Source organism: Corallococcus sp. AB030 (assembly GCF_003668965.1).
In the GTDB taxonomy this organism is placed as follows: Bacteria; Myxococcota; Myxococcia; order Myxococcales; family Myxococcaceae; genus Corallococcus; species Corallococcus exiguus.
On sequence record NZ_RAWQ01000028.1, the window covers coordinates 1 to 57,671 of the forward strand.

At 68.3% G+C, this 57,671-nt stretch carries 35 protein-coding genes and 1 tRNA gene (1 of these 36 running past the window's edge); 17 read left to right on the plus strand and 19 right to left on the minus strand.

Going from position 1 to position 57,671, the window contains the following annotated elements; all coding sequences use genetic code 11:
• Positions 1–163: 163 nt before the first annotated feature.
• From D7Y15_RS44090 to D7Y15_RS09890, 3 genes are read left to right on the plus strand one after another with little or no spacing between them, the layout of a single operon-like run.
• Entirely contained in the window at positions 164–1,168 is a 1,005-nt protein-coding gene (locus tag D7Y15_RS44090; RefSeq protein WP_148712735.1) for an ATP-binding protein, read from the plus strand.
• Between the two features lie 31 nt (positions 1,169–1,199).
• Positions 1,200–3,446 (plus strand): ATP-dependent endonuclease, encoded by a 2,247-nt coding sequence (locus D7Y15_RS09885; protein ID WP_121752397.1) that lies wholly within the window; start codon positions 1,200–1,202, stop codon positions 3,444–3,446.
• The gene (locus tag D7Y15_RS09890; protein WP_121752398.1) at positions 3,443–5,338 is read left to right on the plus strand and encodes a UvrD-helicase domain-containing protein; all 1,896 of its coding nucleotides are present in this window, start codon (positions 3,443–3,445) and stop codon (positions 5,336–5,338) included. The genes D7Y15_RS09885 and D7Y15_RS09890 overlap by 4 nt, the downstream gene beginning before the upstream one ends.
• Positions 5,339–5,376: 38 nt before the next feature.
• On the opposite strand, the gene D7Y15_RS09895 is transcribed toward D7Y15_RS09890, so the two are convergent.
• The 3 genes from D7Y15_RS09895 to D7Y15_RS09905 form a co-directional block, all read right to left on the minus strand.
• Positions 5,377–5,862, minus strand: coding sequence for a hypothetical protein (locus D7Y15_RS09895; RefSeq protein WP_148712736.1), 486 nt, complete (start codon positions 5,860–5,862; stop codon positions 5,377–5,379).
• A 27-nt stretch (positions 5,863–5,889) separates the two neighbouring features.
• Positions 5,890–6,414, minus strand: a complete 525-nt coding sequence (locus D7Y15_RS09900) for a hypothetical protein (RefSeq protein ID WP_148712737.1) — start codon at positions 6,412–6,414, stop codon at positions 5,890–5,892.
• An 81-nt stretch (positions 6,415–6,495) separates the two neighbouring features.
• Positions 6,496–6,581, minus strand: a tRNA-Leu gene (locus D7Y15_RS09905).
• A 143-nt stretch (positions 6,582–6,724) separates the two neighbouring features.
• Between D7Y15_RS09905 and pabB the strand changes: the two genes are divergently transcribed.
• From pabB to D7Y15_RS44095, 4 genes are all read left to right on the plus strand, one after another.
• The gene (gene pabB, locus D7Y15_RS09910; protein ID WP_233604876.1) at positions 6,725–8,830 is read left to right on the plus strand and encodes an aminodeoxychorismate synthase component I; all 2,106 of its coding nucleotides are present in this window, start codon (positions 6,725–6,727) and stop codon (positions 8,828–8,830) included.
• A gap of 154 nt (positions 8,831–8,984) precedes the next feature.
• The gene (gene ffh / locus D7Y15_RS09915; protein WP_120579074.1) at positions 8,985–10,631 is read left to right on the plus strand and encodes a signal recognition particle protein; all 1,647 of its coding nucleotides are present in this window, start codon (positions 8,985–8,987) and stop codon (positions 10,629–10,631) included.
• Positions 10,632–10,806: 175 nt separating this feature from the next.
• On the plus strand, positions 10,807–12,924 hold the full coding sequence (locus tag D7Y15_RS09920) for an Ig-like domain-containing protein (RefSeq protein ID WP_121752402.1): 2,118 nt from the start codon (positions 10,807–10,809) through the stop codon (positions 12,922–12,924).
• A 367-nt stretch (positions 12,925–13,291) separates the two neighbouring features.
• Complete coding sequence (locus D7Y15_RS44095; protein WP_148712738.1) at positions 13,292–13,603, plus strand: hypothetical protein; 312 nt, start codon at positions 13,292–13,294, stop codon at positions 13,601–13,603.
• 97 nt (positions 13,604–13,700) lie between these two features.
• Here D7Y15_RS44095 and D7Y15_RS09925 read toward each other — a convergent pair whose 3' ends face one another.
• The 12 genes from D7Y15_RS09925 to D7Y15_RS09975 all read right to left on the minus strand — a co-directional run bounded on the left by D7Y15_RS09925 (position 13,701) and on the right by D7Y15_RS09975 (position 41,582).
• The gene (locus D7Y15_RS09925) at positions 13,701–14,801 is read right to left on the minus strand and encodes a TIGR04552 family protein (RefSeq protein WP_172813616.1); all 1,101 of its coding nucleotides are present in this window, start codon (positions 14,799–14,801) and stop codon (positions 13,701–13,703) included.
• Positions 14,802–14,903: 102 nt separating this feature from the next.
• Positions 14,904–15,386, minus strand: coding sequence for a toxin-antitoxin system YwqK family antitoxin (locus D7Y15_RS09930; protein WP_121752404.1), 483 nt, complete (start codon positions 15,384–15,386; stop codon positions 14,904–14,906).
• A 231-nt stretch (positions 15,387–15,617) separates the two neighbouring features.
• On the minus strand, positions 15,618–16,502 hold the full coding sequence (locus D7Y15_RS09935; protein ID WP_121752405.1) for a hypothetical protein: 885 nt from the start codon (positions 16,500–16,502) through the stop codon (positions 15,618–15,620).
• Positions 16,503–16,738: 236 nt separating this feature from the next.
• The gene (gene gltJ / locus D7Y15_RS09940; RefSeq protein ID WP_121752406.1) at positions 16,739–18,874 is read right to left on the minus strand and encodes an adventurous gliding motility protein GltJ; all 2,136 of its coding nucleotides are present in this window, start codon (positions 18,872–18,874) and stop codon (positions 16,739–16,741) included.
• A gap of 136 nt (positions 18,875–19,010) precedes the next feature.
• Positions 19,011–31,286 carry a tetratricopeptide repeat protein gene (locus tag D7Y15_RS09945; RefSeq protein ID WP_120579080.1) on the minus strand — a complete coding sequence of 4,092 codons (12,276 nt, stop codon included), beginning with the start codon at positions 31,284–31,286 and terminating at the stop codon, positions 19,011–19,013.
• A gap of 106 nt (positions 31,287–31,392) precedes the next feature.
• The gene (locus D7Y15_RS09950) at positions 31,393–33,126 is read right to left on the minus strand and encodes a DEAD/DEAH box helicase (protein ID WP_199745907.1); all 1,734 of its coding nucleotides are present in this window, start codon (positions 33,124–33,126) and stop codon (positions 31,393–31,395) included.
• Positions 33,093–33,290: a hypothetical protein gene (locus D7Y15_RS45210; RefSeq protein ID WP_167548190.1), complete on the minus strand. Its 198-nt coding sequence runs from the start codon at positions 33,288–33,290 to the stop codon at positions 33,093–33,095. The genes D7Y15_RS09950 and D7Y15_RS45210 overlap by 34 nt, the downstream gene beginning before the upstream one ends.
• 34 nt (positions 33,291–33,324) lie before the next feature.
• Positions 33,325–33,963 carry an adventurous gliding motility protein CglE gene (gene cglE, locus D7Y15_RS09955; protein ID WP_120581664.1) on the minus strand — a complete coding sequence of 213 codons (639 nt, stop codon included), beginning with the start codon at positions 33,961–33,963 and terminating at the stop codon, positions 33,325–33,327.
• Between the two features lie 115 nt (positions 33,964–34,078).
• Entirely contained in the window at positions 34,079–36,058 is a 1,980-nt protein-coding gene (gene gltG / locus D7Y15_RS09960) for an adventurous gliding motility protein GltG (protein WP_120576029.1), read from the minus strand.
• A gap of 85 nt (positions 36,059–36,143) precedes the next feature.
• Positions 36,144–36,410 carry an adventurous gliding motility protein CglF gene (gene cglF / locus D7Y15_RS09965; RefSeq protein ID WP_120576002.1) on the minus strand — a complete coding sequence of 89 codons (267 nt, stop codon included), beginning with the start codon at positions 36,408–36,410 and terminating at the stop codon, positions 36,144–36,146.
• A gap of 142 nt (positions 36,411–36,552) precedes the next feature.
• The gene (gene gltE, locus D7Y15_RS09970) at positions 36,553–37,989 is read right to left on the minus strand and encodes an adventurous gliding motility TPR repeat lipoprotein GltE (protein ID WP_121752408.1); all 1,437 of its coding nucleotides are present in this window, start codon (positions 37,987–37,989) and stop codon (positions 36,553–36,555) included.
• Positions 37,989–41,582 carry a tetratricopeptide repeat protein gene (locus tag D7Y15_RS09975; protein WP_199745908.1) on the minus strand — a complete coding sequence of 1,198 codons (3,594 nt, stop codon included), beginning with the start codon at positions 41,580–41,582 and terminating at the stop codon, positions 37,989–37,991. Before D7Y15_RS09975 ends, gltE begins: the two co-directional genes overlap by 1 nt.
• A 294-nt stretch (positions 41,583–41,876) precedes the next feature.
• Between D7Y15_RS09975 and D7Y15_RS09980 the strand changes: the two genes are divergently transcribed.
• Positions 41,877–42,530, plus strand: coding sequence for a hypothetical protein (locus D7Y15_RS09980; RefSeq protein WP_120576005.1), 654 nt, complete (start codon positions 41,877–41,879; stop codon positions 42,528–42,530).
• Between the two features lie 80 nt (positions 42,531–42,610).
• Entirely contained in the window at positions 42,611–43,552 is a 942-nt protein-coding gene (locus D7Y15_RS09985) for an ATP-binding protein (RefSeq protein ID WP_121752410.1), read from the plus strand.
• On the opposite strand, the gene D7Y15_RS09990 is transcribed toward D7Y15_RS09985, so the two are convergent.
• Positions 43,553–46,138 carry a N,N-dimethylformamidase beta subunit family domain-containing protein gene (locus D7Y15_RS09990; protein ID WP_121752411.1) on the minus strand — a complete coding sequence of 862 codons (2,586 nt, stop codon included), beginning with the start codon at positions 46,136–46,138 and terminating at the stop codon, positions 43,553–43,555.
• Positions 46,139–46,303: 165 nt separating this feature from the next.
• A complete protein-coding gene (locus D7Y15_RS09995; protein WP_120564132.1) occupies positions 46,304–47,497 on the minus strand; it encodes an aspartate kinase in 1,194 nt (397 codons plus the stop codon).
• 42 nt (positions 47,498–47,539) lie between these two features.
• On the opposite strand from D7Y15_RS09995, the gene D7Y15_RS10000 reads away from it, so the two are divergent.
• From D7Y15_RS10000 to D7Y15_RS10015, 4 genes are read left to right on the plus strand one after another with little or no spacing between them, the layout of a single operon-like run.
• The gene (locus D7Y15_RS10000; RefSeq protein ID WP_167548189.1) at positions 47,540–48,283 is read left to right on the plus strand and encodes an ABC transporter ATP-binding protein; all 744 of its coding nucleotides are present in this window, start codon (positions 47,540–47,542) and stop codon (positions 48,281–48,283) included.
• Between the two features lie 17 nt (positions 48,284–48,300).
• A complete protein-coding gene (locus D7Y15_RS10005) occupies positions 48,301–49,104 on the plus strand; it encodes an ABC transporter permease (RefSeq protein ID WP_120576009.1) in 804 nt (267 codons plus the stop codon).
• A gap of 2 nt (positions 49,105–49,106) precedes the next feature.
• Positions 49,107–50,660 carry a GldG family protein gene (locus D7Y15_RS10010; protein ID WP_121752412.1) on the plus strand — a complete coding sequence of 518 codons (1,554 nt, stop codon included), beginning with the start codon at positions 49,107–49,109 and terminating at the stop codon, positions 50,658–50,660.
• On the plus strand, positions 50,657–52,117 hold the full coding sequence (locus tag D7Y15_RS10015; RefSeq protein ID WP_121752413.1) for a DUF4340 domain-containing protein: 1,461 nt from the start codon (positions 50,657–50,659) through the stop codon (positions 52,115–52,117). The genes D7Y15_RS10010 and D7Y15_RS10015 overlap by 4 nt, the downstream gene beginning before the upstream one ends.
• A gap of 7 nt (positions 52,118–52,124) precedes the next feature.
• On the opposite strand, the gene D7Y15_RS10020 is transcribed toward D7Y15_RS10015, so the two are convergent.
• Together D7Y15_RS10020 and D7Y15_RS10025 are read right to left on the minus strand one after the other, a co-directional pair.
• Complete coding sequence (locus D7Y15_RS10020; protein WP_120594297.1) at positions 52,125–52,829, minus strand: metallophosphoesterase; 705 nt, start codon at positions 52,827–52,829, stop codon at positions 52,125–52,127.
• Complete coding sequence (locus D7Y15_RS10025; protein WP_172813656.1) at positions 52,813–53,637, minus strand: nucleotidyltransferase; 825 nt, start codon at positions 53,635–53,637, stop codon at positions 52,813–52,815. Before D7Y15_RS10025 ends, D7Y15_RS10020 begins: the two co-directional genes overlap by 17 nt.
• 243 nt (positions 53,638–53,880) lie before the next feature.
• On the opposite strand from D7Y15_RS10025, the gene D7Y15_RS10030 reads away from it, so the two are divergent.
• The 4 genes in view from D7Y15_RS10030 to D7Y15_RS10045 are tightly spaced (at most 28 nt apart) and all read left to right on the plus strand, a layout consistent with a single transcriptional unit that may run on beyond the window.
• Positions 53,881–54,879 carry a hypothetical protein gene (locus D7Y15_RS10030; protein WP_121752415.1) on the plus strand — a complete coding sequence of 333 codons (999 nt, stop codon included), beginning with the start codon at positions 53,881–53,883 and terminating at the stop codon, positions 54,877–54,879.
• Between the two features lie 28 nt (positions 54,880–54,907).
• The gene (locus D7Y15_RS10035; RefSeq protein WP_233596784.1) at positions 54,908–55,450 is read left to right on the plus strand and encodes an RNA polymerase sigma factor; all 543 of its coding nucleotides are present in this window, start codon (positions 54,908–54,910) and stop codon (positions 55,448–55,450) included.
• Positions 55,447–56,238 carry a DUF4384 domain-containing protein gene (locus D7Y15_RS10040; RefSeq protein ID WP_121752416.1) on the plus strand — a complete coding sequence of 264 codons (792 nt, stop codon included), beginning with the start codon at positions 55,447–55,449 and terminating at the stop codon, positions 56,236–56,238. The genes D7Y15_RS10035 and D7Y15_RS10040 overlap by 4 nt, the downstream gene beginning before the upstream one ends.
• Positions 56,235–57,671, plus strand: partial view of a caspase family protein gene (locus D7Y15_RS10045; RefSeq protein ID WP_233604877.1) — the 5' portion only. 207 nt of this gene lie beyond the right edge of the window; only the first 1,437 of its 1,644 coding nucleotides appear in the window; the start codon lies at positions 56,235–56,237; its stop codon lies beyond the right edge, outside the window. Before D7Y15_RS10040 ends, D7Y15_RS10045 begins: the two co-directional genes overlap by 4 nt.

Genomic DNA, 57,671 nt, shown 5'->3' on the forward strand with positions numbered 1-57,671 from the left:
GAAGGCCCGTTATCGCGGCACGCGCCGCAACCTCTTTGACCTCAGGCGACTCGCGGTCGTCCAAAACCTCGAGGTCGCCGCGCGCTATCAGCTCGCGGCGTGACCTAACCTGTTCGGCGCTCTAGGCACCGTAGCGGAGCAGCTTTCCCTTTCGCTGGAGCAGTTGTCAGCACAGAAAAGCCCCGAGACGGAATCCCTTTCGGAAGAACTGAAACGGGCCAAGCGCGAGGTGAAGCTCCAGGAGAAGGCGCATGAAGACGCGGAAGCCCGGGTCAAGGAAGCAGAGCAGCACCAACGCACCATCGTCCTGGAGCAGGAGCGTGCGATCCAGGCGGTCGGGACACTGAAACAGGCCCTTCAATCCCAGCTCGAGGCATTGGGATGGACGTTCGAACAACTTGGAGCAGAGGTGGCGAAGGCCGCCGCGGAGGTCCGGCGCAACGAGAACATGGTCAAGGGGCTCGAATCCGGCTTGCCCCGTCCCGAGGCACGCGCAACAACCCAGCGAGGCAAGCTCCAGCAAGCTCTTGAACAGGTTCAGGAAGCCGAAAAGACGATGCAGGCACGCATCATCCGCGCGGAGACCCTCATCGAGCAGGCGGCGACGGAAGATCTCTACGCGCATCTGTGCGAAGCGGAGGAGGCGCTCGATCTGGAGCAGAAGCGAAAACACCAAGCGCAGCTCAAGGCCGAAGCCGCCCGCGTCCTGCGAACCTTGACGGCAGCCTGGCAGGAGCAGGTGAGCCGTTCCTTCCTGGGCCCTATCGAAAACGCGGTCCATGCACGGTTGGAACACATCCGCGGTGTGGACGCCCCCGGACGCCTCCAATTGGACGCCGACTTCGCGGACGCCCAACTCCAAACGGGGGCAGGACCGAAAGCGCTCGACACCTTCTCCTGGGGAACCCAGGAGCAGACCCAGTTCGCGCTTCGGCTGGCCATTGGTGAACTGCTGTCCAACCGAGGCTCCCATCCTGAACCGCAGCTGATCGTGCTGGATGACGCCCTGGTCAACACGGATGCACTCCGCCTCCAGCGGGCCTTGGAACTCATCGAGGCTACTGGAAACACACTCCAGATTCTCATCCTGACAGCCTTTCCTGAGCGATACCGCACCCTCCTGGGCGCAAAGACGCACGACCTCCTGGATCTGGCACAATCTCCCTGAACCGGCCTCCGCCACACGTCCGCCAATTATCATGCACCTTCATTCATTCTGCATTCGGAACTTCCGGCGATTGAAGAACGTCCAGATCGATCTTGAGAAGGACTTCTCCATCTTCGTCGGCGCCAACAACAGCGGGAAGACTTCCGCCACCCAGGTCTTCCATCACTTCGTCGGCCAGGGTGACAGGAGCGCTCTTTCGATCCATGACTTCAGCGTGGACTGCCGGAGCACGTTTGACAGGATTGGCAGCGAACCCGAAGGCCAGCACGCCACACCCTTTCCAACCATGAGCCTCGACCTTTGGTTGAAGGTCGAGGACGCGGATCTCCACCGGGTCATCGACTTGATTCCGAGCCTGCGCTGGCCCGAAGGCAAGGTTGGCATTCGCATTGAGTACGGCCCCAGGGATGAAGCAACAACCCTGCTGCGTTACCGCGAACTCAACCGGGAGGCGTCCGCCCACGCCCAACCTGGTAGCGGGGGAATCGCGTCCCTCCATCCCTGGCCTCGGAGCCTGAGCGATTATCTTTCACGGAGGCTGGGCGAAGAATACACGTTCCGCTACTTCGTTCTCGACCCCGAAAAGCACACCGCGCAATCGCAATCCACCTCGGGCGATGCGCCAGTTCCTCTTGATTCGGAGAGCGGTCGACAGGGAGAGCAGCTTCTCAAGAAATTGATCCGTATCGACTTCCTCAATGCCCAGAAGCATCTCTCCGACGTGAACTCAGCAGGCCGCTCGCAAGACCTATCGCAGCGGCTCAGCAGGTTCTATGAGAGGATCCGGGACAAGACGAACACCAACTACGACGCCCTGCGAGCCCTCTCGAGCGCGGAAGAGCATTTGAGCAGCCACCTCAACCAGGCCCTCAGCCCAGTCCTTGATGCCCTCAAGGAGTTTGGCTACCCGGGGTTCGATAATCCACGCCTCAAGATCGGGTCCGCGCTCAATCCCGCCAGCATGCTCTCAAGCAGTGGGAGCGCCCGTGTTCACTACGTACTCGATGCGGCGAGCGAGGGTACGACGGAACTGCTCCTCCCTGACAAATACAATGGGCTGGGAAGCAAGAACCTGCTCTACATGGCAATCGAACTCACGGAGTTCAAGGCAAGTTGGGAGGAGACCGAAGAGCGTCCCCCACTCCACCTCATCTTCGTTGAAGAGCCTGAAGCGCATCTTCACACTCAACTTCAACAGGTCTTCATCCATCAGGTCCTGGAACTCCTGAAGCTGAACGCCAATGACGAGGGACACTTCAGGAGTCAACTCGTCGTAACCACCCACTCTCCGCACATCCTCCACGAGAGCGGCTTCGGTGCCATTCGTTATTTCCGGCGCATGTCGAAAACCTCGGGGCGTCACGCCTCCGAAATCTTGAACCTGTCGCGTTTCTATGCGGCGCAACAGGAGGAAGATCGCGACTTCCTCTTGCGGTACATGAAACTGACCCATTGCGACCTCTTCTTCGCCGACGCTGCAATCCTGGTGGAAGGAAACGTCGAGCGACTGCTGCTCCCTCTGATGGTCAAGAAGGCGCAGCAGGGACTGAGGAGCAGATGCCTGAGCATCCTTGAACTGGGCGGCGCCTTCGCACATCGCTTCAAGAAGCTCCTTGAGTTCCTGAGCATCACCACCCTGATCATCACGGACCTCGACAGCACCTACCCGCCCGATCAGGCGGCGGGGAACTCCGGCATGAGCGCGGAGGAATCCGAGGAAGACGATGAACCAGGCTCTCGGGGGCGCACGGCATGCAAACCCGAAGTGCAAGGCGCGGTCACGTCGAACCAGACGCTCGCTCAATGGCTTCCAGAGAAGCATCTTGTTCAGGACCTCCTCGCCACGCCAGGCGAAGAGAAGCAGGCATGGTTGAAGGGAGAGAATTCCGCCCTTGTTCGCGTGGCATATCAAACCCCTTGCGCCATGACCTGGAGGGGGGAATCAGGTTCGAGGACAGGCCGAACCTTTGAGGCGGCATTCGCCTTCCAGAACTTGGCCTGGAGCCAGGACAGGTCACGTTCGAAGCTCAAGCTCAACATCCGAAGCAACCAACACCTGTCCTTGGATGAACTGACCAGTAAACTTCAAGAGAAGCTCCTCAAGAACAGCTTCAAGAAAACAGACTTCGCACTGGCACTGTTGGCTTACGACCGTGAAGATGGCGGGTGGGAAGTGCCTGGATACATCGCCGAAGGCCTCCACTGGCTCGCAGCCCAACTTGAAGTCCGTGATGTCGTGCCGTCGCCTGCCATTCCCGTGGAAGAGGAGGCGGCTTGACCTCCCGCGTTGGAAAGCCGGACACCTCGGCGGACCTGGAACTGCGCTCCTGCCTCGACGCACAGCCTCCGAGGAGCTTCGTCATGACTGCGGGAGCGGGTTCGGGCAAGACGACGTCTCTCGTGAAGGCGTTGAGTCATCTTGCCCAGACACGGGGGAAGACGCTGAGGCAACGGGGCCAACGTATCGCCTGCATCACCTACACCGAGGTCGCGGTGAAGGAGATCCTGACGGACGTGAAAGGCTCGCCCATCTTCCACGTCTCGACCATCCACAGCTTTTTATGGTCACTCATCAAGCCCTTCCAGGACGACATCCAGGGCTGGGTGCTCCAGAACATCGAAGCCAAGCGCCAGGAGTTACGCAAGAGCCTTTCCGCTCCCAAGGGCAGGCGCCACGAGACGACCCTGGACAGGGATCGGGCAGCACTCACCAGACTTGATGGCCATCTGTCTGCCCTCCAGACCGGCAGAGGGTTCACCTACGGCAACGGGACGGACTACTCCGAGCGCACCCTGGGGCATGAGGCAATTCTCAGGATGGTGCCCGACCTGCTGATGCAGTCTCCTCTCTTGAGGAAGCTGGTGTCACGCAGGTTCCCCTTCATCTTCGTCGATGAAAGCCAGGATACGTTTCCCAAGGTGGTGGATGCGCTCCGCGCTGTGGCGAAGGACGCAATTGGGACGCTCTGCCTTGGCTTCTTTGGAGACCCGATGCAAGAGATCTTCCCAGGGGGTGCGGGTGAGATCGACGTCGCACCGGAATGGTCTCGCATCACGAAGCCGGAGAATTTCAGAAGCTCTCCACAGGTGCTCTCCGTGCTCAATCGGATCCGTGCTCACGGAGACCAGCTTGAGCAGGTTCCCGGCAATGCGGCATCCTGGAACGGAGCACAGGGGGCTGCTCACCTTTTCGTCGTTCCCGGCGATGACAAGCGCGACGAACGACTCCTGGCGGTGCGCCACCAGATGGCGGAGTTGACCCAGGACCCTTCCTGGGCAGCTCTTGGGGGAGTCCGCGTGCGCAATCTGGTCCTCGTGCATCGGATGTCAGCCAGGCGGCTTGGGTTCCCAGATCTCTATTCGGCACTCAATGACAGCGCACCTGAACGATTCAAGGCCGGCTTCCTGGACGGCACCGCATGGCCCTTGAAACCATTTCTGGGGGTTATTGTGCCTCTTGTCGAGGCCGCGAGGAACCACAGGGAGTTCGACGTCATCGACCTGCTGAGAAAAAACTGTCCGCGTCTGGCGCTGGTTCGACTGGTGGGAGCGGATGTTCCGGCCTTGCTCCGCGACCTCCAGAGAGATCTCAATGCCCTCATCGATCTCTGCTCTTCCGAAAGCGCTCGAGCCAGGTGCGTCCTGAACTTCGTACGAGAGCACGAGTTGGTGTCGCTCGAGAAGCCACTCATAGAGGGCCTGGAACGCAAGCCTGCGTCCGAGGATGCTTCGAACACTTCCTTCAAGGATGATGATTCAGCAGAGGAGCGTGCCTTGGCGGCCTACCTCGACTGCCCCGCCAGTCAGATCTGGAGTTATCGGGTGCATCTGTCAGACGAGTCTCCCTTCTCCACGCAACAAGGCGTCAAGGGGGCTGAGTTCGACCGGGTCTTGACGGTGATTGATGAAGAGGAGGGTTCACACCCCCACTTCTCCTACGACAAGTACTTTGGCTTGAAGGAGCCGTCTCCTGGCAATCGGCATGCAACCACCGCCACGAAAGACCCAGCCATCGAACGGACAAGGCGGCTCTTCTATGTATGCTGCTCTCGAGCCATCCGTGAGCTTGCCGTCGTTGTCTTCACGAAAGATGTGAAGAAGGCAGTCGTGTCGATCCAAGAATCGGAGCTCTTTCCAAGCAACCAGATTCATGCGTTCGAACATTCCTGACCCGCAGCCCGCTTTCTCTCATCCTGGCCAGGTGCTCGTCACTCCTCCTGGCCAGGTCCGGTGTCTGGCACTGGCCACCACTCCACGCCAAGCTCAGCCCACAACTCCACCAATGCCCTCTCATCGGCGCCTGTCTTCGCCAGAAGATCAAGGGCTGTCCTACTGTCAGGCTGTTCCTGGAGATACCGCAGGAGCCTCGGAGCATCCCTTGGCGCCGGCCCACCCAGGGCGTCGATCTCCCCATCGAGGAAGTTCAGGACGTTGGAGTCGTCCTCCCGCAGCATGCCCTCGATGAGTGCGCTCACGACCTCCTTCCGGCCCAGTGTCCTCACGAGCTTGCCAATGACCCCGGAGGCCTCATCCAGTACGTCGCTTGAGAAGACCTCGTCTCCCATTCCCGTCACGCTAGCGGGCATGATTGAATCCCCCGGGTCATGGCGCACATGTCCAAGCACCAACAGCGCGTGCTCGGGCAGGCGGCCCTCGTCGCGCGCGAACTGCCAGGCCCCCACGTCGTCCCGCATCAGCCAGGCCAGCTCCAACGCCTGCCCCTAGTTGCCGCGCCGGACGATGCCTCGCGCGAGTTCTCCGCTCCAGGTCTTCAGGTAGAGCGACACCCGGGGCCTGCCGGATGCATCCTGGACCGTGGCCGGGGGCTCGCGCAGCAACTGCAGCAGCCGCTCGGGCTCCGCCTGGTCGGCCATCGCAACCAGGGCCGCCACCACCACTTCCGGCTCGAGACGGCTCAACATCCGCTCGAGCAACACGCTCTGTTCTGGCGAGCCGAGCCGGGCGATCACATCCAGGGCCGCCACCGTGAGGGACGTTGACAGGACCTCCACGTCCAGCCGGGCGCCCCACGCCTTTGCGTCCTCACGCGTGCCCAGCAGCGCCAGGAGCCGGAGCGCGGACGCCCGGGTGTCGGGCTCGCCATCCTGAAAGGCCGTGGCGCGTGCCCACCCTGCAACCTGAGTCCGGGGGGCCTCGGCGAGCCGGACCACCAGCTCGCTCCGGCTCTGGTCGATGTACTCGAGAACATCCCTTCTCAGTCCTTCGGGCGTTTTCCGCTGGAGCACCCGGAGCAACCCCTCCATTCCTCCCGGGGGCACATGGCACGACCTAGCCAAAAATCCCCAATGCCTTCGACCGAGTAGAAGTGCACGAGCCGGGGATCGAACCCGGACGACCCTTGCGAGTCAGCGGATTTTAAGTCCGCTGCGTCTGCCAGTTCCGCCACTCGTGCGATGGAAGGAAAGATAGCAGACCCGGAAGCTCAAGCGAGGCGCCTGCGCACGCGGCCTTCATCCTTGGGCCGCCAAATACGGCCGCCCGGCAGCCATGCTCGAACCGTCTCCGTGTCGCGCCTCCCACGGTAAGGTGCGCGCCGTGCGGCTGCGGACGCTCATCATCGACAACCACGACTCGTTCACGTTCAACCTCTTCCAGCTGCTGGCGGAGGTCGGAGGGACGGAGCCCCTCGTCGTGCGCAACGACGAGCGGTCGTGGCGGGAGCTGCGCGAGCTCGCGTTCGACAACATCGTCATCTCCCCGGGCCCCGGGCGTCCCGACCATCCGGCGGACTTCGGCGTCTGCCGCGACGCGCTCCTCGAAGCGGACGTCCCCATCCTCGGCGTATGCCTGGGTCATCAGGGCCTGGGCCACGTCCACGGAGCACGGATCCAGCACGCACCGGAGGTCATGCACGGACGGCTGAGTCCGGTGCGCCACACGGGGACGGATCTCTTCCAGGGTCTTCCGCAAGACTTCCAGGTGGTGCGCTACCACTCGCTCTGCCTCGCCCGGCCACTGCCCGAGGACCTGGTGGAGACCGCCTGGACCCCCGACGGCGTCCTCATGGCCCTGCGCCACGCCTCCCTCCCCCGCTGGGGCGTCCAGTTCCATCCGGAGTCCATCGCCACCACCCACGGCCGCCAGCTCCTCGCCAACTTCGTCCGCCTGAGCCGCGAGCATCACACCCCTCGTCCCAGTCGCCGCCCTGAAGCGACCGAGGAGAGAGCGCCCCTCCCTCCGCCGGGAATCTTCCGGGTCCATCACCGGAAGCTGCGGCTCGATGCCGACCCGGAGCAGGCCTTCGGCGCGCTCCTCGGAGGCAGGGACCACGCCTTCTGGTTGGACAGCAGCCGCGTCGAGGCCGGCCTGTCACGCTTCTCCTTCATGGGGGACGCAACCGGCCCACACAGCGCCGTCATCCACTACCAGGTGAACCCACGCCGGCTCACCGTGCGCCGGAGTCAGGGAACAGAGGAGCACTCCACCGGGCTGTTCGAGTTCCTCCAGCAGGAGCTGACACGGCTGCGAGTGGCCCCGTCCGGGCTGCCCTTCGACTTCCAGGGCGGCTTCGTGGGCTCCCTCGGCTACGAGCTGAAGCACGACTGCGGCGCGAGCACCCCGCAGGCCTCACCGGATCCAGACGCCAGCCTCATCCTGGCGGACCGGCTGCTGGCCTGGGACCACCTTGAACGCACGGTGTATCTCGTCGCGCTCGCCCCCGAACACGAGGCGGCCGAGGTCCAGGCCTGGTTCGACGTCACGGAATCCAGCCTGCGCGCCCTGCCCCCTCTGGCGCCCCTCGAGCCCCGTTCCGGAGCCCCCTTCCCGGTCCGCCTCGCCAGGGACCGCGAGACCTACCTGGCCGACATCCAGCACTGCCTGGAACAGCTCCACGAAGGCGAGACCTACGAGGTCTGCCTCACCAACAAGCTCCTCGCCCGGACGCACGTCGAGCCGCTGGACCTGTACCGCAGCCTGCGCCGGCTGAACCCCGCGCCCTACGCCGCGTACCTCCGCATGGGAGCACTGGGCATCGCCTGCTCCTCCCCCGAACGCTTCCTGCGCGTGGACGCCGAACGCTGGGTCGAGTCGAAGCCCATCAAGGGCACCCTGCGCCGCGGCTCCACGCCAGCCGAGGACGACCGGCTGCGCCAACAGCTGGGCTCCCAGGAGAAGGACCGGGCGGAGAACCTGATGATCGTGGACCTCGTGCGCAACGACCTGGGGCGCGTGTGCGAGGTGGGCTCGGTCCACGTCCCCCGGCTCATGCACGTGGAGTCGTATGCCACGGTGCACCAACTGGTGAGCACCATCCGGGGCCACCTGCGCCCGGGGCTCACCGCCGTGGACGCGGTGCGCGCGGCCTTCCCGGGAGGCTCCATGACGGGGGCCCCCAAGGAGCGCACGATGGAGCTCATCGACCGCCTGGAGGGGGAGGCCCGGGGGGTGTACTCGGGCGCCATCGGGTACTTCTCCGCCACCGGCGCGGCGGACCTGAACGTCGTCATCCGAACGGCGGTGGTCCGTCCCGGCGAGGTGAGCATCGGCGCGGGAGGGGCCATCGTCGCGCTCTCGGATCCGGCGGCCGAGCTGGACGAGATGCTCCTCAAGTCCCGCGTGGTCCTGAAGGCGCTGTGCACGGCGCTCGGGCGCCCGGACGGACTGCCCGAGCCCGGAGGGGCCTGGATGGCGGCGGACTGAGCCCGAAAGGGGGCCGGAAGGGCCTTCCGGGGTGGGGCTCCCGGGGCGGTGGCATCCCGGGTGGTCGGGAAAGCCCCTCGATTCCTCCACTGCTGGACGGCCGGGGCTTCCGTGACCGTCGCATCCGGCGGGACGCTGTTATAAAGCGCCCCCCATGCTTGAGACCGTCACCAAGGGCTTCCGGGCCGCCAAGAACCGCCTCGCCGGCAAGAGCGAACTCACCCCCGAGCTGGTGGACGAGTCGCTGCGAGACATCCGCGTCTCCCTGCTGGAGGCCGACGTCGCCTTCGACGTGGTGAAGAAGTTTGTCGCCCGCGTCCGCGAGAAGGCCGTGGGCGAGGTGGTGCAGACGTCCGTCACGGATGCGGGGGGCCAGAAGCGCAAGGTCAGCGCGATGGACCACTTCATCAAGATCTGCCACGACGAGCTGGAGGCCCTGATGGGCCCGGTGGACACGAGCCTCCACCTGAAGCCCAAGGGCCAGCTGTCCGGCATCATGATGGTGGGCCTCCAGGGCTCCGGTAAGACGACGACCACGGGCAAGCTCGCCAGCCGGCTGCTCGCGGAGGGGCGCAAGCCCCTGCTGGTCGCCGCGGACATCTACCGCCCGGCCGCCGTGGATCAGCTCAAGGTCCTGGGCGAGCGGCTGAAGGTCCCCGTCTACCACGAGCCCGGCGTGCAGCCGCCCGAGCTGGCGAAGCGGGGCTACGCGGCCGCGCGCGAGCAGAAGTGCGACGTGGTGCTCATCGACACGGCGGGCCGGCTCGCCATCGACGAGACGCTGATGACGGAGCTGGAGTCCATCAAGTCCAACGTGCAGCCGGACACCATCCTGCTGGTGTGCGACGCGATGATTGGCCAGGACTCCGTCCGCACGGCGGCCGAGTTCGACCGGCGCCTCACGCTGGACGGCTTCATCCTGACGAAGCTGGACGGTGACGCGCGCGGCGGCGCGGCGCTGTCCATCAAGGAAGTGACGGGCAAGCCCATCAAGTTCCTCGGCATGGGCGAGTCGATGGACAAGCTGGAGGAGTTCCGTCCGGAGGGCCTCGCGGGCCGCATCCTGGGCTTCGGCGACATCGTCGGCCTGATGAAGGACTTCGAGAAGGTCGTCGACGAGAAGAAGGCCGAGGACGACGCGCGCAAGCTGCTCTCCGGCCAGTTCTCGATGAAGGACTTCGTCGAGCAGATCCGCATGGTCCGCAAGATGGGCCCGCTGAAGGACCTGCTGGAGAAGTTCCCCCTCTTCGGCGACCTCACCGAGCACCTGAACCCGGACGAGAAGGAGCTCACCAAAATCGAGGCGATGTACGACTCGATGACGCAGAAGGAGCGCCTGCGTCCGGACATCATCAACGGCAGCCGCATCAACCGCATCTCCAAGGGCAGTGGCCGCAAGCCGGAGGAGGTGCGCGAGCTGCTGCAGAAGTTCGGGATGATGCAGCAGGTGATGGGAACCATCGGCCAGAACCCGGGCCTCCTGGGCCGCATCCCCGGCTTCAAGCAACTGGGGCAGCTGGGCCAGATGAAGAACATGGACCTGGGCAACATGTTCGGGAAGGACCCGAAGGCGCTGGAGAAGGCCATGTCGGCGATGGGCGGAGGCATGGGTGGCATGCCCATGCAGCTGCCGCAGATCGCCCCGGGCTACACGCCGCCCATGGGTCAGGCCGCGATGGCCAAGGCCCGCCTGATGGGCTACGCGCCCCCGGCCGCGAGCAAGCCGGACGACCGCGACGCCATCAAGGAGCGGCGCAAGAAGGAGAAGGAGAACAAGAAGAAGAACCGCAAGAAGAAGTAGTCCGCGGCCTTCTGAAGTTCCTCCCCTGCCCGCGCGTCCCCCACCGAAAACCGGGGGCGGCGGGCAGGCCTGTTTCCAGCGCCTCCGACTCCGGACGCCTGTCCCGTTCCGCGGACGGGCATGGCAGTGTTCTCGCTCGGGACCGACCGGTCCTGAGCTTGCAGAACGCGCCCCCATGCCCAACCTGAAACACCTGTTGCTGTTGAGCTGCATCGGTCTGAGCCCCGCATGCATCGACGTTCCCCCGCTGGAGGACCCGCCCAAGGAGGATCCGCGGACGGACCCCGACGCGGACTTCACCTTCACGGCGACTCCTGCCCAGGAGCAGGTCCTCCCGGGAGCAACCCTGGACTGCGACGTCCGGCTCGCCTGGACCGAATCCACGGGAGGCGCGGTCACCTGGAGCCTCGTGTCCCCGCCCGCGGGCATCGAGTTGCAGTCGTCGACCCTGCCCAAGGGAGAAACGCGTGCGACCCTGAGCATCCGCGTGGGAGCAGGCACGGTGCCCGGTGCCTACACGCTGACGCTCCAGGGCAAGAGCGGCACGGTCACGAAGCAGGCCACGCTGACGGTGACGGTCGGAAAGCCCGGTGACCTGGTGGTGAACTGGGTCGTGCCCACGCCCGGCAAGGCGTACACGCGAGGCCCACTGCTCCTGCAGTTCACGGTGGAGGGAGGCGCAGCGGAGCAGGTGGAGATCCTGAAGGACGCCACGGTGCTCGTGAAGCCCACGGGGAGTCCGTATTCGTTCACCTGGGACACCACCTCGGAGGCGGAGGGCACGTACCAGCTGTCCATCCGCGCGACCCGGGGTGGAGCGGTCTTCACCAGTGCGGCACGCACGGTCATCGTCGACCGGACCGCGCCCACCGTGACGTCCTACCTGCCGGCCAAGGACGCGGCGACCGTGGGAGTCCGCGAAGCCATCCAGGTCACCTTCAGTGAGCCCATGAATCCGCTCTCGGTGACGGAGGCGGCGGTGGGGCTCAAGACGGGCGCCGGGAATGCCATCGCGAAGTCCGTGGCGCTCTCCGCGGATGGACAGGTGCTGACTGCGACACCGCTGAGCCCCCTATCCGCGCCCGGCACGATCCAGGTCGACCTCGCTGCCGCCGCGAGCACGCCCACGGATCTGGCGGGAAACAGCCTGGTCAACGCCCCAGCCTGGACATTCTCCGTGCCGACGTGGCTGCCCTTGGGCGGAGCCATCAGCGCCGTCGATGGCAGGACCTCTGCGGAAGGCGTCGTACTGAAGATGGATCGGAATGCTCAACCCGTGATCGCCTGGGCAGAGTCAGACGGAACGAGCAAAAACATCCATGTGGCTCGTTGGACAGGGACTGCCTGGTCCATGCTGGGCGGCGGATTGAGTGGCCTGGCCGGAGCAGGAACGGACGCAACGCAGCCTACGCTCCTCATTGATTCCGCGAACCGACCGGTCGTTGCATGGCATGAAGAGTCTGGTTCCGGAGCGAATGTCTCTCTCTTTGCACGCCGGTGGACAGGAACAGTTTGGGAATCCCTCCCATCCATTCCCCCTCACTCTGGCGACTTCGAGATATCGGCTCCATCCCTCGCAGCAGAACTGAACGGAGTCCTCCACCTCTACGCTCTCAATGGCGATGAAGGCATCGCGGAGATTGGCCACTACCAACTCAGCGTTGGAGGACAATCGTGGACGCGCACTGTCATTCCGCGCCCGCCGGAGTCGCCACGCGTCTACTCGTTCTCCACTGCGGCCTCCGCGAGCAGCCTCTACGTCGCGTATAGCATCCTGGACACGAGCACCTATGACGGCCGAGTCGTCATTGGTGTCGCCGAGAATGAATCCAATCCGATGGGGGGAGGCGTCATTGGAAACGCATCCTGGAGCCCCTCCATCGCCGTCGACAGCAATGGCCGCCCTTGGGTCGCGTGGGCTGAGTCTCCTTCGAACCCGACATCAGATGGTCAGATTCAATGGGCGCGGTGGGAAGGTACAAAATGGACCTCTCCCGAATCGATCAGCGCGTCATCCACTGGCAATACAGATCCCACCCTGGCCATGAGCACAGGAAATCCTTATGTCCTGGCATGGAGCGGCATCATCGGCGCTGAGAGGAACATCCTGGTCAGCCGCTGGATGGGTGGGAACTGGCAGGCCGTCGCACAACCCCTCAATGCTTTGGCCAGCACCGGCACTCCGGCATCCAAGCCGTCCGTCGCATTGGACTCAAACGGCCAGCCCCTGGTTGCATGGGCCGAAGAAGACGCGAATTCGGCAAACATCTACGTCTCCCGCTTCAACAACTAGCTGCGCCCCCATGTTGGCCCCACCTGACATCACCCTGGCAGCAACCACAAGTTCCGGAAGCCCAATGACCAACAAACGGATGACTCCGAGAAAATTCTTCGCAGTAGCCCTTGCACTTTCCGCCTGCAGCCCCGCTCCCTACACAGACGAAACAACAGGCAAACCAGACGAAGGCTCTCAGACAACGGCGCTTGAGAGTCTGTGTCACAAGAACGCCCACCAACCAGGCGGATGCAACTATGGCGACTACTGTCAGACTGCTTCCGGCTACTGCGCAGCGGCCCCAGGCCCGACTTGCAACAACTTCATAATCCACGGAAGCAACTGGGACGCCAGAACGTCGACTGGGCCGGTAATTCATGAGGCGGTGGCGTTGCAATTCGCGCCTGACTTCACATTCTGCGGTACCCATGCACCGATTCGGGCAGTCTTCCGACTCAAGGCGTATGCGCCAGCGGCCGACCTTCCGACCACAATCGCCGGATTCTACAATCGTTTCTATTGCGTCAATTCATCGGGAACCGCGATCAACGCGACGGCCATCCAGAACATCACCACAACCAACAACAATAGAAACATCACATTTGACGTGAACCTTTGCCTCCCCAGCGGGACAACGAGCTATACCGCTGGATTCTTCTTCAATGAGGGTAGCGAGATTTGCGTCACTGCCTCATGAAGGGTGAGTGAAGCTGGACGGCTGGACCAAGGCTTCGCAGGTGACTGGTTCAGCAATGCTCTACAAGCTTGCGGCCGAAGCCTTCACCTGCAACACGTCAGCCTTGACGCTTGGGCACAACCAGTCCGCGGCTCAGGCGGTTGAGAACCCGGCGCTTCTGCCGGCGCTTGTAGCTCTCATGCGCGTTGTCACCGAGCTCATTGCGACGTGCTGTCTCCTCATCCGCCATTTGAAATTCGACGAGCGCGAAGGTGACCCGCCCCTTTCGGGGGCGGGTGTCACTTTCGGGCGGAGGCAGGTAGGGGTCCATCCGCAGGGGAAGGTCCACGACGAAGTTGAGGACCCGGTAGGAATCCCCAGAGAAGGCATTCCCCGTCCGGTCCTCGCGGTCCTCGAAGTCCCGGTCCAGGTGGAGTTGGGGGATGAACTGCTCGAAGTGAGGGTTCTCCTCCAGCAGTCCCTTGAACGGCAGCAACGTGTTCTCCGTCTGCCCCGGGACAACGAAGTTGAAGGGGAACAGACGCTGCGTCAGGAAGTAGAGGACCGGCAACAGGTCCTCCCGCTTGCGGGTGATGACGCGAAACCGCGTGCGGTCATAGACCTGCGCCGCCACGGTCTCCTTCTTCGCGATCAACTTCGTGACCAGGGAGTCCCGCGTCTTGATGGAGTGGGCGAACTCCACGATGGGCAAGCCCATCTCCTTCATCTCACGAGCAACGCCCAGCACCTTCTCCGTGACCATCTCCCCCAGCTCGGCCTCGGAGGCGGCCAGCCGGAAGAGCAGGTCACGCCCTTCGATGTGCTGGATGACATGCATCACCTTCAGAACGATGCAGGCAATCCGCCGGTAGCGAGCAAGGCCCTTCGCCCCCGAGGCAAAGAGGAAGAGATCATGAAGCTCTTCTGGTTGGGCCACCGCGTCCGCGACCCGGTAGTCGAAGGTCTTGCGCAGGTACTCCACGGCATCGGCGAGCACCGTCCGGCCCCAGGCATCGTCATAGGGCCGCGACACGTCCAACTGGCAGAGGCGCAGGAACCGGTCCACCTCATCCCGCGTCTGGAAGTGCATGCGGCGCCAGTCGATGACCGAGCCACCTCTCAGGATGAGCCGGATGCGCTCAAGTTCACGCAGTCCCATCTGCGACACCGCGCGGACAGGGACAGCGGAGAGGACTGGAACGAGAGAGGGGGCCTTCACAGCGTTGTTCCTATCTGGCTGGGGCCCCAAGGGAAAGCCCCGCAATGCGAAGGGCCCCGGCCTGGAAAGCAGGCTGGGGCCCTCCTGACCACGGCCGCCTGGCTACTTGGCGGCGACTTCCTTGCCCTTCACGAAGTGGCTCTCACGGACGACCTTGCCGTCCTCGCTCAGTTCCTGCACCACGCCGTCCTTCAGGCCGTGCTGGTAATGCTCGATGAAATGCGGCTTGCCGCTCGCGAAGGAGAGCGTCCGGGTGCCGTGGTAGTTGCTCTCGCGGAACTCAATCTTGTCGTACTCGTTGCCAGCCTCGTCGAAGAAGAACCAGGTCCCCGTCTTGTGGCCGTTCAAGTACTGGCCCACCGCCGCCTTCTTTCCATTCGCGTGGAACGAGCGGTACGGGCCGTGCGCGACGAGGTTTCCTCCGGCCAGTTCCGGCTTACGGCAGAACAGCCCATCCGCCTTGGAGCCGGCCTGCTTGGTTCCTTCCGGACACGCCAGCTGCGTCGTGGTGTCTCCCGCGAAAGCCACGGGAGCTGCGAGAGCCAGGCCCAGGGTGAACATCCGCATCAGCTTCTTGGACTGCATGGAGTCTCCTTTTGAAGTCGCCGGAACGCCCCAGCGCGCACCAGACAGGACGGAGAAAAACCGACTGAAATTCACGGGACATCCTCGCGCCTTGAAGTCTCCACCCAACCCCTGGATGTCCTGAGCGCGGAAGAAACGAAGAACCCCGCCCCGGGATTCCTGGGCGGGGCTCCAATGACTTCGGTGGACCGAGTCCCCTGGATACGTCAGGGACCCGTCATCCAGTTGGCCTTAGTAGTTGGCCTGGTGGCAGGCGAAGTTGCCACCCGTGAAGTAGTAGCCCAGCGAGGCCGTGTTGGACGACGGCAGCACGCAGAGGTTGGCGACGATGTCCGCGCGGTTCCCCGAAACCGTGTAGTTGCCCGAGGAGGAGCTGATCGACGGAGCCTGCGCGGTCCCGTTCACGAGGACGTAGAGGAACCCGTTCAGGCCGGCGGACGTCGCGGGCCAGGCCGTGTCGGCGTACGCGGAGATGGTGATCTTCACGCGCTTGGTCGAGGTGTTGCCGCAGAAGGCAGTGTCCGTGGTGGCGGTGCCGGTCGCGACCTTGAAGATGATCGGACCCGTGGTGCCCAGCGCGGCCTTGTTGCCGAAGTTCTGGTAGTTCTCGCAGGTCGGGGCCGGGGGCGCCGAGCAGGTGCCGCTGTAGCAGGCCGAGCCGTACGCGCAGGTCGCCTTGCCCTCACCGGTGCAGGTCGTCGCGGCAGGGCTGCACACGCCCGTGGTGGTGTTGCAGGTGTTGCCGGCGCCGCAGTCAGCGTCCTTGGTGCAGCCCTCGGGGGTGGAGCCGGGCTCCTCGCAGCGCTTGGACACGGTGCCGCAGACCAGGTCCGTGGTGTCGCCCGAGTTGCACAGCTGGTTGGTCTGGCACTGGCAGACCTTCTGCGTGTTGGACGAACCGGCCAGCACGGCGCAGTTCTTCTCGGAGTCGGCGCAGTCCGAGCCGCTCTCGCAGGTGTCCATGCACACGCCGGCGGCCGTGTTGCAGAAATTGGAGGAGCAGTCGGTGTCCGACGTACAGGACTCGACCGTCGTCGCGTCATCGCCACAGGCCGTCAGGGCCAAGCTCATCGAGCTCAAAGCGGCGAGCATCACCATCATCTTGCGCAGCTGCATTCGGAACATCCTCCTGGATGGGTTACGTCGCCCGGCGTCTCCGGCCACCTGACTCCAGACACCGGGCTTGAAGTCGAGCGGGCTTTAGTCCTCTCGCTCCAGACGTGTCAACGAGTGTCGACCGACCTTCCTACGCCTCCCACCCTGGGAAATTCACTGTTCACGAAAGCGCACAATCCAGGCGCACGTCACAGCGACATCGCCGTCATACGTGACGGCGATGTCGCTGCTGGATTTCAGAACGTGAACGGGAAGTCGATGGGCTCGCCCTGCTTCTGGTGCTTCGGGAACGACCAGCTCTTGATGAGGCCCGTGATGCACGTGGCCATGTAGCTCGTGCGGAACTCGTCCGTGCGGCACGACACCGCGGTCGTCTTGCCGCTCGTCTGGACCGTCCAGCGCATCACCAGCTTGCCGCTGAGCGAAGGGTCCTTCTGCTTCTGCTCGTTCACGCACTTCACGATGGCCGGCTTGTTGTTCAGCACCACCTGCATGATGTCCGACTGCTGCAGGCGATCCAGCGTGCCGCCTCCCGGCTCGGGCGGGATGTACGCCGTCGCCGTCGGCTTGCTCGCGGGCTTCGCGGTCGTCGTCTTCTTCGTGCCGAACAGCTCGTCGAAGTCGTCATCCCCGCCACCGGAGTTCGACGACGAAGACGACGAAGACGCCGCGGAAGGCTTCGACACGGTGATCGCGTCGCCGTCGTCGTCGTCATCCCGCGAGGAGCCTCGGCTTCCGTTGGAGCCCGACTTGCGATGGTTGCGCGAATCCACGCGCGCCACCGCCGTCCCCATGTTGGGCGTCGCGGAGGCAGGCTTCACCTCCGCCGCGGGCGGAGGAGGCGTCGGCGTGGCGGCCGGAGCCGTGGCCACGGCGGCGGGCGGCGTTGCCACCGCCGCGGGCGGAGTGCCAGCGACAGCAGGTGTCCCCGCGGCAGCGGTCGCCGCGGTGCCTTCAGCAGGCGGGGTCGGCGTCGCCGCGGGCTGCACCGCCGCCGGAGGAGGCGTCTGCACCGCCGCGGGAGGCGGCGGCATGGGCGGCATCTCCGCCTTGGGAGTCGGCGCGGCCGCGACCTGGACCGGCTGCTCCGTGGGACGCTCGGACGAATTGCCGCGCGCGACGAAGACGACCGCGGCGCCCGCCATCACCAGCACGCCCGCCGTCACCGCGACCATCATCCCCGTGCGGCCCTTGCCGCCCGTAGGTGCCGCCGCGGGCGGCGGATAGGCCGCCGGATAGCCGGGAGGCGGATAGCCCTGGGGCTGCTGCCCGTACGACATCTGGGGCTGCTGCGGCGCATAGCCCGGCGGCTGCGGCGCGTACTGCTGCTGCACCGGCGGCTGCGGCGCGTAGCCCTGCGGCTGCGGCTGCGCGTAGGCCTGGGGCGCGGCCATTCCCGGCGCGGCGGCCATCATGGCCCCGGGCATCGACGGAGAGGACACCGGCTCCGGCGGCGGCATGGGCACATCCAGGAGGCGCGACTGTGACAACGGCTCGCGCTCCAGCGACGGCGCCGGACGCGGCGGCGGCTTGCTGAGAGCGTCGTTCTCCTCCTTCACCAGCGAGGCCAGCACGCTCGCGGCCGAAGGCTTCCAGCCCACCGGCTCCTCGGCGACGGCCGAGTTGCCACCCGCACCCGGACGCGAGGCGCCCGCGCTGAAGGCGGACTCCACCGGGCCGGCGGGAAGCGTGGGCGACGACGTGGACACCGGCGCGGGCGCGACGATGACCGGCTTGGCCGGACGCGGCGCCAGCACCGACGCCAGCTCCGCCGTCTCCGACAGGGGAATCCAGTCGCTGAAGCCCGAACGCCAGCAGAGATTGTCCGGGCCCACCTCGCCACGGTCCCAGGCGTCCTTCACCTTCTCGACCGTCCAGGGGCCCACCTGCTTCTCGTCGATGGCGACGTACCACTCGTGCGTCGCGGCGGCGGCCTTCTCCTCCGCGGTCGGCTCGGCGGATTCGGCCTCGGCGAGCTTGCGCACGGCCTCCGCCTTCGCGGCCTTGGCCTCCGCTTCCGCTTCCGCGGCCTTGAGCTTCTGCGAACCCGTGCTCAGGACCTGGTCGAAGACCGCGCCGATTTCATCCTCTTCCACGTCCGTGAAGAGGCCGCCTTCCGGCGGTGTGCCCAGCGAGGCGGGCAGCCCCGTTCCGGACGACTCCACGATGCGGGGCGCGTTCGCATCCGCGCTGCTCTTGGTCTCGGTGGACGCGGAGGCCTCCGCTCCGCCCTCCTTCGCCGCCGATGCACCGGCGGGCCTCACCAGAATGGTGTGACCGCACTTCTTGCAACGCAGCTTGACCCCCTTGGGGCCAATCTTGTCGTCGCTGATCATGTACTGCGCGCGGCAGCTGTCGCAGACGAAACGCATCGTTCCCGTAAGCCTCAGAAATGACGGGCGAAATCCCGTCTGAATCGTAGAAGTGGCTACCGGCGGAGATCAAGGACACCTGCCTTGAACGCCCGCCTGCTTTCAACGCGTGAACCCTCGTTGCGGTCTGAGGGCCTTACTTTCGCACCTGGACCTCGACGTGTGTGCCAACGGCCACACGCAGCTCGTGCAGGTCCTCGGAGGTGGCGAACACCAGCAACTCCCGCAGCTTGGTGCGCGGGGCGACGCGGAAGGAAGACCCCGTCTCGCCCTGCACCATGCGGCGCACGGGCTCCAGCTCGCCCGCGGCGAAGAGGCCCGCGCGCGACGCGGTGAGTTCCGCGCCCTCCAGCCACGTGCGCACATCCTGCGGCGTCGCCGTGGGAAGGTAGGCCCTCGCCACCTTCGCCAGGGCGGCCCGGTCCGGCTCGCTCAGGCTCTTCTGGAGCAGCTGCCGCTCCACGTCCACCAGTCGCGGATCCACCGTGTAGCGCACGTTGCCCACCACCAGGCTGAGCGCGGCCTGAACCACGGCCTCCAGCCGCTCGGGCGCGACGCGCTGGCTGAACGCCAGCTCCGCGCGGGCCAGGGCCAGGGTACGACCCAGGAGGTAGTACACCTCCTTCTGCCCCTGCTCCGCGAAGTACTTGCCGCCCACACGCACACACGCGGGATGCGTCTGGAGCAGATCCACGTTCACGAGCGGCTCGGGGGCCGGTTCGTTGGAGCGCTTCGCCAGCCGCTCGCGCGTGGCCACGAGGAAGGGCGAGTACAGCTCCACCGCCTCCATGCCGAAGAGCCGCGCGACGTAGCGGTAGTGGTTGACGTGGTACTCCTGCGCCGTCGCCACGTCGATGCGGTGGCGCTTGGGCACCAGCTGGTACTGCGGGAAGGGCACCGCGTACAGGTGTCCCGCCTTCTCGAAGAGCAGGCCCAACAGCTCCGACAGCGGCCCGCGCACCTTCGGGTGGAAGAGCGCGGTCTGCCACAGCCGGTCCGTCAGCGGACGCTGCGCCAGTTCCTTCTTCTTCGCGTAGGGCCCCAGCTTGGTGAGGATCTCCTGCTCGTCCTCGCCCGCCTCGCCCAAGAGGCCCGACACCGCCTGCGCGGCGAGCCATGCGGTGTCGTAGTCCTTGCGCACCGCGGACAGCCGCACCAGGTGGCCCACCACCTTGCGCGGATTCTGCGTGTTCGGCAGCGCGCGGCGCAGCGCCACGATGGCCTCTTCCTCGCGGCCCGGCATCTGGCCCGCGACCTCCGCGAACGTCTCCTGGATGGAGGCGTCGTCCGGCAGGCCTTTCGCCGCGACGCCGTAGGCGGCCACCGCGCCCTCCGGATGCTTGAGCACCTGGAGGTACAGGTCGCCCAGCGCGCGCCACAGCGTCATGCGCGCCGGGTGCGTGTCCGGCGTCTTGGGCAGACGCGCGAGCATGCGCGTGTAGTTCTCCTCCAGCACCTTCCACTGGCGCGCGCCGCCGAGCATCGCCTCCAGCGCGCTGAAGGCCTCCACGAAGCGGTGGTCCAGGTCGAGCGCGGCGTTGAGGGCCTGCGTCGCGCCCTCCACGTCCTTCAGCTCGTCGCGGCGGATCTCGCCGAGCGCGAACCACACGCGCTTGGCCTTGTGCGGCTCCAGGGCGAGCGCGGGCAGCGCCAGCATGCGGCCCAGCACGTCCGCGGCCTTCTGGCCCTGACGCGTCTCGCGCAGCAGCCGGTAGAGCGCGTCCATCACCTCCGGCGAGTCCGGCTGCGTCTTGAGGGCGCCGGTGAACGCGTCGATGGCCATGTACGGGTCGTGCAGCTCGTCGCGCGCGATGCGGCCCAGCTCCAGGTAGACCTTGACCTTGGCCTCGCCCTCCAGGCCGTTGACGAGCTCCTGACGCAGCTCCGCGGACTTGTCGAAGTTGCCCGCCTTGTCCATCAACGTCACCAGCGCACGCAGCGTCTGCTCGTGCTGCGGGTCGATGGTGAGCGCCTTCTCGAAGTGGTTCTGCGCGCGGTCCGTCTGGCCGAGCGCGGCGTGCACGTCACCCAGCTGCCAGTAGACCTCCACGACCTCCAGGTCCGTCAGCTCCTCGCGGTGGTGGATGAGGATGGTCTGGAAGACCTTGAGAGCGTCCTCATACCGCTTCGCCTGCACCAGCAGGTTGCCGTAGCCCTCGAGCGAGGGCAGGTACGTGGCGTCCAGGCCGTAGGCCTTCTCGTACGAGGACAGGGCCTTGTCGCGGCGGCCCAGCTTCTCCGTCACGTAGCCCAGCCGGTAGAGCTGGCGGCAGAGGTCCTGCGCGATGGCGGGGTCCTTCTCCGCCATGGCCTTCTCCGCCATCTTGCGCGTGACGATGTCCAGCATCCGCTCCGCGGACGCCCAGTCCTCGCGCGCGATGTAGACGTCCGCCAGCGGGCGCGCCGCATCCAGGCTGTCCGGGACGTGCTTGAGCGTCTCCTCCCAGTAGGGCGTGGCCGTGTCGCGGTCCTCGCGCGTCTCCGCGTGGTAGCGCGCGACGTCCAGCAGGGCCTTGCCCTTGGCGGCCGGATCATCCGTCTGCTGCGCTTCCTGCAGCAGCGTCTGCTCGTAGCCGCTCCAGTCCTGCTCCTGTTCCTGGATGCCCTTGAGGGCGCGGATGGTGGGCAGGTGGCCCGGGTCGATGGCGAGCGCCTGCTGGTACGCGTTCCGCGCGCTCGACATGTCCGAGAGCATGTCCTCGTTGATCTTCCCCAGGCGGTGCCACAGCTCCACCGCCACCGGGTCGCTGCCCACGACCTGCGCTTCCTTCTGGAGCATCTCCAGCGCGAAGGGCCAGTTGCCGCTGCGCTCGTAGAGGTTGCCCAGGGCGTGCAGCGCCTGACGGGACTCGGGGTCCGTGGCGAGCGCCGCGTGGTAGCTGTTCACCGCGCGGTCCACGGCCTTGAGGTTCTGGTACTGGACGTTGCCCATCTCCACGTACAGCTCCGCCTGCTCCTGCGGGCTGGTGGCGAGCGCGAGCTGCCGCTCGTACGCGAGGAGGAGGTCCTCCCACCGGGACTGCGCGCGGCGCAGCCGGATGAGGGACTTGATGGCCGACACGTTCTGCGGGTCGATGGAGAGCACGCCCTCCACGCACGCGTCGGCGTTGGCCGGGTTCTGGTACGTGTCCTCCCAGATGGTCGCGCTGCGGAAGAGGACGCGGACCTTCTCGCGGTAGTCCTGGGACAGCTCCAGCATCCGCTCGTAGATGGCGAGCAGGTCCGCCGGCTGATCCAACCGCGTGTGCAGCCGCTCCAGCGCCTCCAGCGCCTCGCGGTTGACGGGGTCGAACTCCAGCGCCATGCGGAACGCGGAGACCGCGGACTCGTCGTCCTTGAGGTCGCGCTCGTAGACGGTCGCAACCTCCACCTGGATGCGCGCACGCTCCTCGTTGGACGCCGCGAGGTCGCGGGCCCGAAGCAGCGTGGTGGCCACGTCGCGGAACGCATTTCCACGCCGGTAGAGCTTCGTGAGGACGCCGAGCGTCTCCAGGTCCGGCTCCAGCTCCAGCGCGCGCAACAAGGAACTGGCCGCCTCCGTGGGGTCGTCCAGCGTCTCGTCCCAGACGCGGGCGATTTCCTTGAGGATGCCCTTGCGCGCCTCGATGGAGCCCGCCGCTTCCAGCTTCTGCTCCAGCGCGACGACGTACTCGCGGTCGCGGCCGCGCCGCTGGAACACCGCAGCCAGCCCGTCCAGCGCGGTGGAGTTGGTGGGGTCGAACTCCAGAATCTTGCGGAACGCGGCCTCCGCCGCCTGCGGATCATCCAGCCGCGAGTCGTGGATGCGCGCGAGCGTGGCGTAGATGCGCTCCGCGAGCGGGCCACGGGGCAGCTCGTCCGCGACCTCCTCGTAGACCGCCGCCAGCTCCTCGTGGCTGCCCGTCTCGTCCGCCAGGCGCTCCACCTCTTCGCGCAGCGCGTCCTCGGCCGCGTCCAGCTGCAGCGCGCGGCAGAGCGCCAGGAAGGCCACGTCCTTCTGGCCCAGGCGCTCCTCCTGCACCCGGGCGATCTCCCGCAGCGCCGCCATCTTCTCCTCGCCCGTGACGAGGTGGGGCATGTAGCGGTCCATCACCGTGGCGTACGCGCGCCAGTCGTTGTTCGCGCGGTACAGCGCGCACACGCGCTCGTAGGCGGTGCGGTTGGCGGGGTCGAGCTCCAGCACCTTCTCCAGCGCGCCGGCGGACAGCTCCGGCTTGCCGCCCTGCCCTTCCCACAGGTCCGCGACCGTGAAGTACGCGGCGATGGCCGGGTCGCGCTCTTCAGTCGCCAGGTGCACCTGGACCTTGAGCTCCAGGGCGCGCACGGCGTCGTTCCACGCGCGCAGCGACACGGACAGCGCGTACACGCGCTCCAGGTCGGAGACGGTGTGCGGCTCCACCTCCAGCGCGCGGCGGGCCGCGTCCAGCGACTCCTCGCGCCGGCCCATCCCCGCGAGCACCTCCGCCATCCGCAAGCGGAGCGCCTTCACGCCGTCGCTGCTGTCCTGCAGCGGGATGAGGCGGCGAAGCACGCCCACCAGCTCCTCGCGCTGGCCCGTCTCGTCGTACAGCTCGCGCAGCGTGTCCAGCACGCCGCGGTGGCGCGCGTCGCGGTCGAGCGCCGCCTTGAAGAACGGCACCGCCGCGTCCGGCTGCTTGAGCAGTCGGTACACCACGCGGCCCAGCCGCTCGTTGAGGCGCACCACCTCACGCGGATCCAGCGTGATGGCAAGGCGGCCCTCGAGCATCTCCCGCAGGTCCTGCGGACGGCCCGCGCGCTCGTACAGCGACTCCAGCGCGGTGAAGACCTGCTCGTTGCGCGGGTTCTTCGCCAGCAGCTCGCGGTACAGGTCGATGGAGCGGCCCAGGTCCGACAGCCCCTCGGCCGACACCTGCGCCATCTTGCCCAGGACGCGGTCCCGCTCGCTGCCGGAGACCTTCTCCGACTGGAGCTTCAGGATGGCGTAGAGCTTCTCGGACGCGCCCGCGCCCTCGTAGATGCCCTCCAGCAGCCGCGCCGAGGCGAGGTGCGACGGATCCAACGCGAGGATGGCCTCGTAGGCCCCCGCGGCACGGTCCGGGCTGTCCATCCGCTCCTGGTAGAGCTGCCCCAGGCGGAAGAGGAAGCCGATCTTGTCCGCGGCTTGAGTCGCGCCGGTGGCCAGCGCCTCCAGCACGCCGGCCAGCTCCGGCCACGCCTCCAGGTGCAGATAGAGGCGGTCCAACGCGACGAGCGAGCTCTGCTGCACCGACGTGTGCAGCGTGCGCGCACGCTCGAAGTAGGACACCGCGCGGTCCGGGTCGCGCAGGCGCGTCTCCAGTACCTGACCCAGCTTGAGGCACACCAGGGCCGCGTCGGCGGCTTCGGCGATGCGCGGAAGGGCCTCCTCGTAGAGAACCACCAGCTCGTCGTAGCTGCCCGCGACGTCGGTGGCGTTCTCCAGGCGGCGGCGGACCTCGCTGTCGTTCGGGTCTTCCTTGAAGCCGCGGTAGAGCGCGAGGAAGGCCAGCTCGCTCTCGCCCTGCGTCTCGCGCAGCGTGGCCAGCTCGCCGAGCAGTTGCTTGCGCTCGATGGCATCCGGCGACACTCCCACGCGCGTTTCAATCAGCTGCGCCAGCCGCATGACGTCACCGCTCGCGCGGAAGGCGCGCAGCAGCGTCTCCACCGCGAGCAGGTTCTGCGGCTCACGCGCCACGATGGCTTCCATGCGGCCCACCGCGCCCGGGTGGTTGGGCTGCATGGACAGCACCTCGCCGTACAGCGACAGCGCGCCTGCCTTGTCGAGCAGCTTGGACTCGCGCACGGTCGCCAGGCGGAACTTCAGCTCCAGGCCCTCCTCCGGCGGCATCAGCGCGATGCGCCGCGCGAGGACGTCCGCGAGCTCCGGCCAGCGCTCCTGCTTCTGGCAGAGGCTGTCCATGCGAGCGAGCGCGACCGCGTCGTCCGGCTGCAGCTCCAGGAGGCGCCGGAACGTGGCCAGCGCGCCCAGCGGATCCTTGAGCTGCTCCTCCTGCAACGCGCCAATCTGGTGGAGCACCGCCGCGCGCCGCGCCGGTTCCTCCGACAGCGCGAGCTGACGGCGCAGCACCTCCAGCAGCTCCGAGGGACGGCCCGTCGAAGCCACCAGCCGCGCGGTGCCATCCAGCGCCTCGGTGTCCGTGGGCTTGAGCTCCAGCACGCGCTTCCACGACTGGAGCGCCTCCGCCGGTTCACCCAGGTCCACCTGCATGCGGGCGAGCGCGCGGTACAGCTCCGCACGGGCCGCGTCGCTGGCCTTGGGGGCCACCTCGGTCAGCACCGCGCACAGCTCCTCGGGCGCCTCCGCCTTGTCCACCAGCTGGATGCACAGCTCCAGCGAACGCGGATCCTCCGGCAGCTCGCGCAGCGCGCGCGTGGCGGAGAGGAACCCCATCTCCGCGTTCTCCAGCGCGTTGGCGTAGATCTCCGCGATGCGGCGCAGCAGCGCGGCCCGCTCCTGCGGCACGGGCTCCGCGGAGGCGCGCGACTCCAGCATCTCCACCTGCTTCAGGTGGTTGCCCACCGAAGCGAAGATGGGCTCCAGGGCGCTCGCCGCCGCGCCTCGCAGCGGGCTCTCCGAACGCGCCAGCTCCTCCAGCGCACCCACCGCGCCCGGGTGGCCCGCGCGCCGCGCGAGCACCGCCTGGTACAGCTCCAGCGCGCCGCGCGGATCATCCAGGCGCGACACCTTCAGCCGGCCCAGGCGCACACGCAGGTCGGACGCCTCTTCCTGCGCGTCGCGTGCGTCCGCCATCTGGATTTCGCGCTCGACGTGCTGCGCGAGCTCCGCCCAGCGCTCCATGTCCGCGAGCACGCGGCCCAGGAGCTTCAACGCGTTGGCGTTCTCCGGACGGCGCTCCAGGACTTCGCGGTACGCCTGCGCCGCCAGCGACTTGTCCGCCAGCGTCTCCTCGGCCAGGTGAGCCAGCTCGAAGAGCAGGTTGATCTGCGAGGCCGGATTCACCTCCGCGGACACCTGCCGGCGCATGACGAGCGCCAGCTCCCGGTGCGCCCCCGTGCGGCGGTGCACTCGGGCGATGGCCTCCAGCACCGGCCTGTTCATCGGGTCGCGCCGGCTCACCTGCTCCAGGGCGCGCACCGCCAGGTCGTAGCGCTTCAGGCGGTTGTCGTAGATGGCCGCCAAGCGCCGCCACAGGTCGCCCGCCAGGGGCTCCGCGGGGTCGCGTTCCAGCTGATCCTCGTAGGCCGCAGCCACCTCCTCGAAGGAGCCTGAGTCCGCCGCGAGCCGCTCCAGCTCGTCGCGCACACCGGCTTCCGCGGGCAGCTCGTTGAACGCGCGCAGGCGCGCGACGAAGGCCAGCGATGTCTGGCCCAGGCCCTCGCGCAGGACGGCGATCTCCTGCAGCCGCTCCAGGCGCTTCTCCGGCGGAACGCCCGGCAACAGCACCTCCAGCACGTCCACCAGCTTCCGCGTGTCGTTGAGGCCGCGGTAGACGGGCTCCAGCAACCGCGCCGCCTCCAGGCGGGGCCCGTCGTGCGCGAGCAGGCGTTCCAGGCCCGCCACCACCTGGCCGTCGCCCGGCGACAGCTCCAGCAGCCGGCGGTACACCGGCAGCGCTTCGGTGGGACCGACTTCCTTCTCCAGCAACTGCGCGCGGCGCAGCAGGTACGCGCGGCGCCCGGGCTCGTCCGGCGCGAGCTCCGCGAGCTGATCCAACACGTCCGCCTGCTCCACGAAGTGGCGTGTCTTCGCGTACAGCTTGTCGAGCGCCAGCAGCCCCTCGGGCACCTTGCGGTTCGCCAGGGCGGAGCGCAGGACCTCGATGGCCTTCGCGTCCTCGCCCGCGCTCGCGTAGGCCTCGCCGGCCTTGAGCAGCAGGCCCAGCCGCGCCTCCGGGTCGGTGGAGAGCTGCGCCTGACGGGCGTAGACCTCCGACAGGCTCTTGGCGTTCTGGCCCTTCTCGTAGAGCCGGGACAGCGCCTCCAGCGCCTGACGGTCCTGCGGCGCGTCCGCCAGAAGGTTCTTCCAGAGGCGCGTGGCCTCCTCGGGCTGATCCAGGCTCTCACGCAGCTCCGCCGCGCGGCGCAGCAGGTCCAGCGTCGCCGGGTCTCCCGCGGTGAGCTCCACCGCGGTGGTCTCGTAGATCTCCGCCAGCACCTCGTGGCTGCCCGTATCGCGGGCCAGGCGCTCCAGGTCCGGACGCACGCCTTCGCGGTCCAGGTCGTTGGCGAACGCCTTCACCGACGCCATGAACGCGAGCGACGGCTGCTGCATGTCGCGCTCGTAGATGCGGCGGACCTCTCCGGCGAGGATGATCTTCTCCACCGTGAGCGCGGACTCCATCCGCGTCTCGCGCAGCGCCACGCGGCGGGCATGGTCGCCCACCTGCGCGAGCACCTTGTCCAGCACCTCCAGCGCCGCGCCGCTCATGGGCACGGCCGCCTTCACCCAGGCCTCCAGCGCGGCCCTCGCGCCCGGGTGGCCGGGGTCCTCGGTGAGGATGCGCTTGTAGAGGCCCAGCGCCGCGTTGGCGTCGTCCAGCACCGTGCGCAGCAGCTCCGCCAGGCGGAAGGACACCTCACGCCCCTGCGGGCTCTGGCCCTCCTGGTTGCGCCGCAGCGTGAGCGTCCACGCCAGGTCCTTGGGACGGTTGAGGTCCGTGTAGAGGCGGTCCAGCGCCGTGGCGGCCTCGCGCTGCGCCGGGTCGCGCTCCGCGATGGCGCGCCACGCGGACGCCGCGCTCTCCTTGTCGGTGAGCTTCGCCTCGTGCAGCAGCGCGGCCTCGCGCAGACACACGAGCTGATCCGCGGGCTCCTGGATGGCCGCCGCCAGCTTCTCCAGCACCTCCGCCAGCGCCGCCCACTCCTCGCCCGCGCGGTGCAACCGCTGCAACGCCCGCAGGCTGTCGAGGTTGCCCGGCTCCAGCTCCAACAGCGCCCGAAGCGCCTTCACCGCGCCGGGCCGGTCGTCGAGCTTCTTCTCCTGCACCTCCGCCAGCTCGCGCAGCAGCGCCGCGCGCGCGGGGCCCACGTCGCCCTCCTCTGTCAGCTCGGAGAGGATCTCCGCGAAGCTGTCGAGCGAGTCCGCGTCCTCCGCGGCCTGACGCGCGGCGGCCCGGAGGCCCGCGTCCGACGGCGCCAGGCGCAGCGCCCGCGCGAGCGCCGCGAACGCCAGCTCCGGCTGCCGCAGGTGCGCCAGGTGCACCTGGGCCGCGTGACGCAGCGCCTGCACCCGCCCGGTGTCGTCGCGAGCCACCTCCGAGAGCACGTCCAGCGTCGCCACCAGCTTGCGGTGCTCCTTCGTGCGCTCGTACGCGGGAATCAGCGCGCGCGCCGCCGCCTCACGCGAAGAGCCCGAGGCCAGCATCGCCTCCAGCGCCGAGAGCGCGTCCGGATCCGACGGACGCTGCCGCAGCAGATCCGCGTAGCTCTGCACCGCCTCCGCGCCGCCGTCCTGCGAGCCCTGCAGCAACTGCGCGCGGCGCAGCTTCAGCCGCGACACGTGGTCCGCGTCACCGGCCGTCTCCGCCAGGCCGATCATCCGCGCCAGGGTGTCCCCCAGCTCGCGCTGCATGCCGGCCTTCTCGTAGAGCTCCGCCAGGCGCGGCAGGTGCCGGCCCTCCTCGCCGCCATGCGTGATGGCGGACTGGAGCGCTTCGGCGGCCTGCTGCGGACGGCCCAGCTCCACGTTCAGGTCCACGAGCCGCAGGAGCAGATCCAACCGCTCCGGCCCACGCGTGGCGTGGATGCGCTTGCGCAGCAGCGTCTCCGCGTCCGCGGAGCGGCCCGCGCGCCCGTACAGCCGCACGAGGCGCTGGAGCACCTGCGGCGCCTCGGGCGAGCGCGCCAGCGCGGCCTCCAGCGCCGTGATGGCCTCCGCCGCCATGCCGCCCTCTTCCGCCAGCACCGACGCCTCGGAGAGCAGCTGCACGGCGAGGACGGGGTCCTCGGACTCGGTGGCGAGCGTGCGCAGCACGCGGCCCAGCTCCGCGTGCGCGGACAGGTCGCGCGCCAGGCGCGCCGTCTCAGCGCGTCCCGACTCGTCCTTCGGCTCCTCGCGCACCATGCGCAGCCGCGTGTCGAACGCCGCGCGGCTGTCCGCGAGCTGCTTCTCGTGGATGCCGGCCAGCACCGTCAGCAGCCGCTTGCGCGTGGGCGCGTCCGTCGTGGAGTCCAGCTGTTGCTGGAGCGCCGCCACCTGCCGCTGGTGGTCGCCCGTGCGGCCGTAGTGGTTCGCCAGGGCCTCGGTCAGCGCGACCGTGCGCACGCCGCCGGCCGCCAGCCGCTCCAGGCCGCCCACCACCACGCCCGTGGACACGTTCTCCGCCAGCAGCGCGAGGAACAGGTCCGCCGCGTCCTCCTGGCGGTTCAGCCGCTCCGCGTACAGCTTCGCCTGCCGCGCGGTCCACTCGTTGCGCTCCAGCTGCGACTCGGAGAGCGTCGCCAGCTTCCCCGCCAGCGCCGCCGCCTCCTCGAACTTCGACAGCGCCACGCACAGCGCCTGGAGCCGCTGCACCGGCTGCGTGTCCTCGGGCGCCAGCTGTACCCACTGACGCACGATCGGCTCCAACTCCACGGGCGAGGCACCGGCCGCCTCGCGCCGGGCGATGTCCGTCTCCAGCCGCGTCTTCGGATCATCCGCCAGCGCCGCGGCCGCCTGCAGCGACTTCACCGCCTCGCTCGCCGCGGTGTCTCCCGGCACGCGCGAGAGCACCTCGCGCCACGCCGCTTCCGCCCGCACGGGGTCCGCCAGCGGGCCCTGGAGCAGCTGCGCCAGGTGCCGCCACAGCGCCACCGCCACGGCCGGAGGCGTCGCCCCCTGCGCCGCGCGCAAGAGCGCGTGCGCCAGCGCCGGCTGCGCGTTGGCCTTCTCCGCGTGCTCCACCACCGTGTTGAGCAGCAGCGGCCGCCCCGGCTCCAGCTCCAGCGCGCGCGCCAGCACCTCGAAGGCGCCTCGCTCGTTCTCCTGCTCCTCGAACATCAACGCCAGCGCTTCGCAGAACGCCACGCGCTCGGCGCGCGGACGCGGGGCGAGCATGGCCAGCTCCAGGAGCGGCAGCACCTCGTCCAGCTTCTCGTCCTCCGCCAGCAGGCGCGACAACTGGAAGGCCGCGAGCGCGTTGGTGGGCTCCAGCTTGAGCGCCGCCTCCAGGTGCGCGCGCGCCGCGTCCGCGTCCTGCAGCTGCTGCATGCACAGGTCCGCCAGGCGCAGGCGCAGGCTGGCCTGCTGCGCGCGGTCCTTCACCGTGCCCAGGTAGCGCTCCAGCGTGGCCACCGCGTCCGCGTAGCGCTCCTGGCCCAGCATCAGCTCCGCCGCCAGGCTGGCCGCGTCCGCGCGCGACGCATCCGCCGCCACGGCCTTCTCGAAGGCGGCCAGCGCTCCGGCCGCGTCGTTCATCCGGCCCAGCTTCACCGTGCCCACGCGCAGCCACAGGTCCACCTGCGCCGTGCGGTCGCGCGCCTCGCCCGCCATCGCCTCCAGCTGCGCGAGCGCCGGTCCGTAGTCGCCCGCGCGCCCCGCCATCCGCTCGATGAGCGTCAGCGCTTCCGGCATGCCCGGCCACAGCAGGAAGCAGCGGTCCAGCGCCTCCTTCACCTTGGCGGCGGAGCCCGGGTCGTACCAGGCGAACAGCTTCGCCACGAGCAGCGACAGGCGCGCTGCGCTCTTGCGGTCGCGCTCCTCCAGCGACATGCCGCGCAGCATGCGGACCTTGTCGCGCCACACCTGCTCGAAGCGCTGCATCGCGCGGGTGGCCTTGTCCGCGCGCGCGTTCTGCGGATCCAGCTCACGCGCCACGTCCAACACCTGCTGCGCCAGCGCGTGCTCGGTGGGGTCGTCCACCAGCCGCTCCGCGAGCGCGGCGTACTCCTCCGCCATGCCCGCGTCGCCCAGCGCCGCACGCTCGCGCTGCAGCGCCTCGAACGCCGGCTGGAAACGCTCCTCGGACAGCAGCAGCTGGCGCACGCGCCGGAATGTCGCGCGGTCCGGCTTCACTCGCGCCGCGCGCTGCAGGCACAGCACCGCGCGGTCGCGCCGGAAGAGCTTCTGCTCGTAGAGGTCCGCGGCCTTCAGGTAGTGGCCCGCGCTCTCCTCGCCCTGCGTCGCGGCGCCCAGCCGCTCCAACACGTCCACCAACGACGACGAATCCTGCCGGATCTCATGCAGTCGCTTGAGACCGCGCAGCGCGGGCATCGGGTCCTTCGCGACCAGCAGCGCGCGCTTGAGCAGATCCTCCGCGCGCGGCGCGTTGCGCTGACGCTCGTGTGCCAGCTCCGCCGCGCGGCACAAGAGGCGCGCCGCCTCCTCCGTCGGAACGTCCCGCGAGCGCCCCTCGTACAGGCGGATCAGCTCCTCGACCCGGCCCGTCTTCTCCAGGGCCGCTTCGGTTTCAACGAAGGAGCGGTCATCGGTCACACGCAGCGTGGGACGCGCAGGGGTGGAAGGCTGTTCCATGATGCTCGTTGGCCAAAGGGGGAATGAAACGAGGGCGCCAGCGACCGGAGTGTACCGGCCGCGGGCGCCCCCGGGCAATCATGCAAAACCCGTCAACCGGCGGGAATTATTGGCTTTCTTGCTCGCCAGCCGAGGAAGCATTTTCCGTCGGCGACGCCGCGGAATCAGCGTCGTCACCGGCTTCCGGCTGGCTGCCTGCGGGGGGCGTCGCGGGGGCCTCGGGGAGGGCCTTCGCGCGCTCCACGCCGGCGCTGTCGTTGAGCTGCGTGTACAGGGCGACGGCCTTGTCACGCTGCTGCAGCTCCTCCGCGAGCTGCGCGGCGCGGGGCAGGTGCTCCCCACCGAGCTTCTCGTAGAGGGGCAGCGCCTTGTCCTTGCGGCCCGCCTGCGTCCACGTCTCCGCGGCTGCGGCGATGTCACCCAGCAGCTCCAGCCACCGGGCGCGGCCGGCGGGCTTCTGCTCCTGTTCGGCGCGGGCCAGCTCGCGCTTCGCGAGCTCCTTGGCCTCGTCCTCCAGGGTGAGCCGCTGCATGAAGTGGAACGCCTTCGGAGGAGGCAGGGGGCTCAGCACCTCCACCGCCTCGCGCCGCTGCCCCACGGCCACCAGCAGGGTCGCCGCGCCCAGACGGTCGCCGCGCTCCACCAGGGCCTTCACCTCCAGGCCCCGGATGCGGTTGGCGCCGACCAGGTCCCGGGCGCGCTCGTACGCCTTGCGCGCCAGGGTCAGCTTGTTCGCGCGCTCGTACGCGAGGCCCGCCTGGTCGAACTGCCGCGCGCGCTCGTAGAGGCGTGCGACGTTCTCGAAGTCGGCCTTGGCGACGTAGTGCTCCATGAGCAACTCGTACGCGCCGGCCTTCTCCAGCGTGGGGCCAATCTGCTCCGCGGGCAGCGTGCTCACGAGGCGGCGGGCCGCGTCGTTGTCCTGACCGGACAGCGCCGTGCGCAGCGCGCTCTTCAGGTCACCGCCCGCCTCGAACAGCCGGGTGGCATCCGCGAAGCCGTTGTTGCGCTCGTGCAGGCGCGCCGCGTCGCGCGTGCGGCCCATGCCTTCCAGCTGGGTCGCCTGCTCCTTCCAGTCGCCCGTCAGCTCCGGCATCGGCGCGCGCTCGGGGCGCTCACCGCGCGGAGGACGCTCGCCACGCTCGGGGCGCTCGGCCCGGGGAGGACGCTCGCGCCGCTCACCGGCCGCGCCGCGCTCCGGACGCTCGCCACGAGGAGGACGCTCACCGCGCTCACCCCGGTCCCGGCGCTCGCCGCGCTCCGGACGGTCACCGCGAGGAGGACGCTCGGCGCGCTCCTCACGGGCCGGGGCCGAAGGCTCCGCCGTCGGCTCACGGCCGCTGAGCGTGAAGGCCGCCTGGGAACGGTCCGCGTCGCCCGCGGCGCGCCAGACACGGCCCACCAGCGACATCACGTCCACCCAGCCGTCGAACTTCTCCTTCGCGGGGTCCACGGCCGGCTTCGACGGGGCGGCCTCGGCGGGCGCGCTCCCTTCGGTCGGCTCGGCACCCTCGGCCGGCTCGGCACCCTCGGCCGGAGCAGCAGCCTCGGCGGCCGGAGCCTCCGGGGGCGCTGCTTCGGTGGTGGCGCCCGCTTCCGGCGACGCGGCTTCCGCGCCCGCTTCCGGCAGGGCCGGCTTGGACTGGCGCTGCACGCGCAGGAGCGTGGTGATGAGGCGGCCACGCGTGTTGAGGTCCAGGTCCTCCAGCGACTTGAGGTTCATGGTCCGCAGCGAGCGGACAATGGCCTCCAGCGGACCCTTCTCCGCAGTGAAGTCGTTCTTGGAGAGAGCCTTCTCCAGGACGCTCAGCTCGGCGATGACACGCTGGCCAGGCCCCACCGGGCCCGCGTCGCGATCACGGCCACGGCCTTCACCCCGGCCGCGCCCTTCACCCCGGCCACCGCCAGGACCGCCACGACCTCCGAAGCCTCCCGGTCCGTCACGACGGGGCCCCTGGCCCGGCGCGCCCCCGTTCGGACCGCGTCCACCCGGACGCGATCCACCGCTTCCATTCTCCTGAGCCACGTGAATCTCCCGCTAGAACGCGTAGCGAATGTTGGGCGCCACCGCGAACCCGAAGGCGCCCTTGGAGGCGAGGTAGTTCCCCACGACCTCCAGCCCCACCGAGAAGTGGCGCAGCCGCGTGTAGTACTCCACTCCGGGCCCGGCAAACACAAGAATGTCGGAATCCGGGAGGAGCTTCTTGGGAGAGAACATCGCGTAGCCCACGCCGGCACGGGCGTAGATCCAGGTGCGCTTGACCTCCTGGCTGTCGGCGAAGCCCACCAGGCGGGCGCGCAGCACGGCGCCAGGAACCAGCATGGTGAAGTCACCGGACGCGGCGCCCTGCGAATAGCCGACGTATTCGGCGCCCGCGCGGTTGGCGGAGCCCATGAAGAAGACGCCCAGGGACAGGCGCTCACCCAGGTCCACGCCCAGCTCCACCTGGGCCATCTGGCCAGAGGAGAAGGGCCGCGGGCCGGAGTCCGCGGGCGGGTTGGTGATCCACGACGGACCGCCGTACACGCCGAAGTACACACCGCGCTCGACCTCGTTGAAGGTCACCGCGGGCCGGTCCTGCATCGCGGAACCGGCGCTGGGGGTGTCCTGGGCGCCCGCCATCGCGGGAATGAGGAGCGCGGCGCTCAGGGCAAGAGGAGCAAGGACTTTCTGCATGGAGGGCGGCCTGGTGGGGGGCAGTCCTCCCGCGGGGGCGGGAGGTTGAAGTGAAGAAGCGGGCAGCCCTGAGAACAGGACCGCCCGCGCGGGAAACGGATGTGTTGATTCTACGTCAGTCACCGGCCTGCTTGAAGATGAACGGGTAGGTGACGATCACGGAGCCTCCACCCTTGGGCTCCGGGAACTTCCAGGTGCGCACGCGGCCAGCCACGCAGGTCTCCAGGTCCGAGTTGCCCGCCGTGGACTGCGCGACGTTGGACGTGGCCACCGAGCCGTTGGCGCTGATGACGAACTTCACGGAGACCTTGCCGCCCAGCTTGGGGAAGCGGTTGAGCAGGCTCTCGTAGCAGTAGCGGATCTGCCCGCGGTTGCGCTGGATGACCTGGCGGATGAGCTCCTTGTCCAGCGAGCCCATCACTTCCGGATCCGACGAGGTGATGCCCACGTCCACGCTCTGCTTGCCGCCGAGCGTGCCCACGCCGGTGCCGTAGCTGCCGCTGCCGCCGCCACGGCCCTTGGTGCCGATGCCGCCGATGCCGATGCTGTCACCGGTGCCGCCGCCACCGCCGCCGCTGCCGCGCAGGCCCATGCCGCCGAAGCCGCCCGCGTCGCCCGCCTTGGCGCCGAACATGTTGCCCATGGCGCTCTTGAGCTCACCGCCCAGGCCCGACTTGCCGAAGATGGTGGAGATGCCGCCCTTGCCACCGCCGAAGATCTTCGCGGTGAGGGCGCGCGCCTCGTCCTTCTTGTTCGGGTCGCCCTTGGGCGCCGCGCGGTTGTTGGTCTTGGGCGCGTCCTTCTTGCCCATCTGACCTTCGTCGTTGCGCTGCTTCTGGGCCATCTCGCCCGACTTCTTCTCCTTCTGCTGGTTCAGCTTCTCCAGGAACTTGTTCTTCTGGGTCTCCGGAGCCTTGATGATCAGCTTCGCGATGCGCGCGTCGTTGCCCGCGAGCTCATCCGCGTACTCGTCCCCTTCCCCACTCTGGTTCATGGAGTGGATGACGAACGCGGTGCCGATGAAGAACATCACCAGGAAGATGTTGAGCGCCGTGTAGTCGATGTTCTCGCCCACCGGCACGGCGACGCGCTTGGGCACCGGCTGGAACTGCGCCTCCAGCGTGAGGCCGCCCAGGTCCACCCAGACGAAGTCGTCCGCTTCCAGCGTGAGGCCGTAGGCGTCGCCGTCCTGGGAGGCCTTGCCGGACTCCATCACCGCTTCCAGGTCCAGCGTCTCGCCCTTGCGGGTGAGCTCGCCCTTCATCTTGCGCGCGAAGCGCACGGTGAAGGACTGGCCGTCGGTGCGCAGGACCTCGAAGGTGGGGGCGCCCAGCTTGGCGTCGCCCATCACGAAGTCCACGCCCTTGGCGCTGCCGACCGTGAAGGCCTTCTTCGCGCCGGGGGGCACGAAGAACTCGCCCACGCGCTGGTCACCCCAGAGCAGGCGCAGCGACACGCCCTGCGGGCCGTTGGACTTCGTCTTGCGCACGGTGCGCACGCGCGGCGCGGCTTCCTGCTCCTCGTGCGCGTCGTCCGACTCCGGAGCCTTGGGGGCCTTGGGAGCCCGCGCGGGCGCCACGGCGTTCTTCTGCGTGGGCGCGACGGAGGAATCCAGCGCGGCGACGGGAGCCGGAGCCGGCGTCGCGGCGGGCGCGGGCGTCGCGACCACCGGAGCGGGCCCGGCCACGGCCTGCGCGATGGCGGCGGCGGGGGCCACCGGCGCGACCGTGGGGTTCTTGTCCGTGGGCGCGTCCGCCTGGGCAACGGCGGCGGCCAGGTTCACCGCGGCGACAGCGGCCGGGTTCTCCAAGCGGATGGTGGTGCCACCCACGCGGACCTCGTCACCGAAGGAGACCTGCCCCTTGTTGACGCGCTTGCCGTTGACGTAGGTGCCTTCGACGCTGCCCATGTCGATGATGGACATGGAGCCGTCGGCGGCAACTTCGATGACGGAGTGGATGCGGCTGACCTTGTCGTCCTCAAGGCACAGGTGCGCGGAGGAAAGACGACCAATCTTGATGATGTCGCGCTCGTAGTCCTTGGAGGCGACCAACGTGTCGCCCTTGAAGACCTTGAGTGTCAGGGGTACGGCCATGGAGGGCTCCCGGTAGGCTTTGGCGCTCTTGGACAACGGTGCCGGCGGAAGGTTCCCGCCGTCGATTCAATCCGTGGTGGGGGGATTACAGCTCGCCCACGGACTGCATCACCTTGTCCTCGAAGTCTTCGCGGATGCGGATGAGGTTCGAGTGCTTCACGGTCTTGCGCGCCTCGACGTACTCGCCATCCGGCTTCGTGAGGTCACCTTCAATGGTGTCGTCCTCGAAGTCGACGCTGGTCGTCTTCTGCATCCTGGCGCCGCCACCCTCACCCGCCGCCTTGCCGCCCTCGTCCTGGGCGAAGGCCGGGGCCACCGACAGCGTCACCAACAGCATCAGCCACTTCCGCATCCTGCCTCCACGTGGGGCCTTCCCAAGGCCCACTGGTGTTTCCGCATGGTGGGCCCCCGCCTCGAAAAGCGAGGGGCCCACAAGGTTCGCATCTTCCCGAGCCGCGCCGCCAGCGTGAAGCCACTGGCGGGCGTCTCCCACATCACAGCAGGTCGTCGGTGGGCTCGTCGGAGTCCGCCGGTGCTGCATTCTTCTGGGCAGGGGCCGTCTGCGTGCCACCCGCCGGAGTGGCGGCCGGCTGCTGCGCCCCCGTGCCCGAGGCCGGCGTGGCCTGCGGAGCGGTGCCAGTGCCGGACGCGGGCGTCGCTCCACCCGGAGGCGTCTGGCCCTTCTGCTTCGCCTCTTCCGCCTTCATCGCGGCCTGCTGCTGCGCCTGGAGCGCCTCCATCTGCTTGGCCTGGGCCTCCGCGGCTGACGCCTCGCGCTTGGCCTGCACGATGCTCTCCGCCTCGCGCATGAGGCCGAAGACAGGCGCCTCCGCGTTGATCGCGACCTCGCCGCCGGCCAGCGCGACGTACTTCTTGTAGAGCTCCACCGCGCGCTCGGGAGCGTCCTTCACCTTGTGCAGGATGATGCCGCGGTTGAGGTACGTGGCGCCCAGGTCGGGGTTGAGCTTCTCCGCCTCGTCGTACTCCTGCATGGCCTTGTCGTACTGGCCCTGGCCCTTGAGCGCGATGCCCAGGTCCACGTGCGCGGCGGCGTTCTTGCCGTCCGACTGCAGGATGCGGCGCAGGTGCTCCTCCGCGCCGGGGAAGTCCTCCGCGTTGAGCGCCAGTTGGGCCAGCTCCACGTGCGCAGGCACGTAGTCCGCCTTCGCCTCCAGGGCGCTCTTGAACTGCAGGCGCGCGCCCTCGGTGTCGCCCTCCTTCAGGAGGATGAGGCCCACGGCCTGGTGCAGCTCGGGGTCCGTGCCGTCCAGCTTCACCGCGCGCAGCGCGACGAGCTTCGCCATGGCCAGCTGCTTGCGATCCAGGTAGCTGCGGATCATGACCTTGAGGGCGTTGGTGTTCATCGGGTCGCGCATGAGCGCGGCGCGAGACAGCTCCATCGCCTTGTCGTGGTCGTTGTTCTGCCGGTAGATCTCCGCGAGCCGCGCGCGCGAGCCCGCGTCATCCGGGTAGCGCGTGAGCACGTCCTGGTAGAGCGCCACGGCGCCGGCCACGTCGCCGCCGTTCTGCTTCATGATGGCCAGGTTGTCGGACGCCTGGCGCAGGGACGGCTTCTTGGTGAGCGCGGACGCGTAGCGGGCCTTGGCCTCGTCGGGCTTGCCCATGCGCTCGGCGATGACGCCCAGGTTGTACTCGGCCTCCGCCAGGTTCTGGTCCGCCTCCAGGGCGGCCTTGAACTTGCGCTCCAGCGACGGGTAGTCGAAGGCCTTCGCCTTCTTCTGCGCGTCGAAGGACTTCGTCGCGTCATCGAACAGCAGCATGGCGCGGTTGGAGATGGACACCGGGCCCGTGGGGGCGACGGGCTTGGCGACGGGCGGCGGGGCCGCGGTCTGGGTGGTGGAACAACCGACGGCGGTCAGCGCCAGCGTGGCCAGCAGGAGGGGGCGGAACGGGTGCATGCGACGATTCATTAGAGGAAGTCCTCCGGCTCCTGATCATCAACGGTCTTCTTGGGGGCCCCGTCCTTGGACGCGGCGGCGGGCTTGGCGACCTCGGACTCGGTCTGCTGGCGAAGCGCGTTCGTCAGCGCGGACAGGTCCTCGTTGAGCGCCTCGCTCTTGGCCTGCTTCTCCGGCTCGGACTTGGAGACCGGGGGCGGGATGTCCTGCACGGCGGCCAGCAGGTCGCCGCCCAGCACCAGCTCCTTGTTCTTCAGCGCGAGCTTCTCCTCCAGAACCTCCGGGTAGCGGTCCGGCGCGTAGGTGGTGCGGAGGATCTTCAGGCTCGCCGCGGCGCAGTCGTTGAACACGCCCAGCTCGCGGCTCTTGGCCACCGCGCCGGAGAAGGCCTCCGTGGCCTTGTCCTTGAGCGGCTGGGCCTGGTTGGCGAACTCGTCGCGCAGGGCCTGCTGCGACTCCTCGTCCAGGCCGCGCGGCATGGGCGCGTTCACGACGAGCTCCGCCATGTGGTCATACGCGAGGCCAATGCGCTGCAGCGCGCAGATGGCCGGCTCCGGGGCGCCCAGGGCCACGGTCTGCACGTACTTCTTCTGGACGACCTCCAGCGCGCGGCCCTTGTCGGCCAGCGAGCCCTTGAAGCGCTCCGGCGACGGCGGCACACCCCAGTACAGCTTCAGGCGCTTGAACTCGTTCCAGTCCGGCTCGATGGCCAGCAGGTTCGCCTGCGCGGCGGCGGCCAGCGCGGGCTTCTCCAGCGAGGTCTGCTGACGGCGGGGCAGCTGGTCGAAGTACTCGAAGATGCGCTTGTTCATGCGGCGCACGTCGTTCGTCTTCTTCATCTTCGCGTAGATGTCGACGATGCGGCCCTCGGCCATGAGGAACTTGCTCTGGGAGCGCATGTTGTCGCGCTCGTACTCCTCCAGGAGCTTGATGGCCTTCATGTACGCGCCCTGCTTCACGTACAGGTCCACGACGGACAGGAAGGCGGCCTCCGCGTCCTTCGACTTGGGCCACAGCTCGATGTAGTGCTCGCGGTTCTTGAGCGCGGCCTTCAGCTGGCCCAGGCCCTCGCGGTAGGTGGCCGCGTTGAACAGGGCGATCTGCGCCTTGGACTCGTCCCACTTCTGCACCACCGCGGGCTTCGCGGGGCCGTCGTCGTTGGAGGCCTGCTTCGCGCGGCCCTTGGCCTTGCTCTTCGCCTTGGCCTTCGCGGCCGGCGCGCCGCCCTTCTCGTTCAGGTTGCGCTCGTAGCCGCGCACGTAGAGCTCGTAGGTGCCCGCAGCCTCCTCGAAGTCACCGATGGCCTCCAGCGCCTCCGCGTTCGCGTAGATGGAGTCCGGCACGTACTTGGACCGGGGGTACTCCGCGAACAGGCGCTTGCGGACCTCGATGGCCTTATCCAGGCTCTTCGCCTTGTAGTAGTCGACGGACGCGTTGTAGAGCGCCAGGTCCGCGATCTCCGTCTGCGGGAAGTCGTGGACGAAGTTCAGGTACGCCTCGGCCGCCTTGGAGAACTCCTTCTTCTCCTCCAGCTGGCTGACCAGCTTGAACGACGACTGCTCGATGAGCTTCGCCAGGTCGTCGCGGAACTTGCCGGTGGCCAGCTTGTCGTTGGAGTAGAAGCGGCGGGCCCACTCGTTGACCTTCGCGAAGTCGCCCAGCAGGTTGTACGAGTCGAGGATGAGGTTGGCGGCGATTTCAGCGGCGCGCTGCCCGTCCTCGAACTTGTACTCGGGGTAGCCGAGCGCGATTTCGGAGAAGCGCAGCACCGCTTCGTCGAAGTGGTTGTGGCGGTAGTAGATGTTCGCCGCCTTGAAGGCGATCTCCACGCGCTTGTCGCCCTTGGGGACGTACTTGAGGTAGCGCTCGCACGCGTCCAGCAGCGACTTCTTCAGCGTGGGGATGGCGATCTTCTTCTGGATGTCCGTGCCGGCGGACTCGGACTTGGCCTCGCCGCGCGCTTCAGCGGCCTTCACGACTTCGTCGTAGGCGAGCACCGCGTTGTAGGAGGCGTTGGTCAGCCACTTGCCCGGCTTGCCCGGCTTGGGCTTGCCCTTGTCGTCCTTGGCCTCCAGCACCTTGGCGTCCTGGAGGACGACGAGCGTGTAGTTGGCGGCGGCCTTGTCGAAGTTCTGGAGGTTGTCGTTGAGGAGCTCCGCCCAGAAGAAGCGCAGGTCGTACGCCTTGGGGTTCTCCGGGAAGAGCGTGAGGTAGTCGCTGTACACGGCGTCCGCGTACTTGAAGGTCTCCTCGCTGCGCGTCTTCTTGCCCTCGTTGTGCCAGGTGACGGCGAGGTTGGAGAGCGTGCGCTCGGACAGCTCCTTCGCCTCCGCCAGCGCCTTCTTGTCCTTGTCGTCCTTGATGACGCCGGAGGACTCGACGTCCTTCATGATCTTCACGAGCCGGCGCACCTGGGCCACGGTGCGCTCCTTGTTGCCCATGCGCAGGATGCAGTCGACGATCTTGCCCTGGAAGCCAGGGGCCTCCGGAGACAGCGGCTTCTCCTTGATCAGCGAGTTGTAGGTGATGGCCGCTTCGCGGTCCTTGCCGTCGCCGTAGTACAGGTTCGCGAGCTGCTTCATCATCGCGAAGCGGTCTTCCGGATTGGTGGCGACCTTGCCGAAGTCCGCGCGGGCCTGCGTCACGTCACCCTCGCGGGCGAAGGCGCGCACGTAGTCGGCGCGCGCTTCACGCACCAGCGAGCCCTTCGCCTTGGACTTGCCGTCCTTCTCCACGGCGGCGGCGCCAGCCAGCTCACCGTAGAGGACCACGGTCTTGTACTTGTCCTTCGCGGACTCGTACTCGCCCATGTTGAAGTAGCACCAGCCCTGCTTGTAGAGGGCGAAGGCGTAGACTTGGTTCTCCGGGAACTCGGCGGCCTTCTTGTACGCGGCGAGCGCCTTCTCCAGCTCCGGGCGCTTGCCCTTGGAGTTGTTGAAGTAGTACTCGCCGAAGGCGAAGTACGCGTCCGGGATGTACTTGGACGTGGGGTGCTTCTCAATCAGGCGCTTGAACGCGACGAGCGCCTTCTTGTCCTGGCCGTCCTCCATCAGGTACTGGCCGAGGAAGAAGAGCACTTCGTCCGTGCGCTCGAACTTCGGGTACTCCTGGACGATCTTCGTGTACTGCTCGACGGCGTACTTGCCGTTCTCCTTCACCTTCGCCATCAACTCCGCCTTCTCCGCCTTGGCCTTCTGCTGGGCCGCGGCGTCGTTGCGGTTCATGGCGACGATGAGCTCGTCGTCCTTCCGGTTGGCTTCGAAGAAGAAGAACTTCGACTCCTCCCAGTAGAGCTCGCCCAGGCGGAACAGCAGGCTGGGAGCCTCCTTCTGATCAGGAGACAGCGAGATGATCTTCCTCAGCGATTCGATCTGTTCGCGGCGCTTGGAAGCGACCTGCACTTCCACGCCCAGGCGGAACTGATCATATTGAAGCGCGGGAGCGGCCTGCTGGGCTTCCTTCGGGCGCGTGATGTCGCCTGCGAGGGACTTGTCCACGGTGGTGGTGGACTTCTTGCCCAGGTCAGCGTCGCGCAGTGCTTTCTTCTCCTGGGCCGAAGCCATGGAAGTCAGGAGAACGAGGCAAACGAGTAGCGAGCGGCGCATGGTCTTCCTAGGAGCGGGTGACCGGTGTCCACGGATGCCTGCTTGCTTGGCAAGTGTCCGGGAATCTTCGGGAATTTCCATGAGGGGACTCGTACTATGCGCGGTTTGCGCAAGGCGGGTCAACCCAGACGACGGGACGTCCGGTCCGTTGGATAGCAAGCGGGAAAACTTCAATTTCGCTGTGCGCGATCACCGCTCCAGACAGCGACAGGAAGGTTGCACCGGCTGCCCCAACGGGTATGGGAGGCTGGCGGCTGTTCGTCTGGTCGCCCTGCCTGGAGTGGTTGTCGGATCATGAGTCTTCTGCCGGAGAGCGCCAGCTTCGAAGAGCTGGTGCAGGACTACTTCCTCGCGGTGCGCGGCGCGGGCCTGATGTTGTCCGCGCTGGACACCGAGCTCGTCATCGCGTGGGCCCGGGAGGGCGTGCCCTTCGAGGTCGTGGCGCGCGGCATCTCGCGTTCGGCGGAGAAGGCGCTGTGGGACGCGCGGCCCGGAGAGCCGGTGCTGCGTTCGCTGCGCGCGTGCCGGCGCCAGGTGGAGACGGAGATCCGCAAGTACCGCGACCTGTCCGCGGGCCAGGGAGAAGAGGCGCCTGCGGCCTCCTCGAAGAAGCGCCCTGCCCGTTCGTGGGAAGAGGTGCGGCACGCGCGGTTGTGCGCGGCGCTGCGGGCGCTGACGGAGCGCGAAGCCGCGATGGCGCCGCGGGTGCACCGGCTGCTGGACACGGTGCTCGCGTGCGTGCCTCGCGAGCCCGCGGCCATGGATCAGCAGGAGGCCTGGGCGCTGCTGGTGCTGCTGCGCGCCCTGCCCTTCTCGGAGCGACGCACGGTGTGGCGAGATGCGCGCACCGGTGAACAACAGCTGATGACCGCCCGCGCGCGGCGTGTGTCCCGGCGCTTCCGGCTCCAGGCGGCCGTCAGACGGCGGCTGGACATGAAGGAAACCTGAAGGGTTGTCTTCCCACCGCAAGCCTGAACGAAAGTTCAGCATGCTGACGGCCAGGGGGGACGGTGTTATGGCTGGGCGTGATGGCTGCCAAGGCGAACGGCGAGGCGTGTGGGCTGTGCGGCGGGCGGACGTACGTCATCGAGCGCCGCGGAGAGCTCGCGACCGCTCGGGTGTGTACGTGCTCGGTGGACTGCCCGATGTGCGGTGGACGCGGGCACAGGCTGGTGCAGAAGGAAGGCACCTTCAGCGCGAAGGTGGGCCCCCGGACGTATGACGTCCTGGAGCCGTGCGTGTGCACGCTCCGGCGCACACGCGTGGCGCTCTACAATGACGTGCAGATGCCGGGCGTCATGGCGCACGCGTCGTTCGACAACTACCGGCCCTTCAACGAGGCGCAGGACCGGGGCCGCGGCGTGGCGATGCACTTCGCCAATCAGTACGTGAAGGGCGCCACCAACAAGGGCTTCGTGCTGAGCGGACCGGTGGGCACGGGCAAGACGCACCTCATGGCGGCGACGCTCGGGCACCTGGTGCTGGAGATGGGCGTGAAGACCCGCTACGTCGAAATCTCGCTCCTGTACGCGACCATCCGGCGCGGCTTCCAGGACGGCAAGAGCGGCGGAGAGATCATCGGGCCCTTGTCGGAGGTGGAGGTCCTCGCCATCGACGAGCTGGGCAAGGGGCGCGGCAGTCCCTTCGAGATGGAGACGCTCGATGAGCTGATCGCCCGGCGCTACAACGCGGGGCGCACGACGCTCTTCGCCACGAACTACTCGCTGGAGCCGGAGCGCAAGGGCGTGCGGAGCAGCGCGCCTTCGGGCTACCGCACCACGGACGACGCCCGCTCCGCCATGAAGGACGCGGAGCTTCTGCGCGAGCGCGTGGGCGAGCGCATCTACAGCCGCCTCTGCGAGATGTGCACCTTCGTGGAGCTACCGCGCGACACCCCGGACCGGCGGCGCACGCGGCAGGAGATGGACGCGCCGCCGCCCATGGGTGGCATGCGCAACCCGGGCCGGTGATCAGCGCTTGATGGCGCGCACCAGCGAGTTGCCCGCGTCCGCCACGTAGAGGGTGCCATCCGGCCCCACCGCGAGCCCGGCGGGCAGCACCAGCTGGGCCTCCCTGCCCGCGCCGTCGTCCGCGCCATAGCGGCCACTGCCCGCGAGAGTGGTCAGCTTCTCCGGTTCACCCGACGCGTTGAAGGTCAGCCGGCGCACGCGGTAGTTGCCGGGGTCGGAGATGGCGAGCGAGCCGTCCGGCAGCAGCGCCAGTCCCAGGTACGGCAGCATCTGCCCCTCCTTGGGGTCCCCGTCGCGGAAGCCAGGCGTGGAGCCCGCCACCACGGTGGTGACGCCGTCGCGCACGCGAACCACGCGCGCCATGCCGCTCTCCACGACGTAGGTGGTGCCGTCCACCGTCTGGGCCACCGCGGAGGGACGGTAGAGCCAGTCGCCCTGCAGCGTCGTCACCGGGTTGCCGGGCGTCACCATGTCGATGCGGCGGATGACGCTGTTGTTCAAGTCCGCCACGAGCAGCGCCGTGCCATCCGGCGTGAAGGACAGTCCTGCGGGCTGGTTGAACGCCGCCGACAGCGCGGGGCCGTCCTGGTAGCCGAACGAGGTGCCCGCGAAGACCTGCGCCTTTCCGTCCGGGGTGATGCGGCGGATGAGCGCGTTCTCCGTGTCGGACACGTAGATGTTACCCAGCGCGTCCGAGGCGATGCCCATGGGGCCGTAGAGGCCGGTGAGCACCGTGCGGATCTTCCCGTCCGGCGACACGCGCTTCACGGTGTTGCCCAGCGAGTCCGCCACTGCCCAGCCCCCATCTGGCAGCACGGCGACCGCGAGCGGCGCGCCCAGTTCCTCTGGCCCCACCTTCGCGCCCGCCTGGCAGCGCTTGCCGGGCTGTCCCGCCACCGTCGTCACGGACGCGGCGAACGGACCCATGGGCGAGGGTGCCGGTGGAGGCTGGAACTTCACCAGGTCGCCCGGCAGCTTCCGGCCCAGCGCCTTGTAGAGCACGTTGGCCACGATGCGGCCCGCGCGCGGATCCGCCACGCGGTCCCCTACCCCGGCCAGCTTCTGCACGAAGTCGATGCCGCCCGAGGAGAAGACGTACGCCTCCCCCTGCTTGCGCACCACCATGTGCGCGAAGCCGAAGCCGCCCTGGAGCGACAGCGACGGCGACTCCGCGAGCACCTCCACGCCGGAGGGCTGGCGGCCGTTGGACACCAGTTGATCCACTTCGTAGCCGTTCGCCATCCACAGCGTGTCACCGGCCTTCAGGCCCGTGCCGTTGAAGGCCCAGTGCTCCGGGTTGGTGATGACGGTCGGGAAGGGCCACTGGTGCCAGCGCGCGGCGAACTGCACGCCCAAGAGCGCGTTCTCCGGACGGGGCGCGGGCAGGTCGCGGAACTTCACCGTCCTGCGCTGGTCCTTGTACGGATCCTCGGACGCGCCCTTGTAGCAGGTCACGACGCGGCGCTGACGGCCGTCGGCGGCGGGCTCGAAGCGCACCTGCCAGTAGGCGTTGTTCGAGCCCAGGTTGATGATGGAGCGCCCTTCCGACAGCGCGCGGTCCGCGTGGTCGCGCTGCTTGGAGGACCAGTACTCGTCGTGGCCGGACATGAAGAACACCTTCGCGCCACGGAAGAAGTCGTAGCTTTCGTCCATGTCCTCGTCGGTGAAGTAGCCCACGTCCAGGTCTTGCGACTCCAGCCACGTCACCAGGCTCAGGTCGTCCGTCATCAGGTGACCGGAGCCCTGGCCCCGGTAGTAGGGCCGGTCGTAGGAGGACTGGAAGGCACGCGAGACGCCGTGCGCCTTCATCACGCCCTTCTGATCATCGTAGAGGCTGGTGCCACCCCAGGTGTTGTACGCCGCCCAGTTCGCGGTCGGGATGAGCACCGCGACCTCCGAGCGAGGGTTGGCGTCCCGCACGTAGAAGGGCACGTAGCGCGAAGGCCGGTCGTCGCGCACGAGCTTCACCACGTACACGCCGCGCACCCAGTTCTCGCCGATGGGGATCTCCAGCGTGGGCGACCAGGAACAGGCGATGATGCCCGTGGAGGGATCCGCCGGACAGTCCGCCTGCCGCGTGCCCTGCACCGGGCCGCCGCGCGCGACCTCCCGGGCCCCCACGCCGCCGTAGTAGCCCAGGCGGTAGACGAACCAGCTGAACTTGCGCTCCTCGGACAGGGACACCGCCACGCGCAGCGACTCGCCCTGCGTCAGCGTGGCCTTGAGCGGGTAGCCTTCAATCTCACGGCTGTTGGCGTTCTTGTCGATGCGCCAGCCCGTGGTGCCCTTCTTCTGGTTCTCCTTGTAGACGGCGTCCGGGTCGCGCTCGGGAAGTGCGCTGCCGCCGTCGGGCAGCGTGCCCGCGTCCGGCTCGTCATCCGGAGTGCCCGCGTCGTATTCGGGAACGATGATGCCGCCGTCCGGACCGATGACGCCCGCGTCGTCGTTGCTCAGCGGCGGCTCATCATGGCGGTCGCCAGGGGGAGGCGTGCCGGGTGCCGGACCGGAGTCCTTGCAGCCCGAGGCCCCCGTCACCAGGAGCGCCAGCACCACCCCCAGTCCCATCCAGCGACGCCCCTGACCCATGGCCCAACCCTCCAAGGTGTTCGGGGAGGAGGGTAGGCATCGACTTCTCAGAGGGAAGCGCTCTGCCCCCAATAGGAAAGGAAGTTCGACAGACGATGTCGCCTCGTCCCCAGGGACAACCCGCAAGCCCTCGGATCAACGGAGGTCGCGCGGGCGTGATGCGTGTCAGCTACCGAGCAGTTCGCGGTGCAGCCGGGCCGTGAGGGTCTTCAGATGCGTCTTGTCCACCAGGAGGGTCACCTGCAGGGGCGAGGTGCTTACCGCATGGACCCGAGCGGAGAGGGCCTCGGCGGCGGAGAGGGCCTTGCGCAGCGGCACCCAGTCCGCGTTGAGGCCCACGCCCACACAGGTGACCGTGCCCCAGCCGTCCTGCCAGTCCACTCCCGCGCCAAAGCGAGTGGCCAGCTCACGCTGGAGCGCCTCCGGGCCGTGAATGTCCGCGAGTGGAACCGCCAGGTACGTGCGTCCCGGCGCGCCCGGCAGTCCATCGTGGGCAAGCGTGCGGCCTCGGACGGCGCGCGCGTCCAGGAACTCCAGCAGCTCCTGGAGGGGCACGCTGGCGTGCGCGACGAGCACGGCCATCTCCGCGTCCGCCGTCACGCCCTTCACGCGGCTGTCGGTGGGCACGGCGAGTTCCTGCACGCTGGTGCCGGTGCCCTGGCCGTGCGCGGTGCGCGCGAGGATGGTGATGCCTCGCGCCTTCGCCCACTCCACGGCCTGCGCGTTGAGCACCTTGGCGCCGGCGCTCGCCAGCTCCTGCATCTCGTCGTAGCTCAGCGACTCCAGCTTGCGTGCGTCCGGCACCACGCGCGGATCCGCGCTGAAGACGCCGTCCACGTCCGAATAGATTTCACACGCCTCCGCGTCCAGCGCCGCTGCCAGCGCGACCGCGGTGGTGTCGGAGCCGCCGCGTCCCAGAGTCGTCACTTCCTTCTTGTAGGAGACGCCCTGGTAGCCCGCGACGATGACGACCTTGCCGTGCGCCAGCTCGTCCTGGATGCGGTAGGGCCGCACCTCCACGATGCGGGCCTGGGCGTGCGCGTCGTTGGTGATGATGCCGCTCTGGCTGCCGGTGAAGCTGATGGCCGGGACGCCCTGTTCCTGGAGCGCCATGGACAACAGCGCCATGGAGATGCGCTCGCCGCAGGTGAGGAGCATGTCCAGTTCGCGCCGGGGCGGGTCCTGGGACACGCTCTTGGCCAGCGACAGCAGGTCATCCGTGGTGTCGCCCATGGCGCTCACGACGACGACGACCTGATAGCCCGCGTCCCGCTTCTGCTTCACGCGCCGCGCGACCTTGCCGAGCTTCTCCGCGTCAGCGACCGATGAGCCGCCGTACTTCTGCACCACGATTGGCATCCACGCCTCGCTTCCGGGGCAGTGTAGAGTTCGCCCCCGCGCATGCCAATCACCGAGAAGCCCATCATCGAGGTGCGCAACCTCACCCGGCGCTACCGCGATCGCGTGGCCATCGACGACCTGTCCTTCACGGTCGGTGAGGGCGAGCTGCTTGGCTTCCTGGGCCCCAACGGCGCGGGCAAGTCCACCACGATGAAGATCCTCACCGGATTCCTGCCCCCCTCCGAGGGCAGCGCGAAGGTGGCGGGCTTCGACGTGTCCACGCACCCCATGGAGGTCAAACGGCGCATCGGCTACCTGCCGGAGACACCGCCGCTGTATCCGGAGCTGACGGTGCACGGCTACCTGGCGTTCGTCGCGGCGCTCAAGCAGGTGCCCGGCCGCGCGGTGAAGGCGGAGGTGGCGCGGGTGGCGGGGCTCACGGGCATCGACGACGTGATGGGCCGCGTGCTCCAGAACCTGTCCAAGGGCTACCAGCAGCGCGTGGGCATCGCGCAGGCGCTCATCGGTTCGCCGCCGGTGCTCATCCTGGACGAGCCCACCGAAGGCCTGGACCCCGCGCAACGCGCGGACCTGCGCGCGTTGATCCGGAGCCTCAAGGGGAAGCACACGGTGTTGTTGTCCACGCACATCCTCCCGGAGGTCACGGTGACGTGCGAGAACGTCCTCATCCTCCACCAGGGCCGCGTGGTGGCCCATGACGCCATCGACCAGTTGGCGAAGGCGCATGGCCAGGCCGAGCACGCGTCGTTGGAAGAAGTCTTCATCAAGCTGACCGCCGCCTGAACAGGAACCCACCGCGCATGCGCACCGCCCTGGCCATTGCCCGCAAGGAGCTGGCCGTCGCCTTCACCACCCCGTGGGCCTATGCCGTGTTCACGGCGATGGCGGCGCTCTCGTCGTTCTTCTTCGTCAGCCTGCTGGAGCAGTTCCAGCAGGTGCAGTCCCTGGCGCGAGAGCACGGCTGGAGCAAGCTGCCGCCGGACTCCATCGTCTACCGCAACCTCACGGACGGCGTGGTGGTGCAGCTGTGGGGCGTGGTGTTGATCCTCACGCTCTTCGTCGCGCCCTTTTTGTCCATGCGGCTGTTCGCGGAGGAGAAGCGCCAGAAGACGTTCGCGCTGCTGCTCACGACGCCGGTGCGGCCGGTGGACATCGTGCTGGGCAAGTACCTGGGCGGCCTGGGCCTCATCTTCGTCACGCTGGGGCTGACGCTGGTGTTCCCGGTGCTGCTGTCGGTGGTGGGCACGGGCCCGTCCGGCTCCGCGCTGGAGTGGCCCACGGTGCTGCTGGGCTACGGCGCGGTGCTGCTGTGGGGCGCGACGTGCATGGCCGTGGGGATGTTCATCTCCGCGCTGACGGAGAGCCAGATGCTGGCGGCGTTCCTCACCTTCACCGTGCTGCTGCCGTGGATGCTCCTGCGCGGCGTGGCCCAGTCCACCGCGGAGCCGCTGCGCTCGTTCCTGAACTACCTGTCCTTCGACACGCAGTTGCAGGGGATGATCCAAGGCGTCCTGGAGGTCCAGGCGCTGGTGTTCTTCGCGTCCGTCATCCTGTTCTCGCTGCTGCTCACCCACCGCGCGGTGGAAGCGCAGCGCTACGCATGACCATGAGAGCGACCCACGTCACCCGGGTGCTGGGGGCCTTCGGCCTGCTGATCCTCGCGTCCAGTCCCTTCACGCTGTTCCTCACCTCCGGCAGCGTGGCGCTCGCCGCGGGCAAGGCGGTGCTGGGCGCGGCGATGCTCACGGCCTACGTCGTCACGCACCGGCAGGAACTGGGGCGCGCGGGCACCCGCCGCACGGGGCGGTTCCTCGCGTCCTCCGTGCTCACCACGCTGGCGGCGCTGGGCGTGCTGGTGGCGCTCAACGTGCTCGCGTTCCGCAAGAACCAGCGGTGGGATTTGACGCAGGAGCGCATCTTCTCGCTCGCGCCACAGACAGTGCAGACGCTGGCGGGGTTGAAGGAGAAGGCGCACGCGTTGGCGCTCGTCCCGCCCACGCATCCGTCCTATGGCGAGCTGGAGGAGCTGTTCCGGCGCTACCACGAGGCGGCACCGGAGGCCTTCGACTACGCCTTCGTGGATCCGCGCCGCGAGCCGACCCTGGCCGCGAAGTACCAGCTCAAGGACAAGCAGACGCTGGTCGTCGTCTCCCGCGGCGAAGGAGATGCCGCGCCCCACACCACCCTGCCCGTCCCCACCGAGCAGGAGCTGACCAACGCCCTGCTCCAGCTGAGCGCGACGGGCGCGCAGAAGGTGTACGTCCTCGAAGGACATGGCGAGTGGTCGCTGGAGGCGGCCGGTGAGGGGCTGACGGAGCTGCGGCGCCAACTGCTGCGCGAGGGCTATCGCCCCGAACCGCTCAACCTCCTGGGCCGGAAGGAAGTGCCTCGCGACGCGGGCCTGTTGATCATCGCAGGCGCGAAGCAGGCGTATACGGCGCCGGAGGTGGCGGTGTTGCGCACCTATCTGGGCGAAGGCGGCCGGCTGCTCTACTTCACCGACGCGAACACGGACGACGGGCTGGGCCTGTTCCTCGCGGACTACGGCGTGCAGGTGGACGAGGGCGTGGCGGCGGACCCGCAGTTCAACTCGGGCAACCCGTTCGTCCTCTTGTCGAACTTCTACGGCAAGCACCCCATCACGCGCCCGTTGCAAGAGCGCGGCTTCAACATCCAGCTGCCCACGCCGCGCAGCTTCACGCTTGTCCGCGAGGGCTTCCTGCTGCCCGGCGTGACGGTGGAGCCCGTGCTGCTGAGTTCACCGTATGCGTGGGTGGAGTCGCGGCCCCTGGAGGACACCACCCCGTCCAGCGGCGAGAAGATGGGGCAGCTCACGCTGGTGGCCGCCGCGTCCCGGGACACGCGCACCGCGGAGCACAAGCGCTCCGACGAGGCGCGGCTGGTGGCCGTGGGAGACTCGGAGCTGCTGCTGGATCCGAACTGGGGCTACGAGGCAAACCGCAACCTGGTGATGAACTCCCTGGGATGGGCGTCCCATCAGGCGGAGAAGATCACCCTGCGCCCTCCCGACCGTGAGACGTCCACGCTTGAGCTGGGCGAGGACCAGATGCGGACCCTGCGCTTCGTATCCACCGACCTGCTGCCCCTGTCGCTGCTGGGCGTGGGACTCGCGGTCTGGTTGTCACGGAGGAACCGGTGAGGACTTCCACCGTCTTGATGCTGGGGCTTTTGAGCGTGGGCTGTTCGCGCGACGCGGAGAAGCCCCCTGCTCCTCCGAAGCTCTTCGCGACGGAGCCCGCCGAGCTACCCCGTGGCTCGACTCCGGACCCGACGCCCGTCTTCACGCACCTGACGGTAAAGGCTCGCGGCGCCACCACGGAGCTGGAGCGGACGCCAGAGGGCTGGCGGCTTGTGTCTCCCGTGGAGGCGAAGGCGGATCCGTACGCGGTGGAGGCCCTGGTGCAGCAGCTCACCTCGGCGAAGTTCAAGTCCACCGTGAACGCGTCACCGACGGACGCGGACCTGAAGAAGTACGGGCTCACGTCCCCGGCGTTCACCGTGACGGCGCGGGCCTTCCTCCCGGATGCCAACGGCGAAGGTGCGGAAAATCCGTCCCGCCAGCGCACCGTGACGCTGGCCGGTGGAGATGAGAACCCCTTCGATGGCTCCGTCTACGTGCGCCGTGAAGGTGACGCGACCGTGTACGCGGCCGATGGTGCCGTGCGGTACTCGCTGGACAAGGGCCCGTTCGAGCTGCGCGCCAAGGAGTTCCTGGGGCCGCTGGACCTCGCGTCGCTCCAGTCCATCGAAGTCAAAGCGAAGGACCACGCGTACACACTGACGCGCGAAGCGGACGGCAAGTCGTGGCGGATGGAGAAGCCAGAGCCCACCCGCGCGAACGCCAGTCGGCTGACGGACCTGCTCAAGGCGTTCGAGAACCATCAAGCCCTGTCCTTCCCGCAGGACACCGCCGCCACGCGGAAGGCCCTGGGCCTGGACACGCCCGTCGTGGACGCGCGCTTCGTGCCTGCCTCCGGTGAGGCCATCCGCGTCAGGCTGGCGCAGGTGACTCGCGACGGCGCGACCGTCGTGCATGCACTGCGGGAACAGGGTTCGCGGTCAACGCTGGCGGAGGTCGAACCCCGCGCGCTGACGACACTGGACTTGGGCGTGCAGGAGTTGAAGGACCGCCGTGTGCTGTCGTTCGCACGCGACGACGTGCGGCGCATGGAGTTCCTCCCCGGAGGCAAGGCCGCCCCCGTGGTGGTGACGCGCGGCGCGGGCAACAGCGACGCGTGGCAGGTGGAAGGTCCCGGCGGTGGGCGCGCCCTGCACTTCCGCGTGGTGAAGCTGCTGGGCCGGCTGGAGGCGCTGAAGGCCGCGGCGTTCGGCGAAGCGAAGGTGAAGCACTGGGAGCGCTACGGCATCAGCGACACGTCGCGGGGCGTCGTGCTGCGCGACGCGGACGGGCGCGAGCTGGCGCGGCTGTGGCTGGGTGACGCCGTGCCGGACACGGAGGACCGGCTCTACGCACGGGGCTCCGGTCCGGACCTGGTGGAGGTGTCCATGAGCGCGGTGGCGGACCTGCCCACGCGCGCCGCGGACCTCCAGGAGGCGCCGCCCGAAGCTTCGGACGGCGGACCTCCCGCGCCCTGAGGCGGCCCTACACTTCCATCAAGGCGAAGCGCTGCTCGGGCGTGAACTTGGTGAGCAGCGGCATGGCGACGTTGAACACCGGGATGCCGCTCTTCGTCTTGCCCTCGAGCGCGCCGTGGTGCGCGTGGCCGTGGAAGACGTAGGCCGCGCCGTAGTGGTCGATGGGCATCGACAGACGGCTCGTCCCCAGGAAGGGGCGGATCTCGATGTTCTCCCCCTCCAGCGTCTCCGGGATGGGGGCGTAGTGCATGATCACGACCTTCTTGGGCGTGTCCAGGTGGCTGAGCGCCGCCTCCAGCTTGAGCGATTCGGTGACGGCTTCCTGCACGAAGGACTTCGTCTGGCCCTCGCCGAACGCCTGCAACGTCGCGTTGCCGAAGCCGCCCCCGAAGCCCTTCACCCCCGCGACGCCCAACACCTTCTCGAAGATGAAGTGGTCCCCGTCGAGGATGTGCACGCCGACCTTGGAGAGCTCCGAGCAGATGTCCTTCACCTGCCCGTGCTCGTAGTCGTGGTTGCCCAGCACCGCGGCGCACGGGACGCGCAAGGCCGAGAGCTCCTCGGCCAGGACCTTGCCCTCTTCAATCATCCCGCGGTCCGTCAGGTCCCCGCACAAGAGCAGCAGATCCGCAGAAGCGTTCACCTGTTTGACGAGCTGACGGAACCGCCCGTGCTGGTCCTCCCGGCAGTGCAGGTCACCGACCGCTGCCAGTCGAATCTTCGAGCTCGGATCTCGCGCCACGGGTTCCCCCCTCGGGTCTGTCCTGTTCGTCCCACGCCCTGCCGTCCCCAAAGCCCCAGTGGTGGATGTCCACGTGATAGTTCACCTTGGACACCAGGTTGCCCCGGCACAGCTTCTCGTCCCAGCTGCCGTCGCGCACCGTCTGGAGCGTGCGGCTCATCAACTCCGTCATCACGTAGTTGGGCACGATGTCGCGCTCGCTCGGGTACGCGAAGCGGAACATCATCAGGTGGCTGAGCAGCACCTCCCAGTAGCGGTCGAAGCGCCGGAGGATGCGGTCCCAGTCCATCTCCCGCCCCGCCTTGAGGATGAGGTGGTTGATGTCCGCGCCGTCATAGCGCTCGCGCTCGGTGACGAAGGCCTTGGACCAGATCATCTCCTCGGCCGGCGCGATGAGGCACTCGTAGCCGAAGATGGTGGCCTTCTTGGCGTTGGTGAACCACTCGTCGTCCACCGTCGCCACGCCGTTGCCGGAGGAGAAGATGAAGTCGACGAAGTAGTCGCCCTTGTACGCCTTGTAGAGCCAGACCTCGTCCGGCCGTTCCGTGCGCCAGCCATTTTTCTCCAGCACGTCCAGGGCGCGGATGGCGTCCTGCTTGCGCGGGAACAGGTCCAGGTCCTTGGTGTCGCGGTAGATGCCGGTATAGGTGGCGTAGGCATACGCACCCCCCACGACGAACGGCACCCCGGCCTCATGCAACAGGCCAACGGCTCTGGCGCGGGCGTTGATCTCGTCCGGCGCACGCTCCCGCTCGGCCAGCGTGGCGTCCGTACCCATCTCCCCGGGATGGTTCGGGTGTCGTTTTTCCATGGGCGAAAGGTAGGGATGGCCCATTTCAACCGTCAGGCAGGCGGGCGCGGGCGCCCGGAGAGCAGGCAGCCAGACGCCAAGCGCCTGGTTTCGCTGTGTTTTTCCACTCCTAGCGAGCGCCTTTTCTGTTTTTCGGCCGGCCTGTGTCCATAGGGGCGAATTCACTGCCGCACGGCCCGCATGAGACGGGCCCTGAAAGGACGCCCGACCATGCTGCGCAAGAGCCTGCTGTGTGCCTCCCTGTTGTTCGTGGGCTGCAACGACGCCGGGAGCAACGACGCGGACACGTTCCGTGACGGCCTGCCCTCCAAGGAGATGACGCAGGTGAAGGCGCCGAAGGCGAACGGCCAGGGCCTGACGGCGGCCGGCCCTTCCGCGCAGTACGGCCAGGGGCAGAAGGCGGAGTACTACCAGGCGACGGTGAACGCCACGGTGGCGGTGAACGGCGGCACTCTGTGGGTGCTCAACCTCATCGAGCAGATCTCCAAGTATCCGCCGACGACGCTGGAGGAGAACAAGGCGGTGTGGGGCCCGAGCACGGAGGCGCTGAGCCCCACCACGTGGCGGCTGACGGTGACGAAGTCGGGGGAGACGTCGTTCTCCTGGGTGCTGGAGGGCAAGGCGAAGGGCGAGGAGGACAGCGCCTTCCGTGCGGTGCTGTCCGGCGCGCAGCAGGTGGCGGTGGACGCGGACGGCGAGCGCGTGAAGGGCTACGGCTCCGGCGAGCTGTTCATCGACTGGGACGCGGCGCACACCCTGCCGGATGCCGACGACAACGTGGGCACGGTGGAGATCCGCTACGCGCGCCCGAGCGCCTCCGCGGAGGCCACGGTGGACGCGGACTTCCACCAGGTGCGTGACGAGAAGGACGCCAACAAGCGCGTGGACGGGACCTACCACTACAAGGCGTCCGCGACGGCGGGCGGCGAGTTCGAGTTCGCGACGAACGAGGACATCGACAACGGTGACCCGCTGCGCGCGAAGCTGGAGAAGCTGTCCATCAAGAGCCGCTGGACGGCGACGGGGGCGGGCCGCTCGGACATCAAGGTGACGGGGGGCGACCTGGTGGGCGAGGCCACGCTGAACGAGTGCTGGGACACGAACTTCCTCAGCACCTACTTCCGCGTCAGCCTGGACCCGCGCCTGGGCTACGGCGAGGCGGAGGCGGCCTGCGGCGGGTTCACGGCGGCGGTGTACTCGTCGCTGTGAGCCGGGTCGCGGTAGGCTTGCGCCGCGCGTGACCGGACCGACCCCGCTGGCCCTGAAGGTGGTGCCTCCCCGTCCCAACGAGGACCGGCGGGCCGTCCTGCGCGAGCTGTATGTGAAGTATGGCGGCAGCGTGCGTGAGCGCTGCCGCTACCTGCTGAAGGACGCGAGCCGGGCGGAGGACGCGATGCATGACGTCTTCGCCCGCGCGCTCGTGCACGGGGAGTCGTTCCGGGCGGAGGCGTCTCCGCTGACGTGGCTGATGAAGATCGCCACGCACCACTGCCTCAACCAGCTGCGCTCGGAGGGGGCGGCGTGGAGGAAATGGTTCGCGCGGGACGAAGCGGCCCGTTCGGAGGGCCATGGCGGCGCGGAGGCGATGGAGACGCGCGACCTGGTGCGCAAGCTGCTGGCCCGGGTGGACGCGGAGACGCAGGCGGCGGCGATCCACTACCACGTGGATGGGATGACGCTGGAAGAGGTGGCCGCGGTGCTGGGGCGTTCGGTGCCCACGGTGCGCAAGCGGCTGGAGCAATTCGCGGAGCTGGGTGGAGAGGAGCTGAGCGTCCGATGAGCGCGCACGAGTCGAGCTGGACATTGCGCCGCCTGCACGCCGGTGAGCTGCCCACCCAGGAAGCGAACCGCGTCCGGGAGCATGCGGAGGCGTGCGAGGCGTGTGGAGCGACGCTGAGGTCCTTCGCGGATGCGCAGGCTGCGTTCGAGGCGGAGGTGCCCTTCGAGAGTTTCGAGGCCGGCGTGGAGCGGGCCCGCGCGAGGCAGGCCTCTTCGAAAGAGTCGGCGACGCGCGCGCAGTGGGTCCGGCCGCTGATGGCGGTGGCGGCATCCGTGGTGGTGCTGGTGCTGGCGCGTCCGCTGCTGGAGACCGGTGGCAGGACGGATCCGACCCAACCGCCCGTCGCGGGCAATCGCATCAAGGGCGGCGCGGGCGCGGAGCTGCGAATCGGTGGGGGCGTGGATCCGCAGCGGGTGGCGGGCACGGAGGCGCCGGAGGCGTTGCAGCCCGGTGAGCGCGTGCGGCTGGGCTACACGGCGGACGCGTTCCGCTACGTGGCGGCGCTGTCGGTGGATGCGCAGGGCGAGGTGACGCCGCTGTATCCGGAGTCCGGAGACAGCCTCGCGGTGGAGCCGGGCGCGGGGCAGCACTGGCTGCCGGAGAGCGTGGAGTTCACCGGCGCGGGTGCGGAGCGCGTGGTGCTGGTGCTGACGGACGCGCCCGTGTCCATGGAGGCGCTGAGTGACGCGGCCCGGAAGTCCTTCGTCGCGGCGGGCCGGGACGTCACGCGCATGGCCCCGCTGGACGTGGCGGGCACGCAGACGCAGTGGATTTTGCTGAAGCCATGAGCGACGGCCCCGTGAGACAGGTGCTCGCTCCCGTGGCGGCCTGGGCACGGGCCCTGGGCTCGGCAATGCGGGCGTCGATTCCAGCGCTGGTGCTGGCCTCCACCGCCGCGCACGCGGACACGCTGCACCGCTTCGCGCTCATCGCCGGCAACGACACGGGCGGCGCGGACACGCGGCCCTTGAGCTACGCGCGCGACGATGCGCGCAAGATGCACGACCTGCTCACGCGGCTGGGCGGCGTGTCCCCAACCGACGCGAAGCTCCTCCTCGATGACGACGCGAAGGACTTCCTCGTCGCGCTGTCGGAGCTGGAGCAACGGGCCCGCGCGGCCCAGGCTCGCGGCGAGCGCACCGCGCTGTTCGTCTACTACTCCGGCCATGCGAAGGACGGCGCGCTGCGGCTGGGTGATTCGCGGCTCGCCTTCGACGCGCTCAAGCGCCGGATGGCAGACGCGCCGGTGGACATCCGCATCGCCATCCTCGACTCCTGCCGCTCCGGTGCGCTCACCCGCACCAAGGGCGCGCGCAAGGCCCCGGCCTTCGACGTGGAGTCCGGCGCGGCACGCGATGCTCGGGGCGTCGTCATCCTCACCTCCAGCGCCGCGGACGAGGACTCGCAGGAGTCGGACGCGCTGGGCGGCAGCTACTTCTCCCATCACCTGGCCAGCGGCCTGCTGGGAGACGCGGACCGCAGTGGCGACGGACGCGTGACGCTCTTCGAGGCGTATTCGCACGCCTACGCCCGCACCGTCGCGGACACGGCCGACAGCAGCGCGGGCCCCCAGCACCCCACGTTCAGCTACGACCTCGCCGGCAACGGCGACCTGGTCCTCACCGACCTGCGCGCGAGCGCCGAAGGCCTGGTCGTCCCCGGCAACGCCCCCGCGGGCTCCTACTACTTCGTGGATCCAGGCGGCCTCGTGGTCGCGGAGCTGGACAAGGCCGTGGACACCGAGCGCCGCGTGGCCCTGGCCCCCGGCACCTACCGCGTGAAGCGCCGGCTCAGTGACCGGCTGCGCATCGGAGAGGTGGAGGTCGCGCGTGGACGCACGACCATCCTGCAGGAGCCGCGCTTCAAGGACGCGCCCTTCTCCGACGACCCCGTGAAGGGGGCGATGCTGAACAAGGGCGCGTGGTGGGCGTTCGGCCTCACCGGCGGCTTCCAGTCCTTCTTCGACCCCCAGACGCGCCAGTCCCTCTTCCTCTCCGTGCCCCTCTTCGGCGCGGAGGCCGAGCTGCACGACTACTTCCGCCGCGACTGGGTCTGGGGCTTCGACGCAGCGGTGGGTGGCACGAATGGCGTGCTGTCACTGCCCACGCTCGCGGGCCCGGCGTACCGCTACTCCGTGGTGAACGTGGGCACCAGCCTCACCGCCGAATGGCCCGTGGGCCGCTTCTCCCCCTTCGTGGGCGTTCGCGTCGCGTACCTCATC

Coding starts and splice junctions, on each gene's coding strand:
- D7Y15_RS09885 (WP_121752397.1), top strand. CDS start 1,200: ATGCACCTTCATTCATTCTGCATTCGGAACTTCCGGCGATTGAAGAAC.
- D7Y15_RS09895 (WP_148712736.1), bottom strand. CDS start 5,862: ATGCGGGACGACGTGGGGGCCTGGCAGTTCGCGCGCGACGAGGGCCGC.
- ffh (WP_120579074.1), top strand. CDS start 8,985: ATGCTTGAGACCGTCACCAAGGGCTTCCGGGCCGCCAAGAACCGCCTC.
- D7Y15_RS09920 (WP_121752402.1), top strand. CDS start 10,807: ATGCCCAACCTGAAACACCTGTTGCTGTTGAGCTGCATCGGTCTGAGC.
- D7Y15_RS09930 (WP_121752404.1), bottom strand. CDS start 15,386: ATGCAGTCCAAGAAGCTGATGCGGATGTTCACCCTGGGCCTGGCTCTC.
- D7Y15_RS09935 (WP_121752405.1), bottom strand. CDS start 16,502: ATGCAGCTGCGCAAGATGATGGTGATGCTCGCCGCTTTGAGCTCGATG.
- gltJ (WP_121752406.1), bottom strand. CDS start 18,874: ATGCGTTTCGTCTGCGACAGCTGCCGCGCGCAGTACATGATCAGCGAC.
- D7Y15_RS09945 (WP_120579080.1), bottom strand. CDS start 31,286: ATGGAACAGCCTTCCACCCCTGCGCGTCCCACGCTGCGTGTGACCGAT.
- cglE (WP_120581664.1), bottom strand. CDS start 33,963: ATGCAGAAAGTCCTTGCTCCTCTTGCCCTGAGCGCCGCGCTCCTCATT.
- gltG (WP_120576029.1), bottom strand. CDS start 36,058: ATGGCCGTACCCCTGACACTCAAGGTCTTCAAGGGCGACACGTTGGTC.
- cglF (WP_120576002.1), bottom strand. CDS start 36,410: ATGCGGAAGTGGCTGATGCTGTTGGTGACGCTGTCGGTGGCCCCGGCC.
- gltE (WP_121752408.1), bottom strand. CDS start 37,989: ATGAATCGTCGCATGCACCCGTTCCGCCCCCTCCTGCTGGCCACGCTG.
- D7Y15_RS09975 (WP_199745908.1), bottom strand. CDS start 41,582: ATGCGCCGCTCGCTACTCGTTTGCCTCGTTCTCCTGACTTCCATGGCT.
- D7Y15_RS09980 (WP_120576005.1), top strand. CDS start 41,877: ATGAGTCTTCTGCCGGAGAGCGCCAGCTTCGAAGAGCTGGTGCAGGAC.
- D7Y15_RS09985 (WP_121752410.1), top strand. CDS start 42,611: ATGGCTGCCAAGGCGAACGGCGAGGCGTGTGGGCTGTGCGGCGGGCGG.
- D7Y15_RS09990 (WP_121752411.1), bottom strand. CDS start 46,138: ATGGGTCAGGGGCGTCGCTGGATGGGACTGGGGGTGGTGCTGGCGCTC.
- D7Y15_RS09995 (WP_120564132.1), bottom strand. CDS start 47,497: ATGCCAATCGTGGTGCAGAAGTACGGCGGCTCATCGGTCGCTGACGCG.
- D7Y15_RS10000 (WP_167548189.1), top strand. CDS start 47,540: ATGCCAATCACCGAGAAGCCCATCATCGAGGTGCGCAACCTCACCCGG.
- D7Y15_RS10005 (WP_120576009.1), top strand. CDS start 48,301: ATGCGCACCGCCCTGGCCATTGCCCGCAAGGAGCTGGCCGTCGCCTTC.
- D7Y15_RS10010 (WP_121752412.1), top strand. CDS start 49,107: ATGAGAGCGACCCACGTCACCCGGGTGCTGGGGGCCTTCGGCCTGCTG.
- D7Y15_RS10025 (WP_172813656.1), bottom strand. CDS start 53,637: ATGGGTACGGACGCCACGCTGGCCGAGCGGGAGCGTGCGCCGGACGAG.
- D7Y15_RS10030 (WP_121752415.1), top strand. CDS start 53,881: ATGCTGCGCAAGAGCCTGCTGTGTGCCTCCCTGTTGTTCGTGGGCTGC.
- D7Y15_RS10040 (WP_121752416.1), top strand. CDS start 55,447: ATGAGCGCGCACGAGTCGAGCTGGACATTGCGCCGCCTGCACGCCGGT.